This window comes from Microbulbifer jejuensis, assembly GCF_047289955.1.
Taxonomy (GTDB): Bacteria; Pseudomonadota; Gammaproteobacteria; order Pseudomonadales; family Cellvibrionaceae; genus Microbulbifer.
In genome coordinates this window covers 1-57,671 of record NZ_JBLBUB010000031.1, presented here as the reverse complement: position 1 = coordinate 57,671, position 57,671 = coordinate 1, and the positions used below count along the sequence as shown (strand labels likewise).

General features: G+C 55.2%; 52 protein-coding genes and 1 tRNA gene. 19 read left to right on the top strand and 34 right to left on the bottom strand.

Annotated elements, in window-relative coordinates:
* Positions 1 to 81: 81 nt before the first annotated feature.
* The 6 genes from ACL7TT_RS17635 to rpsU form a co-directional block, all read right to left on the bottom strand.
* Positions 82 to 158, bottom strand: a tRNA-Ile gene (locus ACL7TT_RS17635).
* A gap of 346 nt (positions 159 to 504) precedes the next feature.
* A complete protein-coding gene (locus ACL7TT_RS17630) occupies positions 505 to 894 on the bottom strand; it encodes a diacylglycerol kinase (protein WP_413397371.1) in 390 nt (129 codons plus the stop codon).
* Positions 895 to 985: 91 nt separating this feature from the next.
* Positions 986 to 2,815: an RNA polymerase sigma factor RpoD gene (rpoD, locus tag ACL7TT_RS17625; RefSeq protein ID WP_413397370.1), complete on the bottom strand. Its 1,830-nt coding sequence runs from the start codon at positions 2,813 to 2,815 to the stop codon at positions 986 to 988.
* 199 nt (positions 2,816 to 3,014) lie between these two features.
* Complete coding sequence (dnaG, locus tag ACL7TT_RS17620) at positions 3,015 to 4,976, bottom strand: DNA primase (protein WP_413397368.1); 1,962 nt, start codon at positions 4,974 to 4,976, stop codon at positions 3,015 to 3,017.
* Between the two features lie 19 nt (positions 4,977 to 4,995).
* A complete protein-coding gene (locus tag ACL7TT_RS17615) occupies positions 4,996 to 5,442 on the bottom strand; it encodes a GatB/YqeY domain-containing protein (RefSeq protein WP_299942608.1) in 447 nt (148 codons plus the stop codon).
* Positions 5,443 to 5,640: 198 nt separating this feature from the next.
* Entirely contained in the window at positions 5,641 to 5,856 is a 216-nt protein-coding gene (gene rpsU / locus ACL7TT_RS17610; RefSeq protein ID WP_183461320.1) for a 30S ribosomal protein S21, read from the bottom strand.
* A 172-nt stretch (positions 5,857 to 6,028) separates the two neighbouring features.
* Between rpsU and tsaD the strand changes: the two genes are divergently transcribed.
* The 3 genes from tsaD to folK are packed head-to-tail and all read left to right on the top strand — an operon-like array spanning position 6,029 to position 7,991.
* On the top strand, positions 6,029 to 7,063 hold the full coding sequence (gene tsaD, locus ACL7TT_RS17605; protein ID WP_413397366.1) for a tRNA (adenosine(37)-N6)-threonylcarbamoyltransferase complex transferase subunit TsaD: 1,035 nt from the start codon (positions 6,029 to 6,031) through the stop codon (positions 7,061 to 7,063).
* 44 nt (positions 7,064 to 7,107) lie between these two features.
* Positions 7,108 to 7,497, top strand: a complete 390-nt coding sequence (folB, locus tag ACL7TT_RS17600) for a dihydroneopterin aldolase (protein WP_413397364.1) — start codon at positions 7,108 to 7,110, stop codon at positions 7,495 to 7,497.
* 2 nt (positions 7,498 to 7,499) lie between these two features.
* Positions 7,500 to 7,991, top strand: a complete 492-nt coding sequence (gene folK, locus ACL7TT_RS17595; protein WP_299942616.1) for a 2-amino-4-hydroxy-6-hydroxymethyldihydropteridine diphosphokinase — start codon at positions 7,500 to 7,502, stop codon at positions 7,989 to 7,991.
* A gap of 432 nt (positions 7,992 to 8,423) precedes the next feature.
* On the opposite strand, the gene ACL7TT_RS17590 is transcribed toward folK, so the two are convergent.
* From ACL7TT_RS17590 to ACL7TT_RS17570, 5 genes are all read right to left on the bottom strand, one after another.
* Positions 8,424 to 9,482 (bottom strand): type 1 glutamine amidotransferase domain-containing protein, encoded by a 1,059-nt coding sequence (locus tag ACL7TT_RS17590; RefSeq protein WP_413397362.1) that lies wholly within the window; start codon positions 9,480 to 9,482, stop codon positions 8,424 to 8,426.
* Between the two features lie 125 nt (positions 9,483 to 9,607).
* Positions 9,608 to 10,861 carry a sensor histidine kinase gene (locus tag ACL7TT_RS17585; RefSeq protein ID WP_413397360.1) on the bottom strand — a complete coding sequence of 418 codons (1,254 nt, stop codon included), beginning with the start codon at positions 10,859 to 10,861 and terminating at the stop codon, positions 9,608 to 9,610.
* Positions 10,845 to 11,540 (bottom strand): response regulator transcription factor, encoded by a 696-nt coding sequence (locus ACL7TT_RS17580; RefSeq protein WP_413397358.1) that lies wholly within the window; start codon positions 11,538 to 11,540, stop codon positions 10,845 to 10,847. The genes ACL7TT_RS17585 and ACL7TT_RS17580 overlap by 17 nt, the downstream gene beginning before the upstream one ends.
* Before the next feature lie 117 nt (positions 11,541 to 11,657).
* Positions 11,658 to 12,386: a pteridine reductase gene (locus tag ACL7TT_RS17575; RefSeq protein ID WP_413397356.1), complete on the bottom strand. Its 729-nt coding sequence runs from the start codon at positions 12,384 to 12,386 to the stop codon at positions 11,658 to 11,660.
* Entirely contained in the window at positions 12,379 to 13,599 is a 1,221-nt protein-coding gene (locus ACL7TT_RS17570; protein ID WP_413397355.1) for a multifunctional CCA addition/repair protein, read from the bottom strand. The genes ACL7TT_RS17575 and ACL7TT_RS17570 overlap by 8 nt, the downstream gene beginning before the upstream one ends.
* A 508-nt stretch (positions 13,600 to 14,107) precedes the next feature.
* On the opposite strand from ACL7TT_RS17570, the gene ACL7TT_RS17565 reads away from it, so the two are divergent.
* Positions 14,108 to 14,680, top strand: coding sequence for a helix-turn-helix domain-containing protein (locus ACL7TT_RS17565; protein WP_299942626.1), 573 nt, complete (start codon positions 14,108 to 14,110; stop codon positions 14,678 to 14,680).
* An 83-nt stretch (positions 14,681 to 14,763) separates the two neighbouring features.
* Here the strand turns inward: ACL7TT_RS17565 and ACL7TT_RS17560 are convergent, their stop codons facing one another.
* From ACL7TT_RS17560 to ACL7TT_RS17550, 3 genes are all read right to left on the bottom strand, one after another.
* Positions 14,764 to 16,353 (bottom strand): SpoVR family protein, encoded by a 1,590-nt coding sequence (locus ACL7TT_RS17560; protein ID WP_413397353.1) that lies wholly within the window; start codon positions 16,351 to 16,353, stop codon positions 14,764 to 14,766.
* The gene (locus ACL7TT_RS17555; protein ID WP_413397351.1) at positions 16,347 to 17,627 is read right to left on the bottom strand and encodes a YeaH/YhbH family protein; all 1,281 of its coding nucleotides are present in this window, start codon (positions 17,625 to 17,627) and stop codon (positions 16,347 to 16,349) included. Before ACL7TT_RS17555 ends, ACL7TT_RS17560 begins: the two co-directional genes overlap by 7 nt.
* A gap of 269 nt (positions 17,628 to 17,896) precedes the next feature.
* Positions 17,897 to 19,819, bottom strand: coding sequence for a PrkA family serine protein kinase (locus tag ACL7TT_RS17550; protein ID WP_299942630.1), 1,923 nt, complete (start codon positions 19,817 to 19,819; stop codon positions 17,897 to 17,899).
* 448 nt (positions 19,820 to 20,267) lie between these two features.
* Here ACL7TT_RS17550 and galE point away from each other — a divergent pair, with 448 nt between their 5' ends.
* The 4 genes from galE to ACL7TT_RS17530 all read left to right on the top strand — a co-directional run bounded on the left by galE (position 20,268) and on the right by ACL7TT_RS17530 (position 26,120).
* Positions 20,268 to 21,296, top strand: a complete 1,029-nt coding sequence (gene galE, locus ACL7TT_RS17545; protein ID WP_299942632.1) for a UDP-glucose 4-epimerase GalE — start codon at positions 20,268 to 20,270, stop codon at positions 21,294 to 21,296.
* A gap of 279 nt (positions 21,297 to 21,575) precedes the next feature.
* Entirely contained in the window at positions 21,576 to 23,087 is a 1,512-nt protein-coding gene (locus tag ACL7TT_RS17540; protein WP_413397349.1) for a CoA-acylating methylmalonate-semialdehyde dehydrogenase, read from the top strand.
* A gap of 45 nt (positions 23,088 to 23,132) precedes the next feature.
* Positions 23,133 to 24,023 (top strand): 3-hydroxyisobutyrate dehydrogenase, encoded by an 891-nt coding sequence (gene mmsB / locus ACL7TT_RS17535; RefSeq protein ID WP_413397347.1) that lies wholly within the window; start codon positions 23,133 to 23,135, stop codon positions 24,021 to 24,023.
* A 702-nt stretch (positions 24,024 to 24,725) separates the two neighbouring features.
* Positions 24,726 to 26,120, top strand: a complete 1,395-nt coding sequence (locus ACL7TT_RS17530) for a S8 family peptidase (protein ID WP_413397345.1) — start codon at positions 24,726 to 24,728, stop codon at positions 26,118 to 26,120.
* A gap of 180 nt (positions 26,121 to 26,300) precedes the next feature.
* On the opposite strand, the gene ACL7TT_RS17525 is transcribed toward ACL7TT_RS17530, so the two are convergent.
* From ACL7TT_RS17525 to ACL7TT_RS17480, 10 genes are all read right to left on the bottom strand, one after another.
* On the bottom strand, positions 26,301 to 27,380 hold the full coding sequence (locus tag ACL7TT_RS17525; protein WP_299942640.1) for an AI-2E family transporter: 1,080 nt from the start codon (positions 27,378 to 27,380) through the stop codon (positions 26,301 to 26,303).
* Between the two features lie 80 nt (positions 27,381 to 27,460).
* Positions 27,461 to 28,171, bottom strand: coding sequence for a D-Ala-D-Ala carboxypeptidase family metallohydrolase (locus ACL7TT_RS17520; protein ID WP_413397343.1), 711 nt, complete (start codon positions 28,169 to 28,171; stop codon positions 27,461 to 27,463).
* A 16-nt stretch (positions 28,172 to 28,187) separates the two neighbouring features.
* Positions 28,188 to 28,856: a hypothetical protein gene (locus ACL7TT_RS17515; protein WP_413397341.1), complete on the bottom strand. Its 669-nt coding sequence runs from the start codon at positions 28,854 to 28,856 to the stop codon at positions 28,188 to 28,190.
* A 229-nt stretch (positions 28,857 to 29,085) separates the two neighbouring features.
* Positions 29,086 to 30,633: a phosphoenolpyruvate carboxykinase gene (locus ACL7TT_RS17510; RefSeq protein ID WP_299942646.1), complete on the bottom strand. Its 1,548-nt coding sequence runs from the start codon at positions 30,631 to 30,633 to the stop codon at positions 29,086 to 29,088.
* A 284-nt stretch (positions 30,634 to 30,917) separates the two neighbouring features.
* Complete coding sequence (hslO, locus tag ACL7TT_RS17505; protein WP_413397339.1) at positions 30,918 to 31,796, bottom strand: Hsp33 family molecular chaperone HslO; 879 nt, start codon at positions 31,794 to 31,796, stop codon at positions 30,918 to 30,920.
* A 124-nt stretch (positions 31,797 to 31,920) separates the two neighbouring features.
* The gene (locus ACL7TT_RS17500) at positions 31,921 to 32,361 is read right to left on the bottom strand and encodes a DUF4124 domain-containing protein (RefSeq protein ID WP_413397337.1); all 441 of its coding nucleotides are present in this window, start codon (positions 32,359 to 32,361) and stop codon (positions 31,921 to 31,923) included.
* A gap of 30 nt (positions 32,362 to 32,391) precedes the next feature.
* The gene (locus tag ACL7TT_RS17495) at positions 32,392 to 33,885 is read right to left on the bottom strand and encodes a S1C family serine protease (protein WP_413397335.1); all 1,494 of its coding nucleotides are present in this window, start codon (positions 33,883 to 33,885) and stop codon (positions 32,392 to 32,394) included.
* Positions 33,886 to 33,970: 85 nt separating this feature from the next.
* Positions 33,971 to 34,348, bottom strand: coding sequence for an RNA-binding S4 domain-containing protein (locus tag ACL7TT_RS17490; protein ID WP_413397333.1), 378 nt, complete (start codon positions 34,346 to 34,348; stop codon positions 33,971 to 33,973).
* A 20-nt stretch (positions 34,349 to 34,368) separates the two neighbouring features.
* Positions 34,369 to 35,064, bottom strand: a complete 696-nt coding sequence (yrfG, locus tag ACL7TT_RS17485) for a GMP/IMP nucleotidase (RefSeq protein ID WP_413397331.1) — start codon at positions 35,062 to 35,064, stop codon at positions 34,369 to 34,371.
* Between the two features lie 82 nt (positions 35,065 to 35,146).
* Complete coding sequence (locus ACL7TT_RS17480) at positions 35,147 to 35,851, bottom strand: lysoplasmalogenase (RefSeq protein ID WP_413397329.1); 705 nt, start codon at positions 35,849 to 35,851, stop codon at positions 35,147 to 35,149.
* A 162-nt stretch (positions 35,852 to 36,013) separates the two neighbouring features.
* Here ACL7TT_RS17480 and cysK point away from each other — a divergent pair, with 162 nt between their 5' ends.
* From cysK to ACL7TT_RS17460, 4 genes are all read left to right on the top strand, one after another.
* Complete coding sequence (gene cysK, locus ACL7TT_RS17475) at positions 36,014 to 36,931, top strand: cysteine synthase A (protein ID WP_299942660.1); 918 nt, start codon at positions 36,014 to 36,016, stop codon at positions 36,929 to 36,931.
* Between the two features lie 37 nt (positions 36,932 to 36,968).
* On the top strand, positions 36,969 to 37,808 hold the full coding sequence (gene cysQ, locus ACL7TT_RS17470) for a 3'(2'),5'-bisphosphate nucleotidase CysQ (protein ID WP_413397327.1): 840 nt from the start codon (positions 36,969 to 36,971) through the stop codon (positions 37,806 to 37,808).
* 488 nt (positions 37,809 to 38,296) lie between these two features.
* Positions 38,297 to 38,554 carry a type II toxin-antitoxin system HicB family antitoxin gene (locus tag ACL7TT_RS17465; RefSeq protein ID WP_299942664.1) on the top strand — a complete coding sequence of 86 codons (258 nt, stop codon included), beginning with the start codon at positions 38,297 to 38,299 and terminating at the stop codon, positions 38,552 to 38,554.
* Between the two features lie 26 nt (positions 38,555 to 38,580).
* Entirely contained in the window at positions 38,581 to 39,204 is a 624-nt protein-coding gene (locus ACL7TT_RS17460; protein ID WP_413397325.1) for an outer membrane beta-barrel protein, read from the top strand.
* Positions 39,205 to 39,263: 59 nt separating this feature from the next.
* On the opposite strand, the gene ACL7TT_RS17455 is transcribed toward ACL7TT_RS17460, so the two are convergent.
* The 10 genes from ACL7TT_RS17455 to ACL7TT_RS17410 form a co-directional block, all read right to left on the bottom strand.
* On the bottom strand, positions 39,264 to 41,435 hold the full coding sequence (locus tag ACL7TT_RS17455) for a TonB-dependent receptor domain-containing protein (protein ID WP_413397323.1): 2,172 nt from the start codon (positions 41,433 to 41,435) through the stop codon (positions 39,264 to 39,266).
* Between the two features lie 238 nt (positions 41,436 to 41,673).
* Positions 41,674 to 42,096, bottom strand: a complete 423-nt coding sequence (locus ACL7TT_RS17450) for a hypothetical protein (protein WP_299942672.1) — start codon at positions 42,094 to 42,096, stop codon at positions 41,674 to 41,676.
* Positions 42,097 to 42,304: 208 nt separating this feature from the next.
* Entirely contained in the window at positions 42,305 to 42,922 is a 618-nt protein-coding gene (locus ACL7TT_RS17445) for a 2OG-Fe(II) oxygenase (protein WP_299942674.1), read from the bottom strand.
* Between the two features lie 112 nt (positions 42,923 to 43,034).
* Positions 43,035 to 44,432: a DUF58 domain-containing protein gene (locus tag ACL7TT_RS17440; protein WP_413397321.1), complete on the bottom strand. Its 1,398-nt coding sequence runs from the start codon at positions 44,430 to 44,432 to the stop codon at positions 43,035 to 43,037.
* Positions 44,429 to 45,433, bottom strand: coding sequence for an AAA family ATPase (locus tag ACL7TT_RS17435; protein ID WP_413397320.1), 1,005 nt, complete (start codon positions 45,431 to 45,433; stop codon positions 44,429 to 44,431). Before ACL7TT_RS17435 ends, ACL7TT_RS17440 begins: the two co-directional genes overlap by 4 nt.
* Positions 45,430 to 46,746, bottom strand: a complete 1,317-nt coding sequence (locus ACL7TT_RS17430) for a DUF4350 domain-containing protein (RefSeq protein ID WP_413397318.1) — start codon at positions 46,744 to 46,746, stop codon at positions 45,430 to 45,432. The genes ACL7TT_RS17435 and ACL7TT_RS17430 overlap by 4 nt, the downstream gene beginning before the upstream one ends.
* Complete coding sequence (locus ACL7TT_RS17425; RefSeq protein ID WP_413397316.1) at positions 46,736 to 48,319, bottom strand: hypothetical protein; 1,584 nt, start codon at positions 48,317 to 48,319, stop codon at positions 46,736 to 46,738. The genes ACL7TT_RS17430 and ACL7TT_RS17425 overlap by 11 nt, the downstream gene beginning before the upstream one ends.
* Entirely contained in the window at positions 48,309 to 49,280 is a 972-nt protein-coding gene (locus ACL7TT_RS17420) for a stage II sporulation protein M (RefSeq protein WP_413397314.1), read from the bottom strand. Before ACL7TT_RS17420 ends, ACL7TT_RS17425 begins: the two co-directional genes overlap by 11 nt.
* 6 nt (positions 49,281 to 49,286) lie before the next feature.
* Complete coding sequence (locus ACL7TT_RS17415) at positions 49,287 to 49,970, bottom strand: RDD family protein (RefSeq protein WP_413397312.1); 684 nt, start codon at positions 49,968 to 49,970, stop codon at positions 49,287 to 49,289.
* An 18-nt stretch (positions 49,971 to 49,988) separates the two neighbouring features.
* Positions 49,989 to 50,735, bottom strand: a complete 747-nt coding sequence (locus tag ACL7TT_RS17410) for a DUF2189 domain-containing protein (protein ID WP_413397310.1) — start codon at positions 50,733 to 50,735, stop codon at positions 49,989 to 49,991.
* 410 nt (positions 50,736 to 51,145) lie between these two features.
* Between ACL7TT_RS17410 and ACL7TT_RS17405 the strand changes: the two genes are divergently transcribed.
* From ACL7TT_RS17405 to ACL7TT_RS17375, 7 genes are all read left to right on the top strand, one after another.
* The gene (locus ACL7TT_RS17405) at positions 51,146 to 52,447 is read left to right on the top strand and encodes an amidohydrolase (RefSeq protein WP_413397308.1); all 1,302 of its coding nucleotides are present in this window, start codon (positions 51,146 to 51,148) and stop codon (positions 52,445 to 52,447) included.
* A 363-nt stretch (positions 52,448 to 52,810) separates the two neighbouring features.
* A complete protein-coding gene (locus ACL7TT_RS17400; RefSeq protein WP_413397307.1) occupies positions 52,811 to 53,218 on the top strand; it encodes a GFA family protein in 408 nt (135 codons plus the stop codon).
* 36 nt (positions 53,219 to 53,254) lie between these two features.
* Positions 53,255 to 53,704, top strand: a complete 450-nt coding sequence (locus ACL7TT_RS17395) for a hypothetical protein (RefSeq protein ID WP_413397305.1) — start codon at positions 53,255 to 53,257, stop codon at positions 53,702 to 53,704.
* A gap of 800 nt (positions 53,705 to 54,504) precedes the next feature.
* Positions 54,505 to 54,750 (top strand): hypothetical protein, encoded by a 246-nt coding sequence (locus ACL7TT_RS17390; RefSeq protein ID WP_413397304.1) that lies wholly within the window; start codon positions 54,505 to 54,507, stop codon positions 54,748 to 54,750.
* Positions 54,751 to 55,307: 557 nt separating this feature from the next.
* Positions 55,308 to 55,715: a DUF4259 domain-containing protein gene (locus ACL7TT_RS17385; protein WP_413397302.1), complete on the top strand. Its 408-nt coding sequence runs from the start codon at positions 55,308 to 55,310 to the stop codon at positions 55,713 to 55,715.
* A gap of 111 nt (positions 55,716 to 55,826) precedes the next feature.
* Positions 55,827 to 56,225, top strand: coding sequence for a GFA family protein (locus tag ACL7TT_RS17380; protein ID WP_413397300.1), 399 nt, complete (start codon positions 55,827 to 55,829; stop codon positions 56,223 to 56,225).
* A 96-nt stretch (positions 56,226 to 56,321) separates the two neighbouring features.
* Positions 56,322 to 57,551 (top strand): serine hydrolase domain-containing protein, encoded by a 1,230-nt coding sequence (locus tag ACL7TT_RS17375; protein WP_413397298.1) that lies wholly within the window; start codon positions 56,322 to 56,324, stop codon positions 57,549 to 57,551.
* Positions 57,552 to 57,671: the final 120 nt, after the last annotated feature.

The window sequence follows — 57,671 nt, the reverse complement described above, 5'->3', positions numbered from 1 at the left end:
TGCTTGCCTATGTAAGCATAACCTGGCCAAAGCGGCCACATTATGGTTTCAATACTATATTGGATGCAATGCTAATGAAAATGGTGGGCCTTCCCAGACTTGAACTGGGGACCTACCGATTATGAGTCGGGTGCTCTAACCAACTGAGCTAAAGGCCCATTTTCACTATGATAACCGTTTCCGTATCCGGTCCATGCAGGGCGATGCGGATGCGCATACAACACCGCTTGCACAGATTGTAGCAAACGGCAGGCAAAGTACTCGATTTCCCTTTTTAAATCAATGTCTTTGTTGCAAGGATTTTCCTGTATGCGGGGTTGCTGATGGTATTGTCCGGGGTTTGGTTTTTTGCCTCGCTGAAGGGATGTGTATTTTGGGGTGTGTGCTTGCTAAGAGCAGAAAATCTTCGCTTCCTCTTCTTGCTTCCCTGTCCCGACAGGCGTTATGCCGTCGGTACGCCGGTGTTTTCGGGAGGTGGGTGAATAGTGGTATGTGCGTTCTATTTCAGAGCGACAGCTTTGGCAGCAATATGCAGCACCACACCAAAAAGGCCAACAACAGGGTAATGGCGACGGCGGCGGAGCCGGTGTCTTTTGCCATCTTTGCCAGGGGGTGCCGCTCTGGGCCAATGCGATCCACGGTAGCCTCTATGGCGCTGTTGATCAGCTCCAGGGGAAGTACCAGCAGAGTAGCGGCGATCAGAATCGCGCGCTCAGCGGGTGTTTCTCCGGCCCATAGGGCGAATGGAGCCAGTATGAGAGCGAGGAGCACCTCCAGGCGAAAAGCTTCCTCGTTGCGCCAGGCGGCGACCAGGCCCTGCACCGAGTAGTCGGTGGCATCGATCAAGCGCGCAATACCTTTCTTGCCCGGTTTGTTGGCGAACTCTTCATGCATGGTGCTCTCCAGGAATCCCTAGGCCCCTCGCGGGCAGTTGTGATTGTGCCATAGTAAAAAGCCCGGTCGAAACCGGGCCTTTGACTAGCGCTTACTCGTCGAGGAAGCTGCGAAGGTGTTCTGATCGCGACGGATGTCGTAGCTTGCGCAGTGCCTTGGCCTCGATCTGACGGATACGTTCGCGGGTTACATCAAACTGTTTGCCCACCTCTTCCAGGGTGTGGTCGGTGTTCATGTCGATACCGAAGCGCATACGCAGTACCTTGGCCTCCCGCGCGGTCAGGCCGGAAAGCACGCAGCGGGTGGCGTCGTGCAGACCGGTCTGGGTGGCAGTGTCCACCGGTGAGGACTCGTTCTGGTCTTCGATAAAATCACCCAGATGCGAATCTTCGTCGTCACCGATGGGCGTTTCCATGGAAATGGGTTCCTTGGCGATCTTGAGGACCTTGCGTACCTTGTCCTCCGGCATCTCCATGCGCTCACCCAGTTCTTCCGGTGTGGGTTCGCGGCCCATTTCCTGCAGCATCTGGCGGCTGATGCGATTGAGTTTGTTGATGGTCTCAATCATGTGTACCGGGATACGGATGGTACGCGCCTGGTCTGCGATGGAGCGGGTAATGGCCTGGCGAATCCACCAAGTGGCGTAGGTGGAGAACTTGTAGCCGCGGCGGTATTCGAACTTGTCCACCGCTTTCATCAGGCCGATATTGCCCTCCTGGATCAGGTCCAGAAACTGCAGGCCGCGATTGGTGTACTTCTTGGCAATAGAGATCACCAGGCGGAGATTGGCTTCCACCATTTCCTTCTTGGCGCGGCGCGAGCGGGCCTCGCCGATAGACATGCGGCGGTTGATTTCCTTGATCTGGCCGATTTCAAGGCCGGCGCGTTCCTGGCACTGGGCCAGCTTGCGCTGGGCGCGGGTAATGTCGTCCACTACGTGGCGCAGGGCGTCGGAGTAGTCGCGTTTTTTCTTGATGATTGCGGGAATCCAGCCTTCGTTGATCTCGTTGCCGGGGAATTCCTTCACAAACGTCTTGCGCGGCATACGGGCACGTTTGATGCACAGGTTCATGACGAGGCGTTCCTGCTCACGCACATTGTCGCGAATGTAGCGTACCTCGCCATAGAGGGGGTCGAACTGGCGTGGTGCCAGTTTGAAGTAGCGGAAAACCTCCCCGACAGCTTCGAGGGCCTTGCCGGCTTCCTTGGAGCTGCGACCGTGGGTTTCTATCGCGGCATCAGCGGCTTTTTTTGCCGTGATCAGGGCGTTCATGCGCTCGGCCAGCTCTTCGGGGTCGATGCCGCCAACGTTTTCCTCTTCCTCGTCGGTGCTTTCGCTGCTGTTGCTGGTGATGGCGTCTGCGGCTTGGCCGGCCTGTGCCCCTGGTGGTACTTCTTCGGCGGGATTCAGCCAGCCGGAGATCACGTCCGGGACACGGCGTTCCTCTTTCCCGATCAGGACATATTCGCTAATGATCCGCTCAACGGCGCCGGGCCAGTAGGCGAGGGCGGCCATCAGTTCTCGCAGGCCCTCTTCGATACGCTTGGCAATGGCGATCTCGCCCTCGCGCGTGAGCAGCTCAACAGTGCCCATTTCGCGCATATACATGCGTACCGGATCGGTGGTGCGGCCTACATCGGACTCCACCGCGGCCAGTGCGGCGGCCGCCTCGGCGGCCGCGATCTCATCTGCGGAGCTGTCGCCTTCGGCCATCAACAACTCTTCGGCATCGGGGGCCTTTTCGAAGACCTTGATGCCCATATCGTTGATCATGCCAATAATGTCTTCCACCTGATCGGGATCGGAAATATCTTCCGGCAGATGGTCATTTACCTCGGCATAGGTGAGATAGCCCTGTTCTTTACCGCGGGCGATCAGATCCTTAATGCGGGAGGTCTGCTGCTGGGTTTTGTCGGTCATGCACAACCCTGAATTCTGGGGATGAAAATACGGGACAAAGACGCGGGATTATAGCGTATTTGCATTAGCAATAACCACTCCGGCTGTCAAGTGACGGCGTTGGTGTGTGGCGTGGGTCGCTTGTGGTTCCCAATCCCGTCCGCTGGTGGGGGGTGTGAATATAGTGTTCAGCCTGTAGTTTTCAAGGGCATAGTGCCGATTAATTGTGTTTTCTTCGCCAATTGGCCAACAGTGCCAGTTGCTCTTCTGTGCTCAGCTGGGTGTCACTTTTCAATTGGGCCAGTAGGCCGCGGTTGTGCTGCCTGCTGGCGGACTCCTCCAGGCGCTTCAGGCAGTCGCTGAACTCAAGGTGTGGATCGTACTCCAGGTTGCTGTCGCCTTGGGCCAATTGGTGTATACCGGATACCAGCGGGGACATAGCGAGTTTGGCCAGGATGTCGCAGGAGTCGGCTCCGTGGTGGGCGCGCCAGTAGCCGAGTAACTGGTTCAGGTTGTATTCGGGGCGGTCCCTGAGTAGCGTCACCAACTGGGCGAACAGCGCCAGGTCGGGGTCGCTGCTCGCGCGAAAGCGCTCCAGATCCTCGATTTGGGCACACAGCCGTGGGTGGTGCAGGAGCAGGGCGATCAACATGCGTTCCGGCGGCAGGCGGTATTGGCCACTGCGGCGCGGGCTGTCCCCTTCCTGTGGGGCGATCTCCTCCAGATAGGGGTTGCTCTCCCGTGGCCAGGGCTCCGGTGCTGTTCGGTGTTGGGTATCCTGGCTGGATTCTTGCGGCGTCTTGGGCGCCTGCCCGGTGGCGGCGTGCTGGGATTGGGCGCTGTGTGCCTTTTCCGTGCGGATCACCTCCTGCAGGGTCTCCCTGTCAAGACCGGTGCGCGAGGCCAGCTGCTGGAACATTAGTTGGCGGTAGACCCCTTCCGGCAGCTGATCCAGCAGGGGTGCGGCCAGCTTGGACAGACGCGCGCGGCCGTCCATGGTCTGCAGGTTGATGTCCTCGCTGAGCAGGTCGAAGAGAAAGTCTTCCAGCGGCAGGGCCTGTGCTTGCATTAATTGCTGGAAGCGTTCCCCGCCCAGTTGGCGTACCAGGGTGTCCGGGTCTTCCCCTTCTGGCAGCAACAGGAAGCGCAGGCTGCGCCCGTCCTGCATCTGCGGCAGGGCGGATTCCAGCGCGCGACGGGCGGCGGCGCGGCCGGCGCGGTCGCCATCAAAGCAAAACAGCAGCTCGGCGGTGTGGCGGAAAGCCAGCTGGATATGCTCCTCGCCACAGGCGGTGCCCAGAGTGGCCACAGCACAGCGGATGTCGAACTGTGCCAGCGCCACCACATCCATATAACCCTCTACCACAATCAGGCGATCTAAATTGCGGTTGGCCTGGCGCGCCTCCCACAGGCCGTAGAGTTCACGGCCCTTGTGAAAGATCGGGGTTTCCGGCGAGTTCAGGTACTTGGGCTTTTCGTCCCCCAGTACCCGCCCGCCAAAGGCGATAGCGCGGCCGCGCTGGTCGCGGATCGGAAAGATAATGCGGTTGCGGAAACGGTCGTAGTGGTGTCGCGCGCCGGGTTTGGTGTTGCCATCGTTGTCCTGGCGGCGAATGGCCAGGCCCGCCAGCTCCAGCTGATCGGCTTTCTGCGGGGAGTCCGCCAGGGTGTTGAGTAAATTGTCCCAGCCCGGTGGTGCCAGGCCGATACCGAAATCGCGGGCAATCTCGCCAGATAAGCCGCGATTGCGCAGGTAGGCCACGGCGTTGCCGGCGGCGGGATGGCTGCGCAGCTGTGCGCAATAGTAGTCGGCGGCCTTTTCCGTGAGCTGGTAGAGGGATTGGCTCTCCCGCTGGCGTTTCTCCTGGCCCGGCGCCGGCTGCTCGCGGGGCACCTCGAGGCCGCGGGTTGCCGCCAGCTTTTCCACCGCCTCGGGGAAGGGGAGGCGGTCGTACTCCATCAAAAAACCAATGGCGTTGCCGTTGGCACCACAGCCAAAACAATAGTAGAACTGCTTGTCCGGGCTCACAGTAAAAGACGGTGTTTTTTCGTCGTGGAAGGGGCAGCAGGCGGCGTAGTTCTTACCGGTTTTGCGCAGTTTGACCCGGCTGTCCACCAGCTCGACGATATCTGCCCGGGCGAGTAGATCGTCGATAAAGGACTGGGGGATCTTGCTGGGCACAGCGCTCTCCGTTTCGGGATCAGCCCAACTGGGCTTTGACCTGTTTGCTCACCGCACCCATATCCGCGCGGCCCTGCACTTGCGGTTTTACCTGGGCGATGACCTTACCCATATCCGCCATGCTGCTGGCGCCAGTATCCTGAACGGCGGAAGTGACGATCTCGTTGATCTCGGCTTCGCTCAATTGCCTGGGCAGAAACTCCTGGATTACCTCGATCTCGGCCTGCTCCACCGCTGCCAGCTCGGTGCGACCGGCCTTTTCAAACTGGGTAATGGAGTCGCGGCGCTGCTTGATCATTTTGTCCAGCAGGGCGAGGATGCGGGCATCGTCCAGGTCGATGCGCTCATCCACTTCTACCCGCTTGATCTCGGCATTGATCAGGCGCAGGGTGGCCAGGCGCTTCTTGTCACGCGCTTTCATTGCGTCTTTGGTGGCCTGGGTCAGGGTGTCCTTGAGAGTGCTCATAGTGCGTGTTCCGGGATTGGAATTAGAGATGCTGGGTGCTAAGGATAGCGCGTCCGTGGCCTGGGGAGAATGCGGTTGACAAAATGAAAAACGGCGCGCGAGTATCACTCGCACGCCGTTTGCTAGGGTACCGCCAAGAGGCTTGGCCCATTCGGCTGCCCCGTGGCGACAGACTGAATGCTGTCTGCGACTCTTATCTTAGTAGAGGCGTTGGAATTTGCGGTTTTCGCGCTGAAGCTTCTTGGCGTGGCGCTTCACAGCGGCAGCGGCTTTGCGCTTGCGTACTGCCGTTGGTTTCTCGTAGAACTCGCGGCGACGTACTTCAGACAGTACGCCTGCTTTTTCACAGGAGCGCTTGAAGCGACGCAGGGCGATATCAAAAGGTTCGTTGTCTTTGAGTCGTACAGAGGGCATAGAATACCTGTTAAAATTCGTTTCTCTCGGCCATTCCGGCAATACTCCCGCAGTTGCATCCGGTGGCCGGTTCACAGCGAGGGCGCAAATTCTAAACACTCCCCCGCAGGATCGCAACCCCATTTTCCAGTATGATAACGACCCCTCGAAGTAGTCACGGGTATAAGATCAGGTGCGTGTTCTTGGTATAGAAACTTCCTGCGATGAAACTGGCGTCGCTATCTACGATTCAGCCTCCGGCCTGCTCGGCCACGCCCTGTTCAGCCAGGTGGACTTGCACGCTGATTATGGTGGCGTAGTCCCTGAACTGGCGAGTCGCGATCATGTGCGCAAGCTGCTGCCCCTGGTGCGCCAGGTTATGGCAAAGACGAACACCAAACCCTCGGACCTGGACGGCGTGGCCTATACCGCTGGCCCCGGTTTGGTCGGCGCCCTGATGGTGGGGGCCTGTGCCGGCCGTGCCCTGGCCTATGGCTGGGACATACCCGCGGTGGCGGTGCACCATATGGAGGGCCATCTATTGGCCCCGATGTTGGAGGAGAATCCGCCCGCTTTTCCCTTTGTGGCTCTGCTGGTCTCCGGTGGCCACACCCAGTTGGTAGAAGTGCGCGGTCTCGGTGACTATGAGCTGATGGGGGAGTCCCTGGATGACGCTGCCGGTGAGGCTTTCGACAAGGCGGCCAAGATGTTGGACCTGGATTACCCCGGCGGCCCGCGTCTGGCGGCCCTGGCTGAGAAAGGCGATCCCAGACGCTTTACTTTCCCGCGCCCTATGACTGATCGACCGGGCCTGGACTTCAGTTTCTCAGGTCTAAAGACTTTTACCCTGACTACCGTGCGCCGGCACGCCCTTGACAATGGCCTGCCGGACGAGCAGACCTGCGCGGATATCGCCGCGGCCTTTCAGGAAGCGGTGGTGGATACATTGGTGATTAAATGTCGTCGCGCGATTAAAGCGTCCGGGTACAAAACGCTGGTGATTGCCGGTGGGGTTTCCGCCAATCAGCGGTTGCGCGAGTGCCTGGAAACGAGCCTGCGCAAAGGCGGTGTCAGTGTTTACTATCCACGGCATGAATTCTGTACCGATAATGGCGCGATGATTGCCTATGCGGGCAGCCTGCGCCTGAAGGCAGGAGAGCAAGCCGGTCTGGCAGTGGATGTGCGCCCGCGCTGGCCCATGACCGAATTGCCCAAGACCGAACTTTAAACATGGGCAGGACATCCTGGCAGTAGAAAGAAAAGAGCCGATAGATGGATATTGTTTTTATACGGGATTTAAAGGTGGATACCATTATTGGTATTTACGACTGGGAGCGGGAAGTGCGTCAGACGGTCAGTGTCGACCTGGAGATGGCTTTCGATATCAGCGAAGCGGCGCGCACAGATAATATCGAGTACACGCTCAACTATAAAGCGGTGGCCAAGCGCCTGATCGCCTTTATTGAGAGTAGTGAGTTCCTGCTGGTGGAAACCATGGCGGAACAGGCCGCTGCTATTGTGCAAAAGGAGTTTTCCGTGATCTGGTTGCGTCTGCGCTTATCCAAACCCGGTGCTGTGCGTGGTTCCCAGGATGTCGGTGTTATTATTGAGCGCGGCGAAAGGCCAATAAAAGGGGCAGCAGCGATGTCTGCGGGAGTGTAAACGTGGCTCAGGTGTATCTCAGCCTTGGCAGTAATGTCAATCGCGCGCAACATATTCACGCGGCGCTGGACGCGCTGGCCGGGCAGTTTGGCGAGTTGCAGGTATCCCGCGTTTTCGAGAGTGAGGCGGTGGGATTCCAGGGGGATAACTTTTATAACCTGGTGGTGGGCCTGCGTACAAACCTGCCGGTGGGGCAGCTGGCGCTCTGCCTGCGTGGAATCGAGGATGCCAATGGCCGCCTGCGCGCGGGTCCCAGGTTCAGTGCGCGCACCCTGGATATCGATATCCTCACCTACGATAACCTCACAGGCACGGTCGATGGGGTAAAACTGCCGCGGGGTGAGATCGTAAAAAATGCCTTTGTATTACAACCTTTGGCAGAGATAGCCCCGCAAACCGTTCACCCGATCGAGGAGAAGACTTTCCGCCAGTTGTGGAGTGAATATGATCAGGCTTCGCAGAAGTTGTGGCCGGTGGCATTTACCTGGCCTTAATGGCGAACTTGTCAGAGAAACCTAAAAAGCAGCCACCGGGCTGCTTTTTTGTTTTTGTGGGCGTCATAAAACCTTTGGTTTACTGGAGCCACTCGGCAATCGTATCAATATATTCTGGTGGCAGTATATGCTCTCCGGGAAATACATGGTGCCGCTTGTTGTTTGCATTAATAAGCTCAAATAGCACCCTGTTTTCCTCTTCTGTTGCAAATTCGTCGTTATCGGCTGTGATTAATAGAAGGTCCTGAGCCTGGCTATGAGCGATCAGATTTATCGGTGCCACTGCGGTGTTGTCAAGTTGAGGAGGGACCATACCGATAACTTTTTGAGTGCGCGGCCAACGGTGATCAGGTCGAAATCCTGATTGTCCATGCGCCGAGTCAGCTTGCCCAGGTCGGTTGGGTTGGCCGGACCGCCCTTGGCTGAGTTTTACTATTCCTGACTTTTGGATAACAGCCGGATAATGTCCAGGGTCTTGCCCGGCTCCCAGCGCATGGCAGAGACCATGCCGTGCATAGCCAGCAGGCGCCGGTCGAGATCCTTTCTGTCGCGAAGCTTTTGCAATTTTTCTCTGGCCTTTTCATAGCCCTGTTGTTCATAGGCCAGCAGCAATTCGACGGTTTGTTCCGCAGGGGTTATCTGGCGGGGACGCGGTGTGTAACCCATAGCCTCTACCATACGCTCGGCTGCCAGCCAGGTGGACCAGGGGTTCTGGCCGGTAATGAGTTGGCCATCCACACTGACCTGCTCCAGATAGGCGGGCCCACTCTGGAAAATTGCACCCTGTTCGCGCAGGCGATCTTCCAGCAGAAAGGGAAACCGTTGCGCGGCATCGGGAATAAGAAACAGCTCTTCCTCATTGGTGAAAGCGCTGATTTGGCGGCCGGCGATAAGTGGCTCGCCATTGTCCAGGGTGACATTGGCGAGCGCTGCCGGTCCATGGCAAACGGCACCAATGACCTTGCCGTTTTTATGGAAGTCCCGCACCAGGGTTTGGATATCGGTATTATCGGGAAAATCAAACATGGTGCCCTTACCACCGACAAAAAATATGGCCTGGTAGTCCCCGGCGGATACCTGATCAATGGGAATACTGTTATCTACCTTTTGCTGTGCTTCCCGATCATTGAGAAAAGCATAATCGAAAGGTCCCATATCGCCTTTATCAATCAACGCAGGCGGTTTACCACCTTTGGGACTGGCAATATCCACGACAAATCCATTGGCTGTAAATACATAGTAGGGGCGGGCCAGTTCCGTCAACTCATAGCCGGTGGATTTAGTGGAGTTACCCATCACCTCTGTGCTGGTGACTACAGCCAGCACTTTGCCCCGTTTTACATCGGTTCCTTGTTGTAAATAGCGCAGTTCACTGGCTGTTGTATTGGAAAAGTCCTGTTCCTGTGGAGGGATTAAGCCCTTAATCCAGATGATAAAGGTAAAGCAAGCGCCACAGATGACAGCGAGTGAAATAAGTATTTTCTTCAACATGTCGATTTCCAAAAATTGTAATGAAAGGTGTAAATCTTTCGGGTTGTCCACCTAACACTTGGAAGAGTAAGGGGTGGCAGGTGAAATCCCGGTGAGATAGTTGCTAAAAGGAGCAATTGTTTGGTTTATGGCTGTTTTCTTAACAGTAGCCCGCATTGATAAGTGTTTTGTTGGCACAGAACCGCAATTTCCCAGCCCAGAGCTGCACAAATTCTTTTTGCCAGAAATAAACCTTGACCGATACCTTTGCTGCCTTCTCTTTTTTGGCCGGACAGAAACGTCTTTTCCGTATCGAGTACAGTATCTATGGGGTTTTCAAACAATAGGGTATTTCCTTTGGTATAAATTCTCAGTTCGGGCCGGGATGCATGTTGTAGGGCATTGCCGATCAGGTTGTTGAATAGTAATGATACGAGATGGCGATTGGCCAGGATCTCCTGGTCGTTTTCTATTGTTATCTGTATCTGGAAATTTTCTTGAATAATGTTTTGATGCTGTGTCAGGAGACGCTCTTCCAATAAGGGCCGTAACCTAAGGTACTCCGTTTGCAGGGATTCCGACCGGGCCAGGGCCAGCAGTGTCGATACCGTTGCCTCCATCCCGGTAACCGTTTGTAACAGTTCGGTCTTTTCACAAGCCGTCATTGCCCGGTTTTGGCTGAGCGTCAGGGTGCCTTTGAGAATGGTCAGGGCCGTGCGGAATTCGTGGCTGGTATCGCGGGTGAATTCAGCCTCCCTCTGTAGTGCCTGTTTGAGCTGATTGATGGTGCTTTCCAGGATAAATGCCAGATAGCCGATTTCATCCTTGTCATCACTGTGGGGCAGGGATATCTGCGTATCGCGGCTTCTTTGCTGTTTAACCACTTCCGCCAGGGCAATAACCGGGGCGATGGTTTTGCGGGAAATACGGTAGGCACAGTGAAGTGCGAATAGTAATGTCAAGGCGCATGCGCTGCCAAAGAGCCAGAGTAACCGGGTCGATTGTCGCGTGACAGCGATCAGTTCACTGACTTCGGCGGCGAGAATTGCGGAGCTGTTATCAGGCAAATGTACCCTACGCAGGTGAAAGTGATGGTCTGAATCACTGAACCACTCGGCTTTCTCGGCGTTGTTTGGCAGTGCGCTGAGTAATTCAGTGGGGATTGCCTGGCCTTCGGTGTACAGCTTGAGATAGGGTAGGCGTGGTTTCGGTGGAAAACCGGTGATTTGCGTCTGTCGTTTAATATAGCGGACCTCACCTTCAAGTAAATTGTCGAGAATATGGTCTTCAATCACATAGGCTGCCAACAGGCAGAGTGCAAAAAATACCACGCAGAGCAGTAGGGTAAAACTGCCAAAAATTGCAAAGACTCTTTTTTGCAGTTTACTGATTCTGTGCACTTGAGGTTTCCAATTGGTATCCCAGGTTGGTAATGGTTTTCAGCATGGGCGTCTTAAATGGTTTGTCCAATGCCTGACGCAGGCTGTAGATATGGGATTTTAGTGCGTCAGTTTCCGGTGGGTCGTCGCCCCAGATATGGTGAATGAGTGCCGAGCGGCTCACGGGGGCCGGTGAAGCCTGGGCGAGCAGGGTGAGAATACGGAATCCGATAGAGGTCAGCACCAATGGTTTCTTGTCTCTACACGCGGTCTGTTGGCGATGGCATATTTGCAGGTCGCCGATCTGAATTTTATCATTGGTATGCAACTGGTGCCTGCGGGCCAGGGCGCGGCAGCGCAGGATTAATTCCCGTGGGTCGAAGGGCTTGCACAGGTAGTCGTCAGCGCCCACACCAAAGCCATGCTCTTTATCAGAGATGGCGTCGCGAGCGGTGAGCATCAATACCGGTATATTCACCGGCGCCTCCGCTTTAATCTTCTTACACACCTCCAGGCCATCCATATCGGGCAGGCCCAGATCGAGAAGAACCAGGTCGAAGATCTGCTCTAGCGCCAGCTGCATCCCCTGGCGGCCGCAGTGGGAAAAATCCATTCGCCAGCCTTCAGCTTGTAAAAACTCGGCAACCTGTCGGGCAATGACAGGGTTGTCTTCTATCAGCAGTATTTTCAGTGGGTGCATGGGAGTGTCTCGTGTGGCAAAGAAAGTCACAAAAACAGTCTGACAGGATGGGCGTGAAATAGAAGTGAAGCCTCACCGCTGGTTGGCTTTGGGGCAGTATGGAGGAGGGCGAATAGCTCAGATAGTGAGGCTGCGACCGCCGTCGACTGCGATGACCTGGCCGCTGATATAAGGCGCGTCGCAAGCGAGGAAGCGCACGGTCTTGGCGATATCATCCGTGCAGCCGGTACGGGCGAGGGGAATGCGTCGGACAATGTGCATTTTCTTGGCCTCGCTAGTGGCCTCCTGCTCGGGCCACAGGATGGCGCCGGGAGCGACTGCATTGACGCGCACCTGGGGGGATAGCTCCAGGGCAAGACTTTTAGTCAGCATTACCAGCCCGGCCTTGGCGGCACAGTAAAGTGTGTGTTTGCGCATTGGGTGCTCGGCATGGATATCCGCCATATTGACAATGCAGCCTCCATTGCGGGCGAGGGTTTTGGCCAGCGCTTGACTGATGAAAAATGGTGCCTTGAGATTGCTGCCTACCAGTTGGTCCCAGTCCTCCTCGGTGGCTTTGCCGACTGGCGTTGGGTAGAAAGCCGAGGCGTTGTTGACCAGAACGTCAATGCCGCCCCATACCTCTTCTGCGCGCCGGGCGAGGTCGGCGCAGGCATCGGCGCTATCCAGCGCACTCTGCAGTGCTATGGCGGAACCCCGGCAGACTTTGTTGAGTGCTTTTGCGAGGGCATGTGCCGCATTGGCCGAGCTGCGATAGTGGATGACAATACGGTGATCCCCGTGCAGTTCTTCGGTGATGGCGCGACCGAGGCGAGCGGCGGCACCGGTGATCAACACATTACGCACGATAGGCTTCCTTAACCTTGGCAATAGCCCTAATCCGCGCCCGATCCAGTGCCTGGCCCAGCTTCGCGCCCTCGCAACCCTGTGCAATCAGCGCGTCGGCAGTCACAGCGGCTGCCGCTTCGCGGGCGGCGCGCAGGAAGTTCACTTGGGGATAGTCTCGATGCTCGAGCCCCTGGCGTCCGCGGGCGTCTGCCTCACAGGCGCGCAGGAAGTTCTCGAACCGCTCGGGGCGTCGCAAAGCATCCAGACTGCGCATCATTTTCATAACGGTCTGCGGGCGCAGCTCGAATGCCCTATGGCAGTGCAAATGGTATTCGCAGACGCCAATAGCCAGTGTGGTCAATGCCTTGGGTGTACGCCAGCGTTCGCAGACTGCGCGCACCAGGGGTATTCCAGCGGACTCGTGACCGTGATGACTGGGCAATATCTTTTCCGGGGTTAAGCCCTTGCCCAGGTCGTGCAGCAATACTGCGAAACGTACAGGCAGCTCCGGGGGGGCGGCGCGCAGTGCCATTAGTACATGCTCACCAGTATCTACCTCGGGGTGGTGGATGGGGGGCTGAGGTACCCCGAACAGTTGCTCCAATTCAGGCAGAAACACCGGCAGAGCGCCACACTCCCGCAACACTCGGATAAAGATATCGGGGTCCGGCTCAGTGAGAGCGCGGCTGACTTCCTTCCAGATTCTTTCTGCTACCAGATATTCAATTTCACCGGCTTCGACCATCTGGCGCATCAGCTCCACAGTCTCTGGTGCAATGGTAAAGTCCAAGTGGTGGTAGCGTGCCGCGAAGCGGGCTACGCGCAGGATGCGCAGGGGGTCTTCGGCAAAAGCTGGGGATACGTGGCGCAAGACACGCGCCTGCAAGTCTTTCTGGCCCCCGTAAGGGTCGATAAGCTTACCGTCGCTGGACTCGGCAATCGCATTGATCGTCAGGTCACGGCGCAGCAGGTCTTCTTCAAGGGTGATATTGGAGGCGGCATTGACAGAAAATCCGCCATACCCATGTCCGCTTTTGCGCTCTGTGCGAGCAAGGGCATACTCGTCGCCGGTGTCGGGGTGCAGAAACACGGGAAAATCTCGCCCAACAGGCTTGAAACCGTGCGTTAGCATCTGCTTCTCATCGGCACCTACAACCACCCAGTCGCGCTCATATACAGGGCGATGCAGCAGTTTGTCGCGCACTGCGCCGCCAACGAGATAGATCCTCAATGGGATAGCTCCAAAGCTGGGGATACCGGTTGCCCGGCAGGGAGTTGCACTACCATAAAGTCATTGGTTCCGACGCCGTCCAATCTCCAGAATGGGGGCTAGGGTTACAGCGGAGGAAAGCCTGGGATGTTGGCAAGATAAAAAAATGGCCCCGAAAAAACAAGGGGGCCCAGGGTCTTAGGGTATGCGTTTGGCAATTTTTTCTACTGCCGGTGGGTGTGTCGACGATCCAGTGCAGGGGTTGGCCAACACCAATTTGTGGCCATCTTAACAAAGCTGTCTTACCTGTCAACTGTACCTTATAGTATTTTTTGAGGGGGTTGTTGTGTTGTTCGTTAATAGGTTGCATGGACCGAATTTCGGGCTGGTTTTACAGCAATGAACAGCATAATTTATAGGGGTGATTTCATTGGGCAGGATAATTTCGCGCTAGACCCTGGAGGTGGGGTTTTGTTGCGGGGAGTTGACCTGGCCGTCAGTGATCGCAGTTGTTGGGGAGACTAAAAATATGAGCGAAATACATGTACTTACCACCGGGGAAGCTGCCAGGTACTGCGGTGTCAATTTCCGAACCGTCATTCGCTGGATAGAGCGGGGACAGCTCAAGGCTTACAAGTTACCTGGTCGTGGTGACCACCGCATTTGTGTAGAGGATTTTGTGGGTTTTTTGCGCGATAACGCTATGCCGGTACCGAATACTCTGGCTGTACCCAGCCGCAAGGTGTTGCTGCTGACAACGGATTCAGAGCTGACTTCGGTGGGATGCCAGACATTGGAAAACATCGGCTGTGAAACAGAAGTGGCTGGCGACAGCTTCTCTGCGGGTATTTTGCTGGCTCATTTCAAGCCTGTTCTGTTGGTGATCGATGCAAATCTGGTGGGTGACGGTGGTTTTCAGATGCTTGATTACCTGAGATCCCGCAGTGAGTACGCCAACCTGCGCATTCTCGTTGCCCCCTCGGGAGACGACCGTGACACAACCCGCTGGCTCGATGCCGGTGCGGATGCTTTGTTGAGCCAGCGCGAGGAGCGTGGTGAACTGGCGGCAAAAGCCAAATTATTGCTTGAGGCCAACGGTTAATCCGACGGTATATATTGGGGAGCTATCCACAGGTGATACCTCCCCCCGTCGGTCAAGGCTCGCAGTGGTTTGCGCTTTGAAATTCAGATGGGCTTAGGGATTAACATGGGCTCCTCTTCACTCTCCTGGCGGTCGCGGCCCTGTTCAGGGCAGTGGTAGCTGGCCGTGATTTCTTTGCCATTGTGACTGTTGAGATGTACCTCAAAACCCCAGAGCCGGTGTAGATGCCTCAGCACCTCCGCAGTGTCTTTGCCCAGAGGGCGGCGCTGGTACTGGGTGTGATGCAGGGTGAGGGAGCGATCCCCTCGGGTATCCACCGCATACACCTGAATATTGGGCTCCCGGTTGCCGAGGTTGTATTGGCCTGCCAGGTTTTCTCTCAGCTGCCGGTAACCGCACTCGTCGTGAATGGCGCTGACAATAATGTCCTTCTCTTTGTCGTTGTCGCTGATACAGAAGAGTTTCATATCGCGCATCACTTTTGGCGAGAGGAACTGCAAGATAAAACTCTCGTCTTTGAAGTCGCGCATGGCAAACTGTAGTGTTTCCCGCCAACTGCTCCCAGCGATATCCGGAAACCAGCGTTGGTCTTCTTTTGTTGGATTCTCACAGATGCGCCTTAAATCACTAAAAATACTGAAACCTAACGTGTAGGGGTTAATGCCGCTGTAGTGGGGGTTGTCAAAGCCTGGCTGGTAGATCACATTGGTGTGGCTTTGCAGAAATTCCATCATAAAGCCTTCGGTGACCCGTCCACGGCGGTAGAGTTCGGTCAGCAGGGTGTAGTGCCAGAAAGTGGCCCAGCCTTCGTTCATGACCTGGGTCTGGCGCTGGGGATAGAAATACTGCGCGAGTTTGCGCACGATACGCACCAGTTCCCGCTGCCAGTTTTCCAGTAGTGGGGCGTTCTTTTCAATAAAATAGAGGATATTTTCCTGGGGCTCTTCGGGAAAACGTTTCTTCTTGGTGCTCTCTGTACCTTCGCCCAGCTTGGGAATGGTTCGCCACAAATCATTGAGTTGCCGCTGGCGGTATTCCTCCCGCTCCTGCTGCTGGCGCTCTTCTTCAACAGCCGAGATGGGATAGGGTCTTTTGTAGCGATCGACCCCATAGTTCATCAGCGCATGGCACGAATCCAGGATTCCTTCTACCTTATCCAGGCCATAGCGCTCCTCACAGCGGGAGATGTAGTTCTTAGCGAAAATCAGATAGTCGATAATACTGCTGGCATCGGTCCAGGCGCGAAAAAGGTAGTTGCCCTTGAAGAAAGAATTATGCCCATAGGCGGCATGGGCGATGACCAACGCTTGCATCGTCATGGTGTTTTCTTCCATGAGATAGGCGATACAGGGGTTGGCATTGATCACTATTTCATAGGCCAGTCCCATCATGCCGCGCTGGTAGCTGTTTTCGACGCTGATGAACTGCTTGCCATAGGACCAGTGGTGATACCCCACCGGCATCCCAACTGAGGAGTAGGCGTCCATCATCTGCTCGGAGCTGATCACCTCAATCTGGTTGGGGTAGGTGTCCAGTCCAAACTCTCCCGCCAGTTCGCCAATAACGCGATCATATTGCTGGATCAGTTCGAAAGTCCATTCGGAGGTGGTGGAGATTGGGCCTTGCGAATCGGATTTTGGTGAGTCGCTGCTGTTGGCATAGGTGTCTAGCATCGGGCTGTTCCCTTCTGGCTAAACAGTTGACGGAACACCGGGTAGATATCCTGGACACCCACAATCTGTTCCATGGCAAAGTGGCTTGGAAACAACGTGCGTACACTTTCGTATTCCTCCCACAGGGCCTGGTGATCGCGCGGGGTGATTTCTACATAGGAGTAGTACTGCACGTGGGGCATGATGTCGTCGATCAGGATTTTGTGGCAGGTACTGGAATCATCATTCCAATTGTCGCCGTCTGATGCCTGGGCACCATAGATATTCCACTCACTGTCCGGGTAGCGCTCATGCATAATCCGACGCATCAATTTGAGTGCGCTGGAGACGATAGTGCCCCCGGTTTCACGGGAGTAGAAAAACTCTTCTTCATCTACCTCCTTGGCGCTGGTGTGATGGCGGATAAATACGACTTCGGTGTATTCATAGCTGCGCTGGAGAAACAGGTAGAGCAACAGGAAGAAGCGCTTGGCCATATCCTTGGTGGCCTGATTCATGGAGCCGGAAACATCCATCAAACAGAACATTACAGCGCGGGAGCGGGGTTTTGGCTGGCGAATCAGCAAATTGTATTTCAGATCAAAATCATCCAGGAAGGGCACGCGACCGATACGTTTGCGCAGCTCTGAAATGTCACTTTTTAACGCTTCAATTTGCCGTTGGTCGCGCAGTGCGAGGTCTTTTTTTTCTTCCTGTGCAAGGGCTGTTTCCAGTACGCGCAGCTTGCGCCGCTTGCTGCTGGTCAGGGCGATTCGGCGTGCGTGGGCCGCTCTGAGGGAGCGGATCACATTGAGGCGGCCGGGGGTACCCTCGTTACTGATACCGGCGCGAATCACCCGAAAAGCTGCATTGCCGGCCAGTTGCTGCTTGACCATGTTGGGCAGTTGCAGCCCCTCGAACATAAAATTGAGAAACTCTTCCTGAGAGATCTGAAAGACAAACTCGTCGACGCCCTCGCCGCTGTCGCTGGCACCGCTGCCATTGTCTCCCCCGCTCTGGCCCTGGCGTGGAATCCTATCACCGGTCGTGAATTCCCTATTACCCGGCAAAATGTGCTCGATATGCCCACCGGTACCATGGGAGAGCAGGGGTTCATTGATATCCCGGGTGGGGATGCTGATTCGTTCACCCTTGTCCATATCCATGATTGAACGGTTGTTCATGGCATCACCAACCGCTTTTTTAATATGAGCCTTGTAACGTCTGAGAAAACGCTGGCGGTTTACCGTACTCTTTTTTTTCCCATTCAGTCGGCGGTCGATGATATAGCTCATATTGCTGTCCTGGCCCTGAACAAAATCAATCGGTACTACCGGTCATACAAGCACGTATTACCGGAAGGGAAGGGGAGAATGCAAACCCCCTAGCTATTAAACCGCTAATCAGGCAGGTTTGAACTGAACTGACTGATTGATCGTGAAAAACTGCCCAATCAGAGAGGCGCTGTTTGCATTTAAAGGACTTGTGCCGGTGGGTGGCCGAAGAAAATCTATCTCCACATTTCGTTAACCCATAGACTGATCCTTCCCTGCAAGTGGAAAAATTACTGCGATTTGCGTACACGGAGATACCATTCAGACAGCAGACGAACCTGTTTCTCGGTGTAACCACGCTCTACCATACGTGCCACAAAGTCTGCATGCTTACGCTTATCGTCCGTGGATGCCTTGGTATTGAAGGAAATAACCGGCAGAAGATCCTCGGTATTTGAAAACATCTTCTTTTCAATAACGGCGCGAAGTTTTTCGTAGGACCTCCAGTCCGGATTTTTACCCTGGTTATTGGCTCTGGCTCGCAGCACGAAGTTTACAATCTCATTGCGAAAATCTTTTGGATTGGAAATTCCGGCAGGTTTTTCGGTTTTTTCCAGTTCTTCATTGAGCGCGCCCCGATCCAGTATCTCACCGGTTTCTGGATCGCGATACTCCTGGTCCTGAATCCAGAAGTCGGCATAAGTGACATAGCGGTCGAAGAGATTCTGGCCGTATTCTGCGTAGGATTCCAGATAAGCGGTTTGGATCTCCTTGCCGATAAACTCCACGTATCTCGGAGCCAGATATTCTTTGATAAAGCCCAGGTAGGTTTCCTGTTTTTCCGGTTGAAACTGCTCTTGCTCTATTTGTTGTTCCAGTACATATAATAGATGCACCGGGTTGGCTGCCACTTCAGTTGCATCAAAATTGAAAACCTTGGAGAGTATCTTAAATGCAAAGCGTGTAGACAGGCCGGTCATCCCTTCATCGACGCCGGCATTGTCCCGGTATTCCTGTATTGTCTTCGCCTTGGGGTCGGTATCTTTGAGATTTTCCCCATCATAAATGCGCATTTTTGAATAGAGGTTGGAATTTTCCGGACCCTTGATCCTTGATAATACGGAGAACTGCGCCAACATGCGCAGAGTGTCCGGTGCACAGGGTGCCTCGGAGAGGGAACTGTTTTCCAGTAATTTTTGATAGATCCTGATTTCCTCCTGAACACGTACACAATAGGGGACCTTGACGATATAAATTCGGTCGAGGAATGCTTCGTTGTTACGGTTGTTGCGGAAAGACTGCCATTCCGATTCGTTGGAGTGTGCCAATACCGTGCCGTTAAACGGTATTGAGCCAAGTCCCTCTGTACTGTTGTAATTGCCCTCCTGAGTGGCAGTCAGTAATGGATGCAGCACCTTGATAGGTGCTTTAAACATTTCCACAAATTCCATCAAACCCTGATTGGCACGACACAGGCTGCCGGAAAAACTGTAGGCATCGGGATCGTTTTGCGGAAATTCTTCCAGTTTTCGAATATCTATCTTGCCAACCAAGGAGGAAATATCCTGATTGTTTTCGTCGCCGGGTTCTGTCTTGGATATCGCTATTTGATCGAGGATAGAGGGATGTACCTTCACTACACGGAACTTACTGATGTCTCCATTGAACTCGTGCAGCCGCTTGACAGCCCAGGGCGACATGATGGTATTGACATAGCGACTGGCGATGCCATAGTCCTCCTCCAGAATGCGTCCATCCTCCCCTGGGGAGAAGAGGCTCAGCGGTGATTCGAAAACAGGCGATCCCTTAATTGCGTAAATCGGCACCTGTTCCATTAGCGCCTTGAGACGTTCGGCAAGGGAGGATTTGCCGCCACCCACCGGGCCCAGCAGGTACAGGATTTGCTTTTTCTCCTCCAATCCCTGGGCAGCATGTCGAAAGAAGGCGACAATTTGTTCAATCGCCTCTTCCATACCGTAGAAACCGCTAAAGGCTTTATAGCGCTTGATGACCTTGTTACAGAAAATTCTGGACAGGCGGGGGTCATGGGAGGTGTCGATCAGTTCTGCCTCGCCGATCGCCAGGAGGATTCTCTCGGCGGGGGAAGCATAGGCGCCACGATCCGTTTTACACAGCTCCAGGTATTCCTGGATACTGAGCTCTTCATTCTGGATAGACTCGTATCTCTCCAGATAGTGGTTGAAAATTGTCATGATATTTACCTCCCTGTAGTGTCCCGGGGAACACCGTATCCGTCTTATCATTCGGAATCAGTGCACCGGTTACTCCGTGGCAGCGGATCTGCCCATCCGGGGTGATCCGTATAGGTGGCTGTAGCACACTTTTTGCCTAGACGGAGGTGTATTTGTCGTGAAGCACGGGGACTATTACCGCCCTTCGCAACGACTATGTATTACCTGTTCAACAAGGGCCGGCGTCGGCCCGCAGCATCTCCCGCGCCGCGCTATCTACGCTGTGATCATTGACTTGGGGTAAACAGACTTCCTCCTGGGTACAGAATGTTAAACAACCCCTGCTTTTCCAGCATAGCTTTCCGTCTTATCGCGATACTGGAATGGTACCTTTATAGGTTGAATATAACGGCATTTTGCCCTTTACTTGCGGCCTTTTGTCAGGATAAACAAACTCGAGGGTGTCATTATGGCAATTCTGGTGACTGGCGGTGCGGGTTATATTGGTAGCCATACCTGTATTGAATTGCTGAATGCAGGTTTTCAGCCGGTTGTGGTGGACAATTTGTCCAACAGCAGCGAAGAGGCCCTGCGCAGAGTGGCGTCTATCACTGGCAGGACGGTGCCATTTTACCCCCTTGATATCGGCGATCGGCAAGGATTGCATCGGGTCTTTTGCGAGCATGAGATTGCCGCGGTAATGCATTTCGCCGGGCTTAAAGCTGTCGGTGAATCAGTAACCAGGCCCTTGCGTTACTATCAAACCAACCTGGCCGGCACTCTGGTCCTGATTGAGTTGATGGAAGAATTTGGCGTAAACCGCCTGGTCTTCAGCTCCTCGGCTACCGTGTACGGTGATCCGAAGACTGTGCCGATCCGGGAGGACTTTCCTACCGGGGCAACCAATCCCTATGGAGCCAGCAAGCTGATGGTAGAGGATATGCTTAGGGATATCTGCGCAGCTCCGGAAAGTCGCTGGCAGGTGAGCCTGCTACGCTACTTTAATCCGATTGGGGCCCATAAAAGTGGCATGATTGGTGAAGACCCGCGGGGTATTCCCAACAATTTATTGCCTTATGTCTCGCAGGTGGCAGTCGGTCGCCGTCCCTATCTGCGGGTATTTGGCAACGATTACGATACGGCTGATGGTACTGGCGTGAGAGACTATATCCATGTGGTCGATTTGGCCCGCGGCCATCTGGCCGCACTGGAACTGTTGCTGCAGAATACGGGTAATGCCAGCTGCTATACCCATAATCTTGGGACAGGCCGGGGGTGTTCTGTGCTGGAAGTTGTACGTGCATTTGAAATCGCAAGTGGCAGGGAGGTTCCCTATAACATTGTACCTCGCAGGCCCGGTGATATCGCACAGTGCTATGCTGATCCGACGCTGGCCGAGAGGGATTTGGGTTGGAAAGCCGAGTATGACTTGGAGAGAATGGTCGAGGATACCTGGCGTTGGCAGTCCCGGAATCCGAAAGGCTATAGCACTTTGTGAGCCCGCTGAAAACCTGATAGGGATAGCGGAGTGTTGAGAGCCCGCTGATCCCTGTTTTTCTGCCCACATTTTCCGCAAATGACATGCCTTCGGCAAGCAACAAAACTTTTGCCGACCGGGGAGCTGTTGTCATTAGTTCGCTGTGATAAAGCTACCCTGTGCAATTGTGCTAGTATTTTCTGGGCGACCATCCAATGAGTCCTGAAGCATCGGCTGGGTTGCCGAAGAAGTAACCTGAACGATTGGGGAGTTTCAGCCAGAACAAGCACAACAATGACTATGAAAACGTCCATTCCTCCCAGGCTTCCTCTCTATATTAACGGTGAATGGATACAATCCGACAGCGACGATTGGCTGGATGTAACCAATCCCGCCACCGGGGAAGTCCTGACCCAGGTTCCCTGTGCCTCCCTCGAAGACCTGCGATCTGCAGTCGCCTCCGCCCGCGATGCATTTCCAGAATGGCGGGATACACCAATATCTACGCGCGCGCGCGTCATGCTCAGATACCAGGTCTTGCTCAAAGAGCATCAGCAAAGCCTGGCGGAAATTCTCTGTGAGGAAACCGGCAAGACTATTGAGGATGCCAGAGGTGATATCTGGCGGGGTATTGAGGTTGTAGAGCATGCGGCGAACGTTGCCAGTTTGATGATGGGGGAAACGGTAGAAAACGTCGCCAATGCCGTCGACTGTTACTCCTTCCTGCAACCACTGGGTGTATGTGTCGGTATCACACCATTTAACTTTCCCGCAATGATTCCGTTATGGATGTTTCCCATGGCGATTGCCTGTGGTAATAGTTTTGTCCTCAAACCATCGGAACAGGACCCAATCACCCCCTGCAAGCTTGCGGAACTTTTCGAAGAGGCGGGGGCGCCCAAAGGGCTATTGCAGGTGGTGCATGGTGGCCGGGAACAGGTGGATTTTCTGCTCAAGGCACCGGATATCAAGGCAATCTCTTTTGTGGGGTCGGTCCCTGTAGCCCGGTATATTTACCAGACCGGTACCTCGCATCTAAAGCGGGTACAGGCATTTGCCGGCGCCAAGAACCATATGGTGGTTATGCCCGATGCCAACAAAAGCGCTGCAATTCATCATCTAATCGGCTCTTCGGTTGGAGCCGCGGGGCAGCGTTGTATGGCGATATCCGTAGCCGTTTTGGTTGGTGAAGCGCAGCAGTGGAAGAGCGAAATCCGCGATAGTATGGCCAAGGTGAAGCCCGGCCACTGGAGGAGGCCGGAATCTGACTACGGGCCAATGATTTCCGCAGTGGCGCGGGAGCGGGTACTGGAGTATATCGCCAGGGGCAGGGCGGAGGGCGCCGACTGTATGTTGGACGGCTCCGCTGTATCTGTTGATGGATATCCCGATGGCAACTGGGTGGGGCCGACCCTGTTCGCCAATGTCACCCCGGAGATGTCCATTTACACCGACGAGATCTTCGGTCCCGTCCTCTGTCTTGTCAACGCGGATACTTTGGAGGATGCGATTCACCTCGTGAATCAATGTCCCTATGGCAATGGCACATCGATATTTACCGCCAGTGGCGCCGCCGCGCGCAAATACCAGCATGAAACTTTGGTGGGCCAGGTGGGGATTAATGTACCTATTCCGGTACCCTTGCCATTTTTCAGCTTCACTGGCTGGCGCGGTTCCTTTTATGGGGACCTGCATGCCTACGGCAAGCAGGCAGTGCGCTTTTACACAGAAACCAAGACAATAACGGCACGCTGGTTTGATTCGGATATCGAACATGCACAGCACGCGAACATGACAATAAACCTCAAATAGTCACTTGCCGGGAAGCCAACCGGGTGCTGACATTCGGAGAGTGCAATGACAAAGACAGTCGCCTTCTTTGGACTTGGGCACATGGGAGCCCCCATGTCTTACAACCTGGTGAAAGCAGGATTTCAGGTCAAGGGATACGATCCGGTCGGGGCATTGCTCGACAGCGCAGGCAGCCGGGGCGTCGAGGCATGTGCTACCCCACACCAGGCTGTGGTGGGTGCAGACTTTATTGTCAGTATGCTGCCTCACAGTGCCGCGGTGGAGTCCCTGTATATCGATGAGGAAAAATTACTGGACCTGGTTGCGCCAAATACCCTGGTGGTCGATTGTTCCACCATTTCTGCCACCAGCGCCAAGCGCCTTCTGGCCACAGCCAGAGACAAGGGGATCCACGCCATAGAGGCGCCCGTATCCGGTGGCGTAGCCGGGGCCGTGGCCGGTACATTGAGTTTTATGTGTGGTGGGGACGGCAATGATGTGGAACGGGCACGGGAAATTCTTCGGCATATGGGAATCAATATTTTCCACGCGGGACCCGCCGGGTCTGGCCAGACGGCCAAGATCTGCAACAACATGCTCCTGGCCATCCATATGATTGGTACAGCCGAGGCCCTGCAGCTGGGTGTGGATAACGGACTGGACCCCAAAGTGCTTACAGAGATTATATCAAAAAGCTCCGGGGCCAATTGGTCTCTGCAAACCTATAATCCCTATCCGGGAGTTATGGAGAATGTGCCCGCCAGTAATCAGTATGCCGGAGGGTTTATGGTCAAGTTGATGTGCAAGGACCTGGGCCTGGCGCAGCATGCTGCAACCGATAGTAAAAGCTATACTCCACTGGGTTCACTGGCTCGCAACCTGTATGGGATACATAACCTGGCAGGGAGCGGGGAACTGGATTTCTCCAGCATTCAGCAACTATTCCAACTGAAATAGGCAGGCATTTTACTTCGTCCCAAGTCTCTTGCTGATACTAGTACCTCTGGTAAAAGCTAATACGGCAGATTAAACAGTTAGGTATATTCGATTACCTCGAAAAAGGGCGGCTGAGATCGGGTCTTTTATTATGGTTAATCTGGGTATGGGATTTTCTTCTGCTGATAACACTTTGTGATATTGCTAGTAAAGCAGGAGGGAAGAATACTCCTCTCGCAGGATCGTATGAGGCATGGATGCCGATTACGAGCGTAGCGGGAAGTATTCACAGTGTGTCCCGAGAGGAGAGTATTCTTTGCTTCGATCTGTTAGTGATAGGTTGAGTGCTTGATATTTTTGAAGATCCAGGAATTGATAATTGGTCAGGCCTGACCGGTTATTAACATGATGCTCAAAGATGCGGCCTGTATTTGAATTTTAAGATATTAACCATTCATTTTATGCAGAAGTAACGGCCGTAAATTCATTCATTAAACGAGAACCACCTCTAATCAATTACCCCTTGGAATGCATTAAACTTTTTTCGGGCAAAAAGTTTAATGCATTATTTTGCCTTTTTTGCACAAATGTCAAATTGTCATATTGCATAAGATATTTAAGTTAGTGCAAATATCCTCAATAGGTTGATCGCGTTCATTGCAGGTGAGCTCGTTTCAACATATACCTTTTCATGTAAAATTAGGTTAATGGAGAAGAAAAATAATGCATATTCTCTCAAAGGCGTTTCTCAGGGCTGGTTTAACGATGGCTGCGGTGGTAACCGGCTTTCTCTCTTATAGTGCCTATGCGGTTGAACGCGATGAAGGCACCGATTTTTCCAATGTGCCGCAGCGTATCATTGTGCAATATAAAGACGCCAAGGCCCGCGATTGGGCCGACCAAGCGGCTGCGCTCGCACAGCGGGGCGGCCATGGAATGACTTACGTGCGCAGTTTGGCACTGGCAGATCGCCAGGTATACCGGCTGAATAAGCGCATGGCGCCGGGTCAGTTGAAAAAGCTGGCACTGATGCTGGAGGCCGATCCAAATGTCGTCGCTGTTGAAGAGGATGTATTGATGCAGCCACAATTTATACCGAATGACACTTTTTACAATGTGCAGTGGCATTACTTTGAGGCTGTCGGCGGTATCAACCTTCCCCTGGCGTGGGATAAACAGACGGGAGCCGGCGTCACCGTGGCTGTGCTGGATACCGGTTATGTATTCCACTCAGATCTCCACGCCAATATACTCCCCGGCTACGATTTTATCAGTGATGTTTCTGTGGCCAATGATGGCAACGGGCGCGACTCAGATGCCAGCGACCCGGGGGATTGGGTGAATGCCAACGAGTGCGGTCCTTTTAATCCACCGCAATTCCGGCCCAGTAGCTGGCACGGCACCCATGTTTCCGGCACCATCGCTGCTGTGACCAACAACAACCAGGGTGTGGCTGGCGTAGCCTTCGATGCAGAAGTGGTTCCGGTGCGGGTGCTGGGCAAGTGCGGTGGTTTTCTCTCTGATATTGCCGACGGTATTGTCTGGGCATCCGGTGGTACTGTGAGTGGTGTGCCGGCCAATGCCAACCCCGCCCAGGTGATCAACATGAGTCTTGGTGGTGTCGGCGCCTGTGGTTCCACCTATCAAAGTGCCATCAATACGGCCGTTGCCAACGGCACAACCGTGGTAGTCAGTGCAGGGAACAGCAATGCGGATGCATCCGGTTTTCGACCGGCAAACTGTTTCAATGTGATAGCCGTTGCAGCAACCGAGCGCTTTGGGGCCCGGGCTTATTACTCTAACTTTGGTGCCACCGTAGATGTCAGTGCACCAGGAGGAGATGTGGTCTTCAACCCTACTCACGGAGTCGCTTCAACTCTGAACGACGGCCAGACAAGTCCAGGTAATGAGAACTATGTGTACTATCAGGGTACCTCTATGGCGGCACCGCATGTATCTGGTACCGCTGCGCTTATGTACGCCAAGAATGCTGGCCTCACACCTGTGCAGATCGAGAATATCCTGACGCTCACGGCCCGCCCTCTGCCCGGTGCTTGTTCCGGTGGCTGTGGTGCGGGCATTATTGATGCCAATGCGGCAATTGATGCTGTGCCTTAATCGGCTGTTGAAAAAGGCCTTCCATGGCCTTTTTCAACCTGGGTTTGCGGCGCATGTCCGCAAACCCTCCGCGTGAGATAGACAATCGATGTACACGGGGTTTCCTGCCCAAGCCCAGGTTTTTATCCGCAAGGAGAGAGGCCGTTTTGCAAAGGTAAAGGTGGTTCGCCCCGAGAAACCCTAATCGGCTTTTGCCTTTGGCTGTTCCAACAACTCTTCCGGGTGGACAAACTCCCGCATAAAGATTTCCCAGAAGGCGAGAAACAGTGCCGCGAGTAGCGGGCCTATGGCAAACCCACTGATACCAAACATGAACAGACCACCCACTGTGGAGAACAGTACCAGATAGTCCGGGAGCTTGGTATCCCGCCCCACAAGAATGGGGCGCAAGAGATTGTCCACCAGGCTGATGACGGTGAGCCCATAGATTAGCAATATGGTGGCTTTTATCGGCTCGCCAATGGCATAAAGATAGATGGCCGCCGGAAACCAGATAAGGGCAGCGCCAATTGCCGGCAATAGTGACAACAGGGTCATCAGTACCCCCCACAACAAGGGTGCAGGGAGGCCGAGTACCCAGAAAATAATGCCGCCCAGTGTGCCCTGGGTTACGGCAACGACCAGATTCCCTTTGATCGTAGCGCGGGTGACTTCGGCGAACTTGGCCAGCAGCAGATGTTCGCGTGCATCGCCCAGAGGCAGCGCGTGGATAATCAGGTTGACCAGTCTTTCACCATCGCGGATTAAGAAGAAGGTCAAGTAGAGCATTAAGCCCAGCATGACAAAAAAATTAACGGTGTTTTGTCCCACTTCAATCGCATTTTTGGCGACGATGCTGCCGGCATTCATAATGCCGCCAAGCAAACGCTGTTTGGCCACCTCGATATCTACACCGATGCTTTCGAGTGTGGTATTCAGTCTCGGGAAGGCGCTGCGGATTTCCTCTAGGGATTTGGAGATATCAATCTGCCCGTCCTGTACCTTTTGGTACAGGGTTACCGCCTCGTTGATAAATGAGGTGGCCACCACAAGCACCGGTATTACCAGCAGGACAACACACATCAGCAGTGTCACCAATGCCATGGCATTGGGGGAATTGGGAAAACGCCTCATCAGGTAGCGGTACACCGGATAAAAAATCAGGGCAATGGCGCATGCCCAGAAAATCGCTGTGAAAAAGGGCTTCACGAGCAGCAGAAAGGCCACTGTCACCAAGAGCAAAGACAAGATAAATGAACGTTTTTCGAGCTTTTCCTGCACCGGAACTTCCTCAGCCTGCGTGATTGCCCTGTGGTTACGGGCCTTGAATTGTATTCTATATAATCAAAAGCGGGAGGGATTTACCAGCGTCTGTAACCACAGGTATCCACGTGAAAACGGATGCTCTTGTAGATGCCAAGGCCCATCTTCCACTGTCGGCCATTGCGCCGGTGGATATCCCTGAGTACCGGTATCAGCTGCTCCCGCGAGAAATTTTTCTGTGGGACTATATCCAGGCCGCAGAAGAGCAGGTGTTTACTGCCTTTTGAACCGCCTGCCTTGCGGTTGTAGCTGGTGGTGCGCCACCCGGAGAGGACAGTCACCGGGCCGATACGCGGTACTATTTCCTGTCGGATTACTTTCAGGGTATCCACTACAGCTTTCCAGTATTCCTCCGGGGGAATGGCGAAAGGGGGTTCGTTCAGATCCCGCCAGTCACTGCCCTGGCGCAGCAGTTCAAACGGTGACACTACCATGTGTACCTGATTTGCTCGCAGGAAAGCTTTCAGCCTGGAAAACAGGTTCCGGTTGTTGGCCTGTTTGAGGAAATGGATGAAAGCCCTTTCCGAGGCTGCAGGATAGCCCTGAATATCGTATACAACTGGGATTTCAAGTGGCGGAAGCAGGTCTATGGGGTTGATCACCCGGTCTCCCAGTTCGCGCACCCGGTCAAAAGTGGCAAACAACAGGATAACGATGGTGACGAGCAGAATGGCGCCGGCGAGGATGATCCGGCGCCGCCAGCTCTGGCGTGCAACAGGGGCGCGGTCTTTATTTTCCTGAAAATTCATGCAGAGCGTCCGCCAGTTACCAGATACGATAGCCACAGGTGTCGATATGAAAGCGCATACCTTCACCGAGGCCGAGGCCGAGACCAAAATGGCTTTCTGGCCCAAGACGCGCGTGCAGGGTACGCAACTCCTCCGCAAGCTCCCGCTGGCTGATATGGGAGTTCGGTATCAGGTCGAGGCCGCAAAAGTCCCGGTGTCGAGCTTTGTCGCTGTGTTCCAGCTTGCGATTGTAATCATCGGTGCGAAAGGCGGAGACCACGCCCACAGGACCGATCAGGGGTTCCACCTGGTCTCGCAGCAGTGTCAGGGTGCCCACTATCTTGTGCCATTGCTCCCGCGGGGGTATGGCATAGGGCGGCTCCTTGAGTTCGAGCCAGCCGCTGCCCTGGCGCAACAGGTTGTGTACCGGGGTGACATCGCCAACGCCCCGGCCCGCGAGGAAATGCGCCAGGGCATTCACCCGTTCCCGGTTATTGCCGCTGCGCAGAAAGTTGTTGAAGCTTTCCAAGGTGGCGATGCGGTAACCCTTCAACTGTTCATAGGGTTTTTCGTGGGATTTCAAATATAAAAACAGCCACAGGGCCAGCAGAATCGAGGTCAATACCATGCCCAGGCAGCCCACTACCGTGGGGTGTACCCGCCTTCCCGGCGACTGGTGAGGATAGGTTGTCCTTAAACGGGTCACGGAATTATCTGGAGACATGGGGCTGGTGTCTGCTCCGGTGCCAGGGGGCAGAGTCAGTGGCACAGGCGCCTGCTTCTTCGGCGTCTCTTTACTCACTATAGCCGTAAAATTCAACAAAATGGGGTATGGCGGCAGGGACAAAAAAGCCCCGGACCTTGCGGCGCAGGGGCTATGTTGCGCTCTCGGTGGGCTGGAGGGGCACCGAGGGGCACTTTCAGGCAAGAAGGTGTCAGGCTTTGGGGCCGGCGTTTTTAACTTCCTCACTCACACTGAATTTTTCAATGTTTTCGGCGAACAGCCGAGCCAGTTTACCGGCCTGGTCGTCATAGGCGGCTCTATCGTCCCAGGCGTTGCGTGGGTTCAGGTAGGATTTGTCCACACCGGGCACTTCCAGCGGAATATCCAGGTTCAGGATATCCAGGTGCTCAGTGGCGGCGTCTTCCAGCGCACCGCTCTGGATGGCGGCCACGACGGCACGTGTCACCGGGATCGGGAAGCGTTTGCCGTTGTCACCGGAACCGCCGGTCCAGCCGGTGTTCACCAGGTATACCCTGGAGCTGAAGTCCTCGATACGCTTCATCAGCAGGTCGGCATATTCACGTGGCGCGCGTGGCATAAAAGGGGCGCCGAAGCAGGTGGAGAATGTCGGGTGGATGCCGGCTTCCGCACCGAGTTCGGTGGAGCCGACGCGAGCGGTGTAACCGGACAGGAAGTGGTAGGCCGCCGCCTCTTTGGACAGAATGGCGACAGGGGGCAGCACGCCGGATACATCACAAGTGAGGAAGATCACATTCTCTGGTTCACCGGCGCGGTTTTCCAGTTGGCGCATTTCCACATGCTCCAATGGATAGGAACAGCGGCCGTTTTCGGTGAGGCTGGTGTCGCTGTAGTTAGCGGTGCCGGACACATTGGTGACCACGTTCTCAACAATGGCGCCGAAGCGGATGGCATTCCAGATTACCGGCTCGTTTTTGCGGCTCAGGTCGATGGTCTTGGCGTAGCAACCACCCTCCATATTGAATACGGCGCCCCTGGTCCAGCCGTGTTCATCGTCGCCGATCAGGTAGCGCTCCGGATCGGCAGAGAGTGTGGTTTTGCCGGTGCCGGACAGACCGAAGAACAGGCAGGTATCGCCGTCTTTACCCACATTGGCGGCACAGTGCATGGGCATGACGTCTTTTTCCGGCAATAGGAAGTTCTGTACGGAAAACATGGCCTTCTTCATTTCACCAGCGTAACGCATGCCTGCCAGCAGCACTTTGCGCTGGCCGAAGTTGATGATGACGCAGCCCTCTGAGTGGGTACCATCGCGCTCGGGATCGCAGGAAAAATGGGGGGCGTGCAGGATGAGCCATTCTTCCTTACCTTTGGGATTGTACTTTTCGGCACGGATAAACATATTGCGACCGAACAGGTTGTGCCAGGCGGTCTGGGTGGTTACGACAACCGGCAGATAGTGGTCTTCGTCCTGGCCCACGTGCAGCTGCTGTATGAAATTGTTACCGCCGGCGACAAATGCCTCTACGCGGTCCCAGAGGGCGTCGAACTTGTCCTGCGGGAAGGGGCGGTTGATATTGCCCCAGTCGATACTGTCCGCAGTGGAGGGCTCTTCCACAACAAAGCGGTCGGCCGGGGAGCGGCCGGTGCGGGCGCCGGTTTCGGTGACCAGTGCGCCTGTGTCGGATAGCTTGCCCTCGCCGCGCGTCAGAGCCTGCTCTACCAATTGTGCTGGTGATAGGTTCTTGAAAACCAGCGCGGTGTCGTCGATCTGTGCCATGCGTCGATTACCCATGAAAGTTGGAGACTAAAATACAAGGGCCGCCAGGAGTTTGGACAGCCAGGCAAAATTTGGGGGGCGCATTATGGCAAAATTCAAAATAGGCGGGTAGCAAATGCCGTTATTTTCTGCAGATTAACGGCGCTGTTGTTTGAAAAACCAACAGCTTTAATTCTCATGATTTATGCTTTTGTTGCCTAGTATTTGTCTCTTGAATTTTACCGGCACTCCAGCAGGGAATGGTCACCCACGGGTGGGTGACTTCCCTACACCGGTCCGCCCGCTCAGTGCAGGGTGTGGGGTGGCGCATTGAGCAGCACTTCGATTTGGTTCCGGTCAAAGTGGTAGCGGGCATTGCAAAACTGGCAATCGGTGACAATTTCGCCATTCTGCTCATCCAGCAGCTTATACAGGTCCCCGGCGCCCAGAGAGACCAGTGCCCGAGCGCTGCGTTCCCGCGAGCAGCTGCATTTGAAGCGGATCGAGTCCGTGCCCAGACTCGCTGGCCTTAGTTGGTGGAACAGGCGGTGGATCAGTTCGCGGTGAGAGAGCGTGTACAGTTCACGGGCAGTCACGGAATCGGCCAGATGTAGGGCGGTCTCCCAAGCGTCATGGTTCTCCCCGGCAGAGGCGGCATTATTGCCTGGCAGCACCTGTAGCATAATGCCCCCCGCTTGGTTTCCGTCACATTCCAGCCAGAAGCGTGTGTCCAGTTGCTCCGATCGAGTGAAGTAGTCTTCCAGGCATCCGGCCAGACTCCCCTTCTCCATGGGCACCACGCCCTGGTAGCGCTCGCCGCGCTTGGGTTCCAGAGTGATGGTCAGGGCACTGTGCGTACCTATCAGTTCCTGCAGGCCGGTGTGGGCGCCGGTCTGTGCACCCTCAGCGATGCGCGCTATGCCGCGCAGATCGCTGTGATGGGTGCACTCCGCCATCATCAGTGGAACATGCCCTTTGCCGCGGGCCTGCAGGCTCAGTAAGCCGTCAAATTTCAGGGTAGTGGAGAGCAGGCAGGCGGCCGCGAGAAACTCCCCCAACAGACGCGCTACCGGCGCCGGCAAGGGGTTGTTTTCCAGCACCGATCGATAGGCGTCAGAAAGGGTCACCACCTGCCCGCGAATATCGTGTTGGGAGAAGATAAAGCGCTCCAGTTGGTCGGACATAGATCGAGGCCTCGGTATCAAACCGGGGGATTTTAGCGGCGGGCCTGCTTGAATGGTAGACCTCGGTAAGGGCTGGGGGGAACTGCCCCGTTGGCGTGCCGGCGGGAGCTATACCTCCTGGGCTCTAACCGCAGCGTCGCGCGATCGCATTTCTGAGTTTTTCTGCCATTTGCTGGCGTTCGCGCTCGCTGTAGCGCACCTCCCTGCCGTTTGCATCGATAAAGGCCACACGCCCGTTGAGGGCATTGAGGCGCTGGCGTGTCTGCTGGCAGATACGTTCTACCTCACGCTGGCGCGCTTGCTGTTGCTGCTGTCGACGCTGTGCGTACTCGCGCTCAGTATCACGGGGTTGGCGGCTCTCGCCAGGTCTCTGAGTTCTGGTGCCATCAATAGAGTTGATGGGCTCCAGTTTGTCGGAGATATCCTGAGCCTGGGTCTTTGCTGGTGGTCGGTCGCTAAAATGCACACGGCCATCTTTGTCGACCCAACGATACAGTTCACCGGCATCGACACCGATGGCCAGGAGCAGGCCGGCGAAGGCGATTGCCCATTTCGCAGTGTTCATGGTGCTTTTCGGATTCACAGGCCTGGAGCCTTATTTAACCTTGTTGGCCAACTGGCTGAACAACCCCCGCGAGTGGCGCTGGGGGATATGGTAGGTCTGCAGTATCAGGGGCTCCTGCTCGCGGGCTTCGGCGGCATCCAGCACCATTCGGTAGCCTGAGCGGTCGCGCAGCTCTATAAAATCGCTTTTGTTGGTCTCCATCAGTTGGGCGAATCCATCGAAGTCCGCGACGCTGTGGCCATTCACCGAATCGATAATCCAGTTCTTCCAGTCGTGATAGCCGAGGTTGACGTTGGCCGGCAGCACTTTCAGGGCCACGACCAATTCGCGGCGGCCCTCCTCACTCCATTGGTTGCGTGCATACAGGTAGTCTATGGGGGCCTTGGAGTGCCAGTTGTTGCCCCAGCGCTTGATCAGGTTCATGTTGAGCGGCACGAATACCACGCCACCGTAGATGTAATAGCGCGGCTGCTGGTCAAACTGTTCCCCCAGCACCAGTGCCCGTGAGGGTGGCACTGCGGCCAGGGTGACTTGAGCGGTTTTCTCCTCACCGTCGCGGGAGAAACGCACCGGCAACTTGTCCCCCACATGGTGGCGGTCCACGGCGTAATGGTAGTTAGTGCGTTGGTTTTCACGCCACTCCACGGTGCGATCCGCGGCTACCTTGAAGCCGTCCACTTCCAGCAATACGTCGCCGGGCTGGAAAACCCTGGCCGCGGGGGAGTCGCTGAAAACCTTTACAATCATGGCGCCATCCTGGGCCTCACTGAGGCCGGCGGCCTTTTTCATGGAAGGGCTTTCCAGGCTCTGTGTCACCGCGCCCAGTTCAGGGAAACCCTGGTGTACGCCGTCTTCGGCATCTTCGAGGACATGGGTGATCACACTGGGCGGTACGAAGTAGCCGAGGTTTTCCGCACTCTGGTTGGTTTGCATGGCCACACCGACGATGCGTCCGCTGGAAATCACCGGGCCACCACTGTTACCGGGATTGATCGCGGCGTCAATTTGCCCGGCCATCAGGTAGCTCTCTGCATGGGCGTAGTACTGGTGCTCCACCCGGGACAGGACACCGCGGGTGATGGACAGGGATTTGCCGCCGATGGGGTAGCCATAGACGGTCACTTCCTCCTGCAGGTCGGGGAGTCTGCCCAGGGCCAAGGGGCGGGTATCTCCAAAGAAATCGTCATCGTCCACGGTGAGCAGGGCCAGGTCCGCATCGTGGGAGACAAATTTCACGCGGGCGCGGTATTTCTTCGCGTCACCATGGCGCTGTACTTGTATAAAGCTGCCGTTGGCTACGACGTGGGCATTGGTAAGGATCTGCTGGTTGCGGATCACTGCACCGGACCCGGACAGTTGCTTGGGGTTGAGCAGGGCCCAGGGGTTGAAGTAATCCGGTGCGGCGGCCGTGGTGTAGATTTTGATGATTGAGCGTTTGAGCTGCTCGTGTTCGCGGCTGTCGGCTGCCGCAGGCTGCATGCCGGACAGAATCAGCAGAGAAATGGCGATCAGTTGTTTCATCATGGCTGTTTTCTAACGGGTTGAGTGGGGCGAGTGTAGCAACAATCGGGAGTGTTGGCGGAATTTTCACCAATTTGGTTGTCCGGACCTAGTCCTGCTCGCGCAGGAAACGGTGGATCTGGCGACGCTGTTTTTTATTGGGACGCTGGCGCTGGATACCCGCGTTGGCAACCTGGCGTTCGGCGCGCTCCCGCTCGCGCCGAGCGGCGCTGTGCTCGGTTTCCCGGTACAGGGTGCGGGCAAATTCGGCGTCGCGACGCCGGTCAGAGAGGGCAATCACGGCGATTTCCACCAGGTCCCAACCCTGGCGAATACTCAGGCTGGCGCCGACGGTGATTTCCTTGCTGGCCTTGACCCGCTGGCCACCAACATGGATCTTACCGCCTTCAATGGCCTGTTTGGCCAGGCTGCGGGTCTTGAAAAAGCGCGCGGCCCATAGCCACTTGTCGATACGAACTTTTTCCATCGCATTATATTGTTGAATATTCAGTATCCGGTGGGCTTTGGCTGCCGGGGCTGTGCGCTGTGCCTCACCGTCATAATCTCGTCAAAGTGGTGAATGGCTTCAAAATCAGTGATTTCCCGACTGGGTCTGCGGCTGTCTGGCTGGCGGATACACAACAGGTGGGTGATGCCGTAAGCCTGTGCGGCAGCCAGCACACTCTGGTTATCATCCACAAGCAGGGTACGCAGCGGGTCGAAGTCCAAAGTCCCGTGCAGTGTGCGCCAGAAGTGGCTGCTCTCCTTGGCATATCCGTAATCATGGGAGGAGATGATACCGTCAAACCAGCCGCCAATGCCGGTGATTTCGAGCTTGTGACTGAGACCCTGGCGGTGCGCGTTGGTGACCAGGAAGGTGGGCTTGTGCAATTGCCGCAGGCATTGCAGAAAAGCTTCCGTATGGGGGCGCAGAGCGATGCGCTCCTCAATCTCGCGCAGAATGGCCAGAATGTCCAGCTCCAGGGTCTTGGCCCAAAAATCCAGGCAGTACCACTCCAGGGTGCCGCGGCGCGCGTCGATTTCCCGCTGCAGTTGGCCCCTGGCATGCTGTAGATCCAGGCCGTGCACCTGCGCATAGCGTTTGGGCAGGTGGTCGAACCAGAAGTGGTTGTCGTAGTGCAGGTCCAGCAGGGTGCCGTCCATATCCAGCAATACGGTATCGATACTTCGCCAGTCGAGCATGGAACCTATCTATTGATCAGTGGTGGGTATGGGAAGCCAAAGTGTCGTTGTCCTCCCGGGCCCGCTCCTGTAAAGGGGTACATTATGCCTGGGTGCGGCGGATGCCGTACAGGATGAAAAATTGCGCGCTGTAATAGGTGAGCATAATCGCCGTATCGGCAAAGGGAATGGGGGCAATAAACTTGTTCAGGGCGATCAGGGCATCGGACACCATAAAGGTCACGGCTCCGCCAAAAAGCAAGGCGGAGTCCCCGCGGTTTGCGGCGGCCGCCAGCGCCATGACTACGATGGCCAATAGATAAAACAGCACTGCCGGTGCCAATTCCGCACTTGCGGGTAGGATTAAGCGTGCCAACAGCAGTGCGGCGATCAATACAGGGGCTGCGCGCAGCAGACTGCGCCGGTTGCGAAAGTCGGCGCGGCGTAGGAAATTGCCAGCGTAAATCAGCTGGGCGAGCAAAAAGGCACCGAGCCCAGCAATAAACTGGTTGGGAAAATCCATCTCCAGCAGTACATCACCGAGTGCCGAGAACGCCAGTGCCGCCAGGGTCAGGGCGCGGGTAAGCCCCCGCAGTTGGCGCAGGGCGATGGCGCCCAGAATGGCAATGGGTAGGGCTTTGAGTGAGGCCATCCACAGTCCCTTGATACCAAGGCCCTCCAGCAACATAAACAGTGCGGCAGCGCAGATGAAAGCGACGGGCAAAAAGTGCTGCAGTTGCGCCGCAGGATTGGCAGGGAGAACTTTGGATGGCATGGCGATACCCTGGTTGTGATTGTTATTTCGCATTTGTGCTGTTGCTCGGTACCTTGGCCCGCAGTGCAGTCAGGTTTGAATTCTGGCCCGCGTGCTCGGGTAAATTACCCACCTGGGTTACTATTCACCAACAGGAATCCATTGTCCAGGCAGGCCGCTTGTCTGCTGCAACACGATTGACGGAGCACTTTATCGATGAAGGCAGCCAATATTCTCGAAACCATCGGCAATACCCCGCATGTAAGAATCAACCATCTGTTCCGCCCCGATATCGAGGTGTGGATGAAAGTGGAGCGTTTTAATCCGGGCAGTAGTATCAAGGACCGGATTGCCCTCGCCATGATCGAGGATGCGGAGCGTCGCGGTGCTCTACGCCCCGGAGGCATTATTATTGAGCCGACCTCCGGCAACACCGGCATCGGCCTGGCGATGGTGGCGGCGGTAAAGGGCTACCGCCTGATTCTCACCATGCCGGAGTCCATGTCCCAGGAGCGTCGCCAAGTGATGAAGGCGATGGGTGCGGAGCTGGTGCTCACACCCAAGGAGCGGGGCATGGGTGGCGCCATTGAGCAGGCCGAAGCACTTAAAGCGCAGTACGACAACAGCTGGATGCCCCAGCAGTTTTGTAACCGCGCCAATGCCCAGGTGCACCGGGAAACCACCGCCAAGGAAATTCTGGCGGATTTTCCCGAAGGGCTCGACTATCTGATCACCGGTGTCGGCACCGGTGGGCATATTACCGGTTGTGGCGAAGTGCTGAAGATGGCCTTTCCCAAGCTGCAGGTTTATGCGGTGGAGCCGGAAAAATCCCCGGTGATCAGTGGGGGTGAAAAAGGGCTGCATCGCTTGCAGGGGATTGGTGCCGGCTTTATTCCGGAAGTACTCAACACCGAAGTCCTCGACGGTACCATTCTGGTGAGTGAAGAGGACAGCTTCGAACTCACGCGCCAGTGTGCAACCAAGGAGGGCATTTTCGTGGGTATATCCTCCGGCGCCAGCCTGGCCGCGCTGAAACAGCGCGAAGGGGCGTTTGCCCCCGGCAGCCGCGTACTGGTGTTCAGTTACGATAGCGGCGAGCGCTACCTGTCCGTTAAAGATCTTTTCTCTGCCTGAGACCTATAATAGCGCGCACTCAGAGTAAGGAGCTTGAATGGACAAGACAGTATTGGAACAGGTGATTGCTATATGCACAGACGCGGGTGCGGCAATCCTGGATATCTACCACAGCAGTGCCGAGCTGCAAGTGGACATCAAGCCGGATGATTCACCGGTAACGGCGGCAGACCTGGCCGCACACAAGATCCTGGCCCCGGCCCTGGCCCAGATCATCGAAGGTGTGCCGGTACTGTCGGAGGAACAGGCAATCCCCCCATTTGCAGAGCGCAGCCAGTGGCATCGCTATTGGATCGTCGACCCCCTCGACGGTACCAAGGAGTTTATTCGCCGCACCGGAGAATTTACCGTGAATGTGGCGCTCATTGAAAATGGCAAGCCGGTACTGGGCGTGGTCCATGTGCCGGTTCTGGGCATCACCTATGCCGGTTGCAGGAACATTGGCGCCTTTAAGCGCGCGGCGTCCGGTGATGTGGCAATTCATGTGCGCCCACTCAAGCCTCGCCTGGAGGCCGGCGAGGCCGTGGCGCTGGTGGCCAGCCGCAGTCATGGCGCCGGTATTGTGGGTCAGCTGGTGGAGCGTATCGAGTCCAGGCTGGGCACTGTCGAGTGTAAGAATATGGGCAGCTCACTGAAACTGTGCCTGGTGGCGGAAGGTGCCGCGGACCTCTACCCGCGTTTGGCGCCCACCTGCGAGTGGGATACCGCCGCGGCCCAGGCGGTGGTCGAGGCCGCCGGTGGCGTTGTGGTCGACGACCAGTTTCGACTACTGCGCTACAACCGCAAGGACTCTCTGCTCAACCCGTTTTTCTTTGTGATCGGCGATACCTCTTTCGATTGGCGGGATTTACTCGTAACCAAACCCCCGGTGAATTAAGTTTGTCCAGCCCCGTCCGTTGGTGGCGGGGTGCACACCGCTGAACCCATTCGCGCCTGCAGGAACCGAAAAAATTGTCTGCTTTTTTTGCAAACCCTGGCGATGCCAAAACCCGTGAAACCCCTGACCTGCCCTGATCGCTGGAGCAGGGCGGTACCCACGCGCGTGCGCCGGTGATCCGAGACGCAAGATGAAGAAAATGCAACTACAAGGTAGGTGTGTGGGATTGCTGCACCTTGCTCTGCCGGGAGCATGCGGTGGTGATTACCGCCGGAGGTTTTTTTGTGTATTGGTAGGCACTGTGCGCGCGGACATTTTCTATCGGGGATCTGTGCTGCCAATTAACCGGTGAGTGTCGCCGGATACTTGAAAGCACTCGATGGAAGTGCGATTGCTGCGGCGAACCTGTTGATTTTCTTACCAGATTTTGTTCCCGCAATTGAAAGCCGTCTACGCTTTGGAAAGTGAATACACAAGGGTATTTTCCAATGCGCTATGCGGTCGTGCTCCACAATATTAAACAAGCCGGCTTTGGTGCCATAGCACCGGACCTGCCGCATTGTCACTGCCATGCTGAAACGCTGGATGACACCCTGCAAAAAATGGCGGAAACCATGTTTCAGCGCCTGGAGGACCTGCGCCTGGCCGGGGAGCCAATGCCCAAACCACAGGCGGTAGATGCCCTGCGGGAAAACCCGGCATTTGCCGGTGGTATCTGGGCCATTATCGATGTGGCGAGTGCCTAGGGCTTGTGGGTCAGTGGGCAATTGTGATGAAGATAACTTTATGTGCCCTGGTTCTGGTGCTGCCCGCCACTGTCAACGCCCTGGAGTGGAATAGTCCTTTCGAGGGAATACGCAACGGTGAGTACCGGGTTATTGCTACCCTCGGTCTGGGCAGTGGGGAACAACAGATCAATAAAAATCGGGATTTTTTTGCTTACGCCAGTGTGGGTATTACCCCGGCAGTGGGTGTCTGGCAGGTGGAGTTGCGCGGTTCGCGCTTTGATGACAACCACGTAAGGGTCAACCAGGTAGGGCTGAATTTCAAGGTGGATTTTACCTTGAATTGCTATGTACAGTGCCTCTACTGGATGGTGGGCTGGAACTATGCCGATATCGACCTCAACGATGTCCGCAAGCACGGCTACTGGTACCACAGGAAGAAGGACTGGCATTTCCCCGTGGATAACTGGTATTACGATGGCCACTATATCCATCTGGTCAATACCAGTGGCAGTGACAATTTCTGGAATTTGGGCATCGGTTACCGCTTTATGTGGACGCGGGATTTCGATACCTCTATTGAATACAACTATAACGATATCGGCTCCGTTCACCGGGTGGATTTGGGCCACCTGCGTACACTCACGGTCAACTTTTCCTACCGGTTCTAGGTGCGTTTGCAAAGGTGCCTGCCAGTGATTGCACTGACAGGCACGCGGGTTTACGGGGCCTAAAGGCGGTAAATGCCTTTGAGCCAGAGCGTGCGGCCGGGTTCATTGACCCGGGTCAACTGTGGAAAGTTTGGAATTCTCGCGCCGGCGCGACTGACATGCTCAGCGTAGGTTTCATTCAGCAGGTTGTCGATGCCAGTGGTAATCAGCAGATTGGTGCTGGGTCGCCACCCGGCGTTTATCGACATCACATGGGCAGAATCGGTTGGTCCAAAATCCTGGCCGATAATACTGCCTTTGCCGATATCCACGCGATCCTGGCTAGTGACGGCCCGCCACAGAAAACCTGCGGACCATTGGGGTAGCTCGTAGTAGAGACCCAGGCGCGCCTCCAGGGGAGGCAGTTGAGCCAGGGCGGTGTCGTCGGTGTCGTTGGCCCCGCGCACCGATGTGAGGGTGAATGTGGTGCGCCAGCTGTTCGCCAGTTGATAGCCGGCATCCAGCTCCAATCCCCAGGAGCGCGCCTGGATATTGCGCACCACCAGGGTGCTGCGGGTGTCCATGGGTGCCCCCACAGGAGCTGGCCCGTGCATGGATGGCATGGGGTCCCTATCGACCGTGACCGCGGGCTTTTGGTAACCGGTCTGGGTCATCAGGTAGTCGCGGATATCGTTGGCAAAAAAGGAGAGACTGGCAGAGGATTTTTCGCCGCGATAGAGAAAGCCGAAATCCAACTGGGTGGTTTTTTCCGTGTCTATATCCAGGGCACTGAAGGAATCTTCGGCTTCATGCGTGAAGATCTCCCAGTAATCCGGCGAGCGCTCGCTGTAGCCCAATCCTGCAAACACGGTGGCCGATGTTGCGGGAGCGCTTTGCAGCGCGCGCTCGTAGCGCAGGAAGCCACTGTGCAGCAGTTCCGTGCGGGTGACACCCGCGGTGGGATTGCTTACCGAGGACATCATGGACAGCGAAATCGCCTTGCGCAGGTCGCGCACTTTCCAATCGTCCAGCCTGGCGCCGGCGATCCAGCGTTGGTCGGGGGACAATTGCCAGCTGGCTTCAGAAAAAACCCCCACTTGTGAGAACTCCGCATCGGCTTCCCTGTGCAACTGGCGGTAGTCCACCTTATTCTGATCCATGCTCATGCGGCTGGTGTGTCGGTTTTGGCGGGTGTCCAGGCCGGCCGTCAGTTCCACCGTGTTCAGGGGCGTGAACAGCAGGCTCAGTTTTGCGCCGGTGGATTCATTGTCCAGGTTCATGGCGATTGGCCTACCGGGCATAGCGGAAAGTACACGCAGGCTGTAGTTGTCCATAAGGTGGTCGATGTAAGTGAAGTAGCCCTGCACCTCGATGGTATTGAGCAAATCGCCGATACCGCTGCGGACATAGTTTGCCCTGTAGCTCTCCCGTGCAAATTGAGTACCGTCGAGCCCGCGATCGGCAAAAGCGGTCTCGCCATCGCTGAAAGTACCGCCCAATTCCAGGCGGGTATCGTTATCCGGTGTCCAGGCCAGGCTGACCTTACCGTTCCAGCGCGTGTAATGGGAGTGGACACGATTGCCATCGCCGTCTTCATAATCGTTTGCTGAAGCAGTGGCTGCCGAGCTGCGCAGGGAAAATACGGGCGATTTATAAGCGATATCGAACAGGCCGTCACTGCGTTCGGCGCTGCCACCGAGCAGGCTCGCGTGCATATCCCAGGCACTCTCGGCGGGGCGTTCCTGTAGTTGTTTGAACAACACCACACCCGTGGAATTGCCCGGTCCGTGCAGTACGGTCTGGGGACCCTTGATCACCTCGATCTCATCCAGGCTCTCGGGAAATAGATAGGCCGTGGGCGGGTCCATACGGCCGGAACCGCTGCCCACGATGGACTCGCCGTCCAGCAACAGCCCCAGGCGCGAACCGCCCATACCGCGCAACAGCGGATCGCCGCTGGTGCCGCCTTTGCGCACCACTGAAAATCCGGGGATGGTTTTCAAATAGTCAGCGCCATCGTTGGCGGGCAGCGGCTGGCGCGGCAGTTTGGGATCGGTGATCAGGTTGAGGGGCAGTTCGGTCCTTACACCTGTGACTACCATCTCCTCCATTTCATCCGCGTTGGCGAGGAGGCTGGCGGGGCAGGACCAGCCGGCAAGGAGGATGAGGCTGAGGGGAATCTGCAGGCGGGTTTTACCGTTCAGTGTATTGGCAGTTACTTTTTGGGTGATGTCTTTAGTCGATCTTGGCATGTTGACTTATCCGTTTTGGGGCGGCGCTTTCGGGCGCAGCCATACGCGCGTCGCCAGTCAATCAATGGCGCGCCGAGGTTCCCGGTCGGGCTAAAGAGCCAGCCGGGGCTTGTGCCTGGGAGGCGCTGGCGCATGGGTACAAAGTACCTGCTGCCGGGATATGCAGCGGTACAGCGCTCGGCGGCTCGGGGAATCACTACAACAGTACGGGTGCAGCGCATTGTGGAAAAGAAAAGGCTCAGTGGGGTGGGGCGCGGATAAGGGGGCGGTCAAACAGGTTGGACAGCACAACCTTGACATTGGGGACTGTGGGAGGGGTTGAGACCCCGCTGGGTACGACATCCAACACTGTGGCCGGGGCGCTGGCAACCCCGGCAACGGCGGAATAAATACAGTGATTGTCGGCAAAGGAGTGGGCGGTCAGCGCATCGTGATCATGTCCGCTGTGGTGGTGTTCGCGCGCAGGGTTTGCCAACGTATTGAGTAGCAGGGCACTGCGGCTGTCACCGTGACAGAGGCCGTAAGGTGTCCCCGCGGCAAGGGCCGCAGGCATAAATCCCGTGGGTACCAGACCGCGAACGCTGAGAAAGACCCATAAAAGCAGCAGTGCCTGCCACCGGGGAAGGTGCGCACCGCTTTGAATGGTGTGTCTGGGACGCATAAATTACGCAGCTGTTTGGCGGGTGTCTATTTTTATTCCTCAACCCAAAGTGGCCACAGGGTGCTGGCCGGCGGAGGAACAGTGCCACTGTCACCGCCGGGTTTTATCCCTGCCCGTGCAGGCATTGTTGTCTCATTCATTGCCCTGCGCCTGTTTGGCTTTGGGGTGAATCGCACCATGCGCTGCGGAAATAGTGTAGCCGAAAAATTTACTGGAAAAGCGATTTTATGCGGGCACTGATACCGTGGAAAAACTGGTGTTTGCTTTTCGCCCGGTCACCTGTGAGAAAGTTGATCTGGATCGATTGCCGCTTGCCCGTGAAACTGCGGTAGCCGTGCCAGCAATTATCGGTCACCTTAAAGGCGACCAGTGCGCCGGGGCCGGGCAGTAATTCATCGGCATAGTCTTCCATGTCATCACCGTTGCGCAGGATACGCAGCCGCCCTGTGGGTGACGGCCACGTCTCATTGAGATAGACCAGCACCGTGATCAGTTTGCTTTTGGAGTCGGTGTGGATGCGCCCATCCTTGGCCCGGGAATAACCGCGCAGGGTGGCCATCATCGGTTTGTCGGTGAGGTCCAGTTCAAATTTCTCCCCGAGAATTCGTCGCACCTCCGCGCTGTCGAACTGCTCGACAAAGCGGCGCAGTCGCGCGCTGATCTTTACATCTTCGATATTGAAGCTGCCGCCCTTGTGCAGTGCTGGAAAACTTCGGATCAGGGCGGAGGCTTCGTCCGGGGGCAGTGACTGTGCCAGATAAAAGTGCGGGAATGGGGCGGCTTTCACCTCGGCAGCATTTAGCCGGTCAATAGCGAGTTGGGACATGGTCGGGTGACTCTTCCTGTACTGTGGGACACTTCTTTTATACCGTCTCTATTATCTCCGAGATGGTACAGATTGCATTAATTTGTGTCACCTTCCGACGAGAGCCGCCCCATTAGAGCCTACCGCTGCGTTTTAAGCGCCAGTAGGCCTCGACCAGGGCCTGGTGCAGGCTTTCCGGGCGGGAGTCGACCACCAGGACGTTGTGTGCCTGCAGTTGCTGGAGCAGGCGCGCGCGTCTGTGCAAAAAATCCCTTGCCGCGGCGTAATCCACCGCACTGGCAAAATCGCCGATGCGTTGCTGTACCAAGCGGTCCACGGCGGTTTCCCGCAGGCTCGCCACCATCACCAGGTGGCTGCGGGTAAGCAGGCGGACCGCTGCGAGCAGTTCCACGCTGTCCTCGTCGCGCAGATTGGTAATCAGGATCACCAGGCTGCGGCGCTTGTGTTGGCCCAGCAATTGCTGGGCCGCACCGCTGTAGTCCGCGCTGCCGGTTCCGGAGTGCAGGTCGTAGACATTATTCAACAGCAGGTTGATGGCGCTTTCACCTTTGACTGGCGGCAGCTGCCCTCCAGAGCTGTCCTGACCGGCAGCAAAGGCATGCAGGCCGACCGCATCTCCCTGTTTAATCGCCACATAGGCGGACAATAACAAACCGTTGAGGGCGTGGTCGAAATGGCTCAGTTCCCCGTCCTTGGCGCGCATGCGTCGACCGCAGTCGAGCATATAGATAATGTCCTGGTCGCGTTCGTCCTGGTATTCACGGCTGATTAATTTGCGCAGACGTGAACTGGCACGCCAGTCCACCTGGCGTTGGCTGTCACCCTGGCGGTACTCGCGCAGCTGGCGAAAGTCCATGCCCTCTCCGCGACGCTGCTGCTGGTGCAAGCCCAGCATGCGCAGGGTCTGCTCGGTGGAGAGCGCCTGCAGGGAAGAGATACCGAGAAAATTGGGGTAGACCTTTACCGATTGCGCCTGCCCCAGCCATACGCGGGTTTGCCACAGGCCCCAGGGGGAGTCGGCGAGGATCTCGATTCGACCGAAACTGGCACTGCCGCGGCGGTGTGGCACCAGGGTGTATTCAATAGACACTTCCTGTTCCGGCTGTAACTGTGCCCGGCGGGGCAATCCCGTGCTGGCCAGTTGCTGCGGCACACTGTCACAGACCGAGAGTTGCAGTATACGCGGACCACTGTTGCGGAGTTTCAGGCGGGCACTGTTGCGCACACCAAGCGCCAGGTTGCCCGGCAGCCGGCGTGCGCCCTCAAGGCCCGCAATCCGGCGACCGGTCAGGAAATCCAACAGTGCAGCGCCGATCAGCAAAGCCCCGCCGGTCCACCAGGCGGTCTCGATAAGTGCCGCGGCTGCGGGCAGCCAGATGCGCGCGCTACTGATTGCCAGGGCCGCCAGGCACCAGTAGCCGAGGAGTTTCACCAGGCGTCGACTGGGGCCAGGGCGGCCGTTTTGGATTGGAGTGGTTTGCGCCTCAGTGGCCGCAGCACTTTGGCTCACAGTCGCGGCGCCTCGACACCGTCGAGAATCTGTGCCAGGGCGCTGTCTGCGGTTTCACCGTCGATCTCCATATCCGGGGACAGGCTCACGCGGTGGCGCATTACCGGAATGGCCATGGCCTTGATATCGTCGGGCAGAACGAACTCGCGGCCCTGTAACAGGGCGCTGGCACGGGCCGCCTGCAGCAGGCCGATACTGGCGCGCGGGCCCGCAGGACTGCGCAGCTGGGTGGCTTCACGGGTGGCACGCACCAGCCGCACGGCGTAGTCCAACACCTGCTGGTCCAGGGCTACCCGGGGTACCAGGTCCTGCAACTGTTGCAGTTGCTCGATGCTTATTTCACCGGCTGATTTTTCCTGCAGGTGCTTTTCGATGCGACCGCTGCTGGCGGCGGCAGCCAGTTGCAGCTCCGCCTCCAGGCTGGGGTAGTCGATCAGGACCTTGAGCAGGAAGCGGTCGAGTTCTGCCTCTGGTAGCGGGTAGGTGCCCTCCTGCTCGATGGGGTTCTGGGTGGCAAGTACCATGAAGGGACTGGGGACCGAGAGTGGATTGCCGTCGATAGTGACCTGCTTTTCCTGCATCACTTCCAGCAGGGCCGCCTGGGTTTTGGCCGGGGCACGGTTGATCTCGTCCGCCAGCAGCAGGTTGGTGAAGACCGGGCCGCGGCGTACCTCGAAACGGCTCTCGCCCATGTTGTACATGGCGTGACCGGTAACGTCCGCCGGCATCAGGTCCGGGGTAAACTGGATGCGGCGGAAGCTGCCGCCGAAACAATTGGCCAGGGTGCGCACCAACAGGGTTTTGCCGAGGCCGGGCACACCCTCTAAGAGTACATGGCCCGAGGCCAGCAGGGCCACCAGAACCTGGTCAACGACTGGCTCCTGGCCAATCAGCAGGCGGTTGATATTGTTGCGCAACAACTGCAATTGGGCGGAGGCGGCCTGCCAGTCCGGCGTGTCGCGGTGGGTTTGCTGTTCTGGTTGAAGGATGGTATCGCTCATAAGACTGCCTCGATTCGCTGCAGATTGCGCATGTGTTCAGTAAAGGTTTCTTCGCTGGCCGCCGGTGTTCCCCACAGGCTGGCGATGATGTCGTGTTCTCTGAGATCCGTTGCGGCACTGAGTCTCTCTGCCAGCTTTTGCCGGGCTGTGGCGTCGGCGTCAGTGGCGCGCAGGCGACGCAACAGCTCAGTGCGGTGACCGCGCAATAGCTGCTCGCACTGGTCATCGCGCCAGTAGTAGTGACCACAGGCGGAGATATGTTCCAGCAGGGATCGGCGCGCGGCTTCCGGTGCCGGTTGCAGCGGTCCGAATCGACGTGCGCGCAACAACAACCAGCCGAGCAAAGCCAGGGCGCCGGCGAGCAAGCACTCCGCGGCATATTTGCGCACCAGGTAGCTGAGTGATTCGAAACGCGGGCGGGTCAGGAAAACAAAGTCGCCGTTACCGGCCAGCAGTTGCAGGAAGTAGGCGTGATCGAAGTGACCGATGCGATGTGATTGCCAGATCTCGCTATCGGTCAGCAGGGTAATGACGCCACTGCCACGTTCAAACTGCATAAAGGGCACAGCTTCGTCGTCGCGCCATACCCTGGCCCAGAATACCGGTGCATCGTCGACAGTATCGTCATCGAGTCCAGGGTGGTAGAGCAGGTGGCTGGCATCGAAATGCAACTGGACCTCTACACCGCTGTCCGTGGGAAGGCCGACCAGGTCCTCCGGGTCTACATCCGGGTTGCGGGGTTTCTCGTGAGCAGTTTCCCCTTCCTCTTCTGTGGAGATGCCTTTATCAATTCTGCGGTTGTACTCGCGCAAAGCTTCGCCGGGGCTCTGTTGCGGGGTCATCACGGCATCTTCACCGAGCAGTTGCTGCAGGGGGTGCTCGAAGAGGTACTCCTCGTGCCCCTCCATAATGGAGACATCCAGTGTTTCCAGCAGCCAGTCGCGCGCCTCGCTGCGCTGCTCCTCAACGTCAAAGCGCTCAGTGTGTGCCACCACAATGGCATGGCCGCCACTCTGCACCCAGTCCAGCAGTTCCTCCACCCGCTGTGAGTTGTAGACCAGGGAGGAACTGGCGATATACAGGGTGGTGTCTGGGGAGAGCCCGTTTAGTACAGAAATATTTTCTGCCTGGCGAGGTTCCAGCCCCACAGCAGCCAGGTATTGTTCCGCCGCCAGGAACAGATTGCGTCGCGCCTCCGGGCCCCAGCCGTGATCCCGCTCTTCGGTGTAGCGCTCGAAAAAGGTAAGAAAACCCCACACCATCAGTGCACAGAACAGCAGTGAGCCGCCAATTAGCAGGCGTTTAACGGTCATTGCGGAATACCTCCTGCCACTCCTGGCACAGTGCGTTCATCCGCGCGTCGACCGGATTGCGGTGGGCGTAGGCCAGTTGCTGCCAATCGGCGGTGAGCTGCTGCACAAACCGGCTTAACGGGGCCGTGACCGGGGGCAAACCCTCCCTGGGTTCCCGCTGGCGCCTTTGCACCAACCGGGCACACTCACTTTCGGTCAGGTGATCGCCGAAGTGAAACTGGAAGTCCTCAATCAAATGGGACAGGGTGGCGCGGTACAGCAGGCCGAGGCTGGCGCGCTTTTCGCCGGCCTGCCACAGGCGCTGTACCTCTGCGCACACGTCGTCGGGCAGGCTCGACTGGCGGATATCGAGTCCGAACAGGGTTTCCGGGGCGGCAGTTTTCGGCTTGGGTTTATACCGCCAGCGCAGACGTTTGAGGATTTTGTCGTGGTGACGCCAGCCCAGGTAGATCAGCCCTGCGATAACCCCAACCCATAACAGGATCTCGATTAACCGGGCAATGGCGGCTCCCCAGTTGGAATCGGAAGCATCATCGGTGTCCAAGGAGCGGTTAAACAGCCACTCGATAAATTTGATCAGCCATTCGGGAATTTTCTGTTCTTTGCTTTCCCACTCCTTCAGGCGCCAGCCGTTGATCTGCTCCATCCGGTGAAAGTCCTCGCCTGCGAGAATTTCATCGATGTGCTGCTGTGCCTGTTGTGGTGTTTCCAGCGAATCCGCCTTGACTTCCGGTGCCGGGGTGAGGGAGCCGAAGGCGAGGGCAAAAAACAGGAGTATTGAAACTGTGCCTGAGCCACCGGCGATGCCGTGCTGGCGCGGTTGCTGCTTGCGCTGGTGGCGTTCGGCCAGGTCGCGGAACTGGATTTCAATATCCCAGCCCTCCAACTCGATGCGCCGGCCGATATACAAACAGAAACCGCAGACGATATAAAACGGGGCCACTGCTGCCATGATAAACAGGTAGAGCACGTTGGAGACCCACTCCAGCGCCAGGGTATCGCCCCTGAGGATCGGCAGCCAATCGATATTGGCGGTCACCTGCTCGGGAATAAACAGGTAGATCAGGATAAATGCAGCGATCAGGAAGAATCCCTCCAGGTGAATCCCGGTCAGGGTCAGCCAGGTGGCGGCGCTGGCATGCTTGCGGTGCAGTAGGCCGATACGGGCGCTGCGCGCGGCGCCACTGGATTGCTCCAGCACGGTGACCGGCATATCAAAAGAACGGGTGGGGTTCAGGCGGCGCAGGGTAATCCAGGCCAGCCAGTCGCGGCGGTTTTGTTTGAAAAACTGCTTGAGCGCCGTGGGGGCGGATACTGGCATCCCGAACAGGACGCGGCTGATCATAAACAGTGGCAGTCGGTCAAACACCGGTTTGAACCACCAGACGGCAAACAGTGACCAACCGGGATGTTCGGGCAGCAGCCAGGCGAGGGGGGCCAGCACCAGGGCAGCCGGCAGCAGCCACACCAAAAACAGTGGCAGCCAGTATTGTCGTGCCAGGGCCGTGCCCAGGTCGATGGATTCCCAGGGCGAGCGCAGACGCGCACGCACGGTCAGGTTTTCAATTTTCACCGGTTACCTCCCCGCGCCCGGCCAGGGAGAAGTAAGCGAAAACCAGTAACCACAGCAGGCCGCCGACACCGAGTTTGATACTGATCGGAGTAGCAGCGCTGGATGACCAGAAGGCCTCGAGGAAGGCGGCAATCACCAGCATCAGGAAAGTGCCATACAGGATTTTCATCGCCTCGATACTGGCCAGGCGCAGGGCTACCGAACGGCGGTGTTGCCCCGGGTCCACCAGCGAGCGCCCAAGTAACAGGCCGGCAGCACCGGCTAAAACGATGGCGGTTAGCTCAAAGGCGCCGTGGCCAATCACAAACGGATATAACGTGGAAACAAAACCTACCCGCGTAATATGGCCAAAAACCGCGCCGAGATAGACGCCATTGAAAACCAGGAAAAAAATCGAGCCAAGGCCAAACAGGATGCCACCGGCAAAAGTGCGGAAAGCGATACCGATATTGTTCTTGATATAGAAACCAAACATGGCTAGGTCGGTGTCCGAGCCGCGCTCGCGGCCCAGGACGCGGTTGCCGGGGTCGTACATGGACTCCAGTGAGAGCACGTCCTCCGGCGACATCACGGCATAAACCAGTGCGTCGTTATTGTAGGTGCCGATCCCCATCACCAGAGCCGGCAGCAGGAACAGGGCGCTGGCCAGTGCCACAGTGCGGCCGTTGGCCCGCACCGCCTGGGGAAAGCCTGCCAGCAGGTAGTGCAGCCAGCCCCTGCGCCGCAGGGTCTGCTGGCGGTAGACCCGGTGGTGGGCCGCCATCACCAGTTGGTTGAGGTGGTCGATCAGGCGGCTGGTGTATTGCCGCTCCTTGGCCACCGCCAGTTGTTGGCACAGGTTGCGATAGGCTGCGGGCAGGTCCAGTGTGGCCGCGTCCACGTTTTTTCCAGTCCCCTTTAGCCAGGCATCTAACTGTGCCCAGCTATCGCGATAGCGGTTTTCGAAATCTCTCTGTCGCATAAATCGTTAGTCTCGGCCACCCAATAGCCAACTGGCCACCGAGCGCAGATAACCCAGCGCGGCGCTGTCTCTCTTTTGGGTAATGGGCTCGAGTAAATTGGACAGTTCCTGTTGGCGCGCTTCACTGAGGTCGTTGTGGCGCTCAAACAGGCTGATCAGGGCCTGCTGGTCCTGTTGTTTCAGGTTGCGCGGCGGCGGCAGTGGTGCACTGTCCGGCAGGGCGATGGGGGCCTTGTTTGCCTCCCGGTAGACCACCAGGGTGCCTGCGGCCAGGTCGCCGAGGCGCTGGAAGTGCCGCCCGAGGGTCATGGCGATCACGCCGGTGGCATAGGCGAAGGGCAGAAAGTCGGCAAAGCGCAGTAGGTTGCGCACTAGGGAGGCCCCCCAGGCAATGGGAGTCAGGTTGTCATTCACCACCATCAGGCCGAAGGCTTTTTTCCCCGGTGTCTGGCCGCCGCGCAGCACTTCAAAGAACACCGGGTAGAACCACTCCAGCAGGAAGGAGCAGACCAGCCAGATGCCGATGCCGGCGGTATCGGCAAAAGCCAGGCCAATGCCGAGCGCTGCGAGTATCAGGGTGCGATACAGCACATCCACCGCGTAGGCGAGGATGCGCGGAACAGGCCCCGCAGCCCGCGCATGCAGATCGATTCCCTCGGGGGTTTCGACGTTATAGGTGGTATCCAGCAAGCCTGCGCTCCTGCCCGGTTAGGCTCTGCTGGGGCCGCCAAACATATTGCGGTAGGCCACCCCATAGGCAATGCTCAGTAGTGGAACCACCCAAATCAAACCGATTAGCAGTGGGATAGCGCCGGCGATATACAAAAGCACCATTACGATCAAGAAGCCGAAGAAGGTAAACCAGTTTTTGCTGATCGCCTTTCGGGAGGTTTCCAACGCCCGCCAGGGACCCAGGTTCTGGTCGACGATAAGCGGCACCGCCATTATATAGGCCACAATTAAATAGAGGCCGGGAATCACCAACAATACAAGGCCGATGCCAACGAGGATATACATAATGGCTGTCGCCAACACCAAGGGTACTATTTTATCGAAATGAGCAAATACCTCAGTCCCCGACGTCTCTTCGCCGCGTGCGATTTTAATACCCACCATCAGCATGCCTGCTGCCAGCGGCACTCCAGCGATAATCGTCAAAATCTGGTAAAGAATTGCCGAGGAAATAGAGGCATTTCGAGCCTCCATGGGATCAAAGGGGGGATAACCAGTAATCAAGCCAGCGACATAACTGATAACACCTAAAGCAATAATGTACAACAGTACGGCAAGCCATACTGTACGTTTTTTGCCCTTTGAAAGACGCCAGCTCTCACTGATGGCCTCACCGATGGAAAATGAATAATCCCCGGCAATTCCTTTTTCAATAGAGCCGAAATCGCCGCGTTCTTCCCCCGTGGTCAGCTCCGCTTGGGGGGCTTTATACATATCGCTCATGCTGATGAATATCCTCGTTATGACTTAAATGGTGGAGCTTGTAGAGTTCCCAGTACGAATATCTCATAGCCGGGAACGTGGAACAATGTCGCGCCAGCACATCGGCGGGTTGTAGCAGTTCTCAATCCGTTCATGGGAGTGAAAAATCACCAGCATGGTGTCCTTCACTTGGACAGCCCCAACAATGACCAAAGGTCACGATGAGGTGCGGTTAAATAATAACCAGCCAGGATATTTGAAGAGCTTACCCTTAAGAGAAATTCTACGATAAATCAGCGCAGAACGCTGTGAAAAGGCTGCTATAAACCGAACAACCCATTGGCCGGCCCGGTGAATAGAGATGGAGGCTTTGGGCGCAGGGGGGGTAGAATGAGCGGCGATAACGCTAACGAGAATAAAGGAAAGATGCCGTGAAAAAACTGTTTCTGCCCCTGGCCATGGGCGCTTCGCTACTGGCCGCCCATGCGATCGCCTCAGGCAGCGATCCCCAACAGCTATTGCGAGCTACCGAGCCCAGGGTGATCGAATGGCGCCGTCACCTGCACCGGAATCCGGAGTTGGGCAACCGCGAGTTTAAAACGGCAAAATACATCGAAAAGCACCTCCAATCCCTAGGCATAGAAATAGAAAGCGGGGTGGCCCACACTGGCGTTATCGGCCTGTTAAAGGGGGGCAAGCCCGGCCCTACCGTGGCGCTGCGCGCGGATATGGATGCGCTGCCGGTCACCGAGAGAACGGATGTTCCCTTCGCTTCCAAGGTGCGTAGCACCTATCAGGGCAGGGACGTGGGCGTTATGCACGCCTGTGGTCACGACACCCATGTGGCGATGCTGATGGGTGCCGCCGAGGTCCTGGCCAATCTCCGCGACCAGCTGGCCGGCAATGTATTGTTTATTTTCCAGCCCGCCGAAGAGGGGGCGCCGGATGGTGAGGAAGGCGGGGCCGAGTTGATGCTGAAAGAGGGCCTGTTCAAAAAATACAAGCCGGATGTGGCTTTCGGCCAGCACGTGACCTCTTCTTTGCCCGCGGGTGTTTTTGGCTACCGTTCGGGTCCGCTGATGGCCGCCGCTGACGAGTTCCGCATCACCATTACCGGCCGTCAGACCCACGGTTCTCGCCCCTGGGGCGGGGTTGACCCCATTGTTGCCGCCGCGCAGGTGGTGATGGGTACCCAGGCAATTGTCAGCCGCCAGATCGACATCACCAAGGAACCGGCGGTGATTTCCTACGGCCGCATCGACGGTGGCGTGCGCAACAATATTATTCCCGACAGCGTGTACTTAAACGGCACCATCCGTAATTTCGACATGGATAACCGCGCGGAAATTTTCAAGCGCCTGAAAACCACCGCTGAACTGATTGCGGAGAGTTCCGGAGCTGCAGCCAAAGTGGACATCCTTGAAGGGTATCCGGTGACAATAAACAATGCAGAACTCACGCAAATGGCCCTGCCGGTGCTCAGGTCCGTGGCTGGTGAAAAAAAGGTGATCGAGGTCCCCAAAATTACCGGTGCGGAGGATTTTTCCTACTTTGCCAATGCAGTGCCCGGCTTTTTCTATTTTCTCGGCATAACCCCGCAGGGCGAGGACCCGAGCAAGGCCCCCAGCAATCATTCACCCTTGTTTTATGTGGAGGAAAGCGCACTGCGCCAGGGCACCGAAGCGCTGACCCTGCTGACCCTGGATTATATGGCGAACTATCGCAAGCAGTAATAAAAGGGTCTTTTGAATGGTAGGTTGGAAAAACAGGTTAAACCCCCTAGACCACTACGGAGAGGTCGATTCCAACTTGCCGAGCTGCTGGATCATCGCCTCCCTGATGGGGCCTCTTGCGCTCATGACTCTCGCATCGTAATTAATGGGATAGGGTTTGAAGCCGTAATTTTTGTCCTGGCAGTGTTTATCAAAAAAGTGCGAAGCCTAGGGGCAGCTGACCACTTTTTTAGCTCTATTCAGAAATGTAATGACAAGTAATTCTGGCGGTTTATTTAAGCGGGTCGATGGGGATTTGGCTCGCGGTTTCAGGGACACAAACTCCTAATAAGTGTTAGAGCATCACATCATGGAGACAACAATATGGTACAAGGTGAATGCAACTGCGGAGCGGTAAGCTTTACAGTTGATGCCGGGATCTCTGACGTTTTTGTCTGCCACTGTTCTATTTGCAGACGCTCTACAGGTAGCGGTGGTATAGCGGTGGCAGTGGTAGCGAATAAAACCTTCGCCTGGATCAAAGGACAAGACCAAATAAGCTACTGGTCAAAGCCGGGGCACGAATGGCACACGTATTTTTGTCAAGTTTGTGGCACTGCTGTTCCAGGAGAAAACGATGCAGAAAGTATGTATTTACCCGTTGGAACATTGACTTCGGGTTGTGAGAATCTGCGGGTTGCCCATCACTTGTATGTGCATTCAAAAGCTTCGTGGGAGGAAATTGGTGACTCAGGAAAGCAACATATCGAGAATTATGAGGCCGAAGTGTAGAATAAATAATGAATGCGTATGGGTAGGCACATAACAGTGGATGGCGCAATCACAGCCATTGGCTGGGCTGGATGCCCGACGCTGCGTTTCCAGCCAGTTGTCAATACAGGCGTTATAATTTGTGGGGTGATTTTGAACAGCAAGTTTAATAAGAAAGCTTTTATCAGATGGAAGGTCTATATTGACCGTTCTAAGATGTACATTGGATATGTGCAATTCTTAATGATTATATTTGTGTTTATCAAATCATTGGGTGACAACCCGTTGAGTCATTTTGTTTTTAAAAATCCTATCTTCTCAGTGCCAATAATACTGATTGTTTTTGTGTTTTTTTCACTGGTGCTGGGATATTTGGATTCAAAATTTGGGTTTAGGGAAGAAGAGATTAGAAACCATTCTAAATCCAACCCGGTATTGATGGATATTCAAAAGTCTATTGATAAGCTAAGTGCAAAAGTTGGCGATGGATACACCAGCAACAAGTGATAGTCGGGCAAAGGTGGGATATCAGTCCGCCTTCCTTTTACCACCGTACTTGCGGGTCCACTCACGGCGGTGGATTAAAACACGCCCTTCGGGTGGTGAAGTGTCATTCAGTTATCCCCTCCAAAACAAGCCTTGAATGCCCGCGAAACGGCTTGCTGATGCCCGGGTATGCCGCAAATGGCTACGCAGTTGGTGGGACATTCACTTGGTGTCGTCTAAAACTGCAGATTGATTGCAGTCTTTGCAAAAAGCGCATACCGTAGGTCTGGCGCCCAGCTGCTTCACCGGCGCAGACAAAGAATAATAAACAGATAAACCATACCGCAACGATCATTTTTTATCCCACGAGCGCCCTGTAACCGCAGCGCTCGCGGGTAATCGATCAACAAAACACCCAAACAAAGAAGGACCGCATCATGACCGCGTAAATGAGAGAAAAACGCCACCTCCCGGCGCGATCAACACCGAGAGATGGCTAACCCCAATAGATAACATTACTATCTAGCGAGGCTGTCTTGAATGATACGTCATACACTCGTTCGTCTTCAATCAACGTCTCACTGAAGGCGAGCTTTTCGAGTCACTTCCGCCCCCGGCGACGGAGTGTGCTGTGGCGTTGCGTGATGATTGGTGTGATCTTTTACTTCAGCCGCGCACCGCCTCTCTGGCTGCACATCCTTTCTGCAAGTTTCCCTTTTCTTTTCCCCACAAGGACCGCGCCTGCGACGAGAGAAACCGCGTAAAGCGATACGCTTTTCCTGCACCTTTCCGTCACAGGTGACTCAAGGAGCCTATAAAAGATGCCTATATTACCCTGTCGATTATTTCAGCCGCTGCACCTGGGTGGGTATTTTATTATCACCCCGGTCGCGATCAAAGATAAGGTTGTGGATCTGCACATTGTGCCCGGCAAGGGTAACCGGGTGATGCGGGCTGTGCGTTTACTGCAACTGTTGGAAGAAGCCTGGGCGCTGGAGGAGGACCCAACCGATCAGCCCCCAGCCATCCTCAGGCCATTCAAGCACTGCCCCAATAAAAAGACGTAGCGCTGAGCGGGCTCCTCGAAAGCCTGTGCAGCCCGGAACAGCACCGCAAATGATTACCTTCCTGTGCTGTCACTGTGGGGAGGTAAGCGCAAGCCTGTGAGCTTCCGTTCCGCTCTGGTGCCGCTGTAGGTGCGCAAGGCTCGATCGCCGAACGCGGCGCTGCCATCGCTGTACCGGGAAGGTGTGTCAACGGGCGAGAGGGAGGAGGCCCTGATGATACGCCTATCTGGATAGTGGTACCGTTTTACAGGCAATATGACCAGATGCGAGCCAGAATTTCGGTCACCGTGACCGTTATTTTTTAGAATCGGGTAGCTTCTCCTAAAATGTGAATAAATCCAATGGGGTACATTCATTGGTGATTTTTGGGATACTGGTCGTAGTGATCATTATTCCAGGTGGTTCGATAGTACTAAATTGTCGTATCAGATTGATTCACAGTAATTTTTTAATAGTTTGGCGTGAAAAGAATCCAGAAATACTGATCTAGGAAATACTGGTCATGGTGATCAGTATATAAATGTGAGCTTTAAGTAATTCTAAATCGGAGAAGCAAGATGGGAGCATGGGCAGAAGATGCTTTTGGTAATGATACTGCATGTGATTGGGCAGGCGACTTTTCGGAAAATCCCAGTTTAGAGGTTGTTAAGGAAGCAATAAACTCTGTTATAGCGACGGCTGACTACCTTGACTCTGATGAGGCATGCGAAGGTCTGGTTGCCTGTGAAATAGTTGCCAGATTGAAAGGAAATTGGGGAGAAAAAAGTGTGTACTCAGAAGAAATTGATAAGTGGGTGGAATCAACGAATGTAGAACCAAGTAAAGAACTGGTTGCTGCTGCTGAAAAAGCTATTGTTCGAATACTGGGGTCAGATTCAGAACTTCAAGAGCTGTGGGATGAAGATGGGAAAAGCGAAAAGTGGCACTCTGAAATGAATAACTTACTTGAGCGAGTAAAAAGCTAACAAGTTGCTGAAATTCTTTCTGTCCATAAAAAAGCGTGGTCTCCACCGGACAGCCTACTCTGCGTTTCGGCTGCCGTTTAGCAAAGCGTTCTATTACACGGAAATAATTAGATGAACAGAGTAAAAGGAGGTTGTTATTGTGGTTCAGTATCTTGGGAATTTGATCTTCCAATTATGACAGTGGTGAAATGCCATTGCGCTATGTGTCGAAAATTACAAGGTTCAGATCACAGTGCTTATGTAATTGTTCCAAAAGAGCAGTTTTTATTAACTAAAGGGAATGAAGCCATTGCGTGTTATCAAGCAACAAAGGTATCCCATAAAAATTTTTTTTCTTCCTGTGAGTCACCAACGCATCTTATGAATGGCAAGCACTTTCCTGATGAGGTGGTATTGCCACTAGGGTTGATTGAAAATTATACGGATGTATTGGCGCCACAGATTCAGGTATATACATCGGAAAAATCGTCTTGGTCGAACATCCATGAAGATGTGCCTATAATTAGCTAAGAAATATAACAAATTAAGGCAATGTCGCTTGCGGGGCGGACACGCCAACGCGCGCCGTTGCTGAAAGAGTTATGAATTTATGAGGGAGTGATTTAATTGAATCATACAAACAAAGTTTATTTGTTTCGCTGTGCAATAGTATTGTTTTTTGTTTGCTTTGCGATGGACATTAATGCATTAGTGTCTCTCAAGGCAGATAGAATTGATAAATATTTATCAGACAATGTTCGCAATGGGGTTTCAGGTTCTATCTTGGTTGTACAAGACAATATTGATTTGATCAACAAGGGCTACGGTCTAGCTGATAGGGAGGAGAAATTAGCTAACTCACCATCAACAGTTTTTGATATTGGTTCACTGACAAAACAGTTTACAGCGGCCGCAATACTTAAGTTGGCCGAACAACAAAAACTCAGATTGACAGACTCTTTGGATGTATATTTCAAAAACATATCGAGTGATAAAAAACAGATAACAATACATCAATTATTAACTCATACGGCTGGTTTCCAAGAATATCCAGGGGGCGATTTTGACCTTGTTTCTAAAGCCTCCTACTTTGAAACAGTTTTTTCCAGCAAGTTAAGATTCGAGCCTGGGTCACGTTATGAATATTCAAATGTAGGGTATAGCGTTCTTTCAGCCATAATTGAGCAAGTTACCAAAACAGGGTATGAAACATTCTTAAGCCAGGAATTTTTTAAGACATTAAATATGACACATACTGGCTATGTATTACCTGATTGGAATAACGTAACTCTTGCTCATGGATATTATGAAGACTTCTACGATAGAGGGACATCTATTGAAAGGTATAGAAAAAATTCTGTATCACCAATTCTTGTCGGAAATGGAGGTATACAATCCACTGTATCCGATTTACGTAAGTGGGTAGTTGCACTTGATGAACATAGGGTCTTGAGCGAAAAGTCAACTCAGCTATTAACTAAAAAGCATGTTGAAACACCTACGCAAGTCGATGCTTTTCAAAGCTCAACTTTTTATGGGTATGGGTGGAAAATAGGCTCCAGCAATTATTCCGATCGTGTGATTTCCCATAATGGTAATAATGGAGTGTATAGATCATCTATAATTTGGCGTCCGGAAGAAGGGGTATTTGTTATCTTTTTAGCGAATACGGAATCAAAAGGGATATTATGGTTGGGCTACGAAATTGACAAAATGTTGGCTGAACCTGATTATCTGCCTAAGCCTATCAAGCTCAATCCCTATAGGGCCATTGATGAGTACGTTAAGAAAACGAAGCCAGTTTCCGGTGTTACTCTATTGGAAAATTTTGGAGTTATAACCGAATCTGGTGTTTGAGGGTTTGAAAGAAAGCAGCGTATCTGGTTGATTTGTTGTCGCCAAACAATGAAACCAACCGAGAGTACGCCGCTATGAACAAGAATACCGTTGTTGAGTTTGCAGGTCGACATGAGACAG

What these genes read in the sequence shown, in the direction of transcription:
- ACL7TT_RS17630 (WP_413397371.1), bottom strand. Translation starts at nt 894, where the DNA reads ATGCATGAAGAGTTCGCCAACAAACCGGGCAAGAAAGGTATTGCGCGC.
- rpoD (WP_413397370.1), bottom strand. Translation starts at nt 2,815, where the DNA reads ATGACCGACAAAACCCAGCAGCAGACCTCCCGCATTAAGGATCTGATC.
- ACL7TT_RS17615 (WP_299942608.1), bottom strand. Translation starts at nt 5,442, where the DNA reads ATGAGCACTCTCAAGGACACCCTGACCCAGGCCACCAAAGACGCAATG.
- rpsU (WP_183461320.1), bottom strand. Translation starts at nt 5,856, where the DNA reads ATGCCCTCTGTACGACTCAAAGACAACGAACCTTTTGATATCGCCCTG.
- folB (WP_413397364.1), top strand. Translation starts at nt 7,108, where the DNA reads ATGGATATTGTTTTTATACGGGATTTAAAGGTGGATACCATTATTGGT.
- ACL7TT_RS17590 (WP_413397362.1), bottom strand. Translation starts at nt 9,482, where the DNA reads ATGTTGAAGAAAATACTTATTTCACTCGCTGTCATCTGTGGCGCTTGC.
- ACL7TT_RS17580 (WP_413397358.1), bottom strand. Translation starts at nt 11,540, where the DNA reads ATGCACCCACTGAAAATACTGCTGATAGAAGACAACCCTGTCATTGCC.
- ACL7TT_RS17565 (WP_299942626.1), top strand. Translation starts at nt 14,108, where the DNA reads ATGAGCGAAATACATGTACTTACCACCGGGGAAGCTGCCAGGTACTGC.
- ACL7TT_RS17560 (WP_413397353.1), bottom strand. Translation starts at nt 16,353, where the DNA reads ATGCTAGACACCTATGCCAACAGCAGCGACTCACCAAAATCCGATTCG.
- ACL7TT_RS17555 (WP_413397351.1), bottom strand. Translation starts at nt 17,627, where the DNA reads ATGAGCTATATCATCGACCGCCGACTGAATGGGAAAAAAAAGAGTACG.
- ACL7TT_RS17550 (WP_299942630.1), bottom strand. Translation starts at nt 19,819, where the DNA reads ATGACAATTTTCAACCACTATCTGGAGAGATACGAGTCTATCCAGAAT.
- galE (WP_299942632.1), top strand. Translation starts at nt 20,268, where the DNA reads ATGGCAATTCTGGTGACTGGCGGTGCGGGTTATATTGGTAGCCATACC.
- ACL7TT_RS17540 (WP_413397349.1), top strand. Translation starts at nt 21,576, where the DNA reads ATGAAAACGTCCATTCCTCCCAGGCTTCCTCTCTATATTAACGGTGAA.
- mmsB (WP_413397347.1), top strand. Translation starts at nt 23,133, where the DNA reads ATGACAAAGACAGTCGCCTTCTTTGGACTTGGGCACATGGGAGCCCCC.
- ACL7TT_RS17530 (WP_413397345.1), top strand. Translation starts at nt 24,726, where the DNA reads ATGCATATTCTCTCAAAGGCGTTTCTCAGGGCTGGTTTAACGATGGCT.
- ACL7TT_RS17520 (WP_413397343.1), bottom strand. Translation starts at nt 28,171, where the DNA reads ATGAATTTTCAGGAAAATAAAGACCGCGCCCCTGTTGCACGCCAGAGC.
- ACL7TT_RS17510 (WP_299942646.1), bottom strand. Translation starts at nt 30,633, where the DNA reads ATGGCACAGATCGACGACACCGCGCTGGTTTTCAAGAACCTATCACCA.
- hslO (WP_413397339.1), bottom strand. Translation starts at nt 31,796, where the DNA reads ATGTCCGACCAACTGGAGCGCTTTATCTTCTCCCAACACGATATTCGC.
- ACL7TT_RS17500 (WP_413397337.1), bottom strand. Translation starts at nt 32,361, where the DNA reads ATGAACACTGCGAAATGGGCAATCGCCTTCGCCGGCCTGCTCCTGGCC.
- ACL7TT_RS17495 (WP_413397335.1), bottom strand. Translation starts at nt 33,885, where the DNA reads ATGATGAAACAACTGATCGCCATTTCTCTGCTGATTCTGTCCGGCATG.
- ACL7TT_RS17490 (WP_413397333.1), bottom strand. Translation starts at nt 34,348, where the DNA reads ATGGAAAAAGTTCGTATCGACAAGTGGCTATGGGCCGCGCGCTTTTTC.
- yrfG (WP_413397331.1), bottom strand. Translation starts at nt 35,064, where the DNA reads ATGCTCGACTGGCGAAGTATCGATACCGTATTGCTGGATATGGACGGC.
- ACL7TT_RS17480 (WP_413397329.1), bottom strand. Translation starts at nt 35,851, where the DNA reads ATGCGAAATAACAATCACAACCAGGGTATCGCCATGCCATCCAAAGTT.
- cysK (WP_299942660.1), top strand. Translation starts at nt 36,014, where the DNA reads ATGAAGGCAGCCAATATTCTCGAAACCATCGGCAATACCCCGCATGTA.
- cysQ (WP_413397327.1), top strand. Translation starts at nt 36,969, where the DNA reads ATGGACAAGACAGTATTGGAACAGGTGATTGCTATATGCACAGACGCG.
- ACL7TT_RS17465 (WP_299942664.1), top strand. Translation starts at nt 38,297, where the DNA reads ATGCGCTATGCGGTCGTGCTCCACAATATTAAACAAGCCGGCTTTGGT.
- ACL7TT_RS17460 (WP_413397325.1), top strand. Translation starts at nt 38,581, where the DNA reads ATGAAGATAACTTTATGTGCCCTGGTTCTGGTGCTGCCCGCCACTGTC.
- ACL7TT_RS17455 (WP_413397323.1), bottom strand. Translation starts at nt 41,435, where the DNA reads ATGCCAAGATCGACTAAAGACATCACCCAAAAAGTAACTGCCAATACA.
- ACL7TT_RS17450 (WP_299942672.1), bottom strand. Translation starts at nt 42,096, where the DNA reads ATGCGTCCCAGACACACCATTCAAAGCGGTGCGCACCTTCCCCGGTGG.
- ACL7TT_RS17445 (WP_299942674.1), bottom strand. Translation starts at nt 42,922, where the DNA reads ATGTCCCAACTCGCTATTGACCGGCTAAATGCTGCCGAGGTGAAAGCC.
- ACL7TT_RS17435 (WP_413397320.1), bottom strand. Translation starts at nt 45,433, where the DNA reads ATGAGCGATACCATCCTTCAACCAGAACAGCAAACCCACCGCGACACG.
- ACL7TT_RS17430 (WP_413397318.1), bottom strand. Translation starts at nt 46,746, where the DNA reads ATGACCGTTAAACGCCTGCTAATTGGCGGCTCACTGCTGTTCTGTGCA.
- ACL7TT_RS17420 (WP_413397314.1), bottom strand. Translation starts at nt 49,280, where the DNA reads ATGCGACAGAGAGATTTCGAAAACCGCTATCGCGATAGCTGGGCACAG.
- ACL7TT_RS17410 (WP_413397310.1), bottom strand. Translation starts at nt 50,735, where the DNA reads ATGAGCGATATGTATAAAGCCCCCCAAGCGGAGCTGACCACGGGGGAA.
- ACL7TT_RS17400 (WP_413397307.1), top strand. Translation starts at nt 52,811, where the DNA reads ATGGTACAAGGTGAATGCAACTGCGGAGCGGTAAGCTTTACAGTTGAT.
- ACL7TT_RS17390 (WP_413397304.1), top strand. Translation starts at nt 54,505, where the DNA reads ATGCCTATATTACCCTGTCGATTATTTCAGCCGCTGCACCTGGGTGGG.
- ACL7TT_RS17385 (WP_413397302.1), top strand. Translation starts at nt 55,308, where the DNA reads ATGGGAGCATGGGCAGAAGATGCTTTTGGTAATGATACTGCATGTGAT.
- ACL7TT_RS17380 (WP_413397300.1), top strand. Translation starts at nt 55,827, where the DNA reads ATGAACAGAGTAAAAGGAGGTTGTTATTGTGGTTCAGTATCTTGGGAA.